The 56,210-nt window shown below is 66.8% G+C and carries 47 protein-coding genes and 7 pseudogenes (2 of these 54 cut by a window edge); 26 read left to right on the top strand and 28 right to left on the bottom strand.

The genetic code is table 11. The annotated features are described in order from the left end of the window. Positions 1 to 883, bottom strand: the 5' portion of a protein-coding gene (locus tag ACFQE0_RS27355) for a D-2-hydroxyacid dehydrogenase family protein (RefSeq protein WP_378975145.1). Its footprint begins 71 nt before the window's first position; only the first 883 of its 954 coding nucleotides appear in the window; its start codon is at positions 881 to 883; the stop codon falls past the left edge of the window. Between the two features lie 9 nt (positions 884 to 892). Continuing rightward, the gene (locus ACFQE0_RS27350; RefSeq protein ID WP_378975143.1) at positions 893 to 2,527 is read right to left on the bottom strand and encodes a dihydroxyacetone kinase subunit DhaK; all 1,635 of its coding nucleotides are present in this window, start codon (positions 2,525 to 2,527) and stop codon (positions 893 to 895) included. A gap of 227 nt (positions 2,528 to 2,754) precedes the next feature. On the opposite strand from ACFQE0_RS27350, the gene ACFQE0_RS27345 reads away from it, so the two are divergent. Genes ACFQE0_RS27345 through ACFQE0_RS27325 form a run of 5 tightly spaced genes read left to right on the top strand, consistent with a single transcriptional unit; the run spans position 2,755 to position 8,308 of the window. Continuing rightward, positions 2,755 to 3,771, top strand: a complete 1,017-nt coding sequence (locus ACFQE0_RS27345) for a TRAP transporter substrate-binding protein (protein ID WP_378975141.1) — start codon at positions 2,755 to 2,757, stop codon at positions 3,769 to 3,771. Then, positions 3,771 to 5,390: an acyl-CoA synthetase gene (locus tag ACFQE0_RS27340; protein ID WP_378975139.1), complete on the top strand. Its 1,620-nt coding sequence runs from the start codon at positions 3,771 to 3,773 to the stop codon at positions 5,388 to 5,390. Before ACFQE0_RS27345 ends, ACFQE0_RS27340 begins: the two co-directional genes overlap by 1 nt. A gap of 4 nt (positions 5,391 to 5,394) precedes the next feature. Next, entirely contained in the window at positions 5,395 to 6,588 is a 1,194-nt protein-coding gene (locus ACFQE0_RS27335; protein ID WP_378975137.1) for a fumarylacetoacetate hydrolase family protein, read from the top strand. Between the two features lie 33 nt (positions 6,589 to 6,621). Then, a complete protein-coding gene (locus tag ACFQE0_RS27330; protein WP_378975135.1) occupies positions 6,622 to 7,992 on the top strand; it encodes an FAD-binding oxidoreductase in 1,371 nt (456 codons plus the stop codon). Positions 7,993 to 7,996: 4 nt separating this feature from the next. Further along, positions 7,997 to 8,308, top strand: coding sequence for a DUF167 domain-containing protein (locus ACFQE0_RS27325; RefSeq protein WP_378975133.1), 312 nt, complete (start codon positions 7,997 to 7,999; stop codon positions 8,306 to 8,308). Here the strand turns inward: ACFQE0_RS27325 and kce are convergent. The 5 genes from kce to ACFQE0_RS27300 are packed head-to-tail and all read right to left on the bottom strand — an operon-like array spanning position 8,230 to position 14,889. Then, positions 8,230 to 9,258, bottom strand: a complete 1,029-nt coding sequence (kce, locus tag ACFQE0_RS27320) for a 3,5-dioxohexanoate:acetyl-CoA acetone transferase (RefSeq protein WP_378975131.1) — start codon at positions 9,256 to 9,258, stop codon at positions 8,230 to 8,232. The genes ACFQE0_RS27325 and kce overlap by 79 nt on opposite strands. A 2-nt stretch (positions 9,259 to 9,260) precedes the next feature. Beyond that, positions 9,261 to 10,184 carry a 3-hydroxyacyl-CoA dehydrogenase gene (locus ACFQE0_RS27315; protein ID WP_378975725.1) on the bottom strand — a complete coding sequence of 308 codons (924 nt, stop codon included), beginning with the start codon at positions 10,182 to 10,184 and terminating at the stop codon, positions 9,261 to 9,263. Continuing rightward, a complete protein-coding gene (locus tag ACFQE0_RS27310; protein ID WP_378975129.1) occupies positions 10,181 to 12,739 on the bottom strand; it encodes a branched-chain amino acid ABC transporter ATP-binding protein/permease in 2,559 nt (852 codons plus the stop codon). Before ACFQE0_RS27310 ends, ACFQE0_RS27315 begins: the two co-directional genes overlap by 4 nt. Before the next feature lie 8 nt (positions 12,740 to 12,747). Beyond that, on the bottom strand, positions 12,748 to 13,623 hold the full coding sequence (locus ACFQE0_RS27305; protein WP_378975127.1) for a branched-chain amino acid ABC transporter permease: 876 nt from the start codon (positions 13,621 to 13,623) through the stop codon (positions 12,748 to 12,750). A gap of 9 nt (positions 13,624 to 13,632) precedes the next feature. After that, positions 13,633 to 14,889, bottom strand: a complete 1,257-nt coding sequence (locus ACFQE0_RS27300; protein WP_378975125.1) for an ABC transporter substrate-binding protein — start codon at positions 14,887 to 14,889, stop codon at positions 13,633 to 13,635. A gap of 119 nt (positions 14,890 to 15,008) precedes the next feature. On the opposite strand from ACFQE0_RS27300, the gene ACFQE0_RS27295 reads away from it, so the two are divergent. After that, positions 15,009 to 15,719: a GntR family transcriptional regulator gene (locus ACFQE0_RS27295; RefSeq protein WP_378975123.1), complete on the top strand. Its 711-nt coding sequence runs from the start codon at positions 15,009 to 15,011 to the stop codon at positions 15,717 to 15,719. A 29-nt stretch (positions 15,720 to 15,748) separates the two neighbouring features. Continuing rightward, positions 15,749 to 16,516, top strand: a complete 768-nt coding sequence (locus ACFQE0_RS27290) for an SDR family oxidoreductase (protein ID WP_378975121.1) — start codon at positions 15,749 to 15,751, stop codon at positions 16,514 to 16,516. Between the two features lie 31 nt (positions 16,517 to 16,547). Here ACFQE0_RS27290 and ACFQE0_RS27285 read toward each other — a convergent pair whose 3' ends face one another. The 4 genes and pseudogenes from ACFQE0_RS27285 to ACFQE0_RS27270 form a co-directional block, all read right to left on the bottom strand. After that, complete coding sequence (locus ACFQE0_RS27285; protein ID WP_378975119.1) at positions 16,548 to 17,558, bottom strand: alpha/beta fold hydrolase; 1,011 nt, start codon at positions 17,556 to 17,558, stop codon at positions 16,548 to 16,550. A gap of 72 nt (positions 17,559 to 17,630) precedes the next feature. Further along, a complete protein-coding gene (locus ACFQE0_RS27280) occupies positions 17,631 to 18,680 on the bottom strand; it encodes a WcbI family polysaccharide biosynthesis putative acetyltransferase (protein WP_378975117.1) in 1,050 nt (349 codons plus the stop codon). A gap of 106 nt (positions 18,681 to 18,786) precedes the next feature. Continuing rightward, positions 18,787 to 20,657 (bottom strand): annotated as a pseudogene (locus ACFQE0_RS27275) (ABC-F family ATP-binding cassette domain-containing protein). Between the two features lie 58 nt (positions 20,658 to 20,715). After that, positions 20,716 to 21,621, bottom strand: a complete 906-nt coding sequence (locus ACFQE0_RS27270) for a UDP-3-O-acyl-N-acetylglucosamine deacetylase (RefSeq protein WP_378975115.1) — start codon at positions 21,619 to 21,621, stop codon at positions 20,716 to 20,718. Between the two features lie 214 nt (positions 21,622 to 21,835). Between ACFQE0_RS27270 and ACFQE0_RS27265 the strand changes: the two are divergent. The 4 genes and pseudogenes from ACFQE0_RS27265 (at position 21,836) to ACFQE0_RS27250 (ending at position 25,247) form a co-directional block, all read left to right on the top strand. Further along, positions 21,836 to 22,521, top strand: a pseudogene (locus ACFQE0_RS27265) (Crp/Fnr family transcriptional regulator). A 10-nt stretch (positions 22,522 to 22,531) separates the two neighbouring features. Further along, positions 22,532 to 23,572, top strand: a complete 1,041-nt coding sequence (locus tag ACFQE0_RS27260; RefSeq protein WP_378975113.1) for an ABC transporter ATP-binding protein — start codon at positions 22,532 to 22,534, stop codon at positions 23,570 to 23,572. 8 nt (positions 23,573 to 23,580) lie between these two features. Further along, a complete protein-coding gene (locus ACFQE0_RS27255; RefSeq protein WP_378975111.1) occupies positions 23,581 to 24,480 on the top strand; it encodes an ABC transporter permease in 900 nt (299 codons plus the stop codon). After that, on the top strand, positions 24,477 to 25,247 hold the full coding sequence (locus ACFQE0_RS27250) for an ABC transporter permease (protein WP_378975109.1): 771 nt from the start codon (positions 24,477 to 24,479) through the stop codon (positions 25,245 to 25,247). Before ACFQE0_RS27255 ends, ACFQE0_RS27250 begins: the two co-directional genes overlap by 4 nt. On the opposite strand, the gene ACFQE0_RS27245 is transcribed toward ACFQE0_RS27250, so the two are convergent. Both ACFQE0_RS27245 and ACFQE0_RS27240 read right to left on the bottom strand, forming a co-directional pair. Next, on the bottom strand, positions 25,225 to 26,688 hold the full coding sequence (locus ACFQE0_RS27245; RefSeq protein ID WP_378975107.1) for a sodium:solute symporter family protein: 1,464 nt from the start codon (positions 26,686 to 26,688) through the stop codon (positions 25,225 to 25,227). The genes ACFQE0_RS27250 and ACFQE0_RS27245 overlap by 23 nt on opposite strands. After that, on the bottom strand, positions 26,685 to 26,888 hold the full coding sequence (locus ACFQE0_RS27240) for a DUF3311 domain-containing protein (RefSeq protein WP_378975106.1): 204 nt from the start codon (positions 26,886 to 26,888) through the stop codon (positions 26,685 to 26,687). The genes ACFQE0_RS27245 and ACFQE0_RS27240 overlap by 4 nt, the downstream gene beginning before the upstream one ends. A 194-nt stretch (positions 26,889 to 27,082) precedes the next feature. On the opposite strand from ACFQE0_RS27240, the gene ACFQE0_RS27235 reads away from it, so the two are divergent. After that, the gene (locus ACFQE0_RS27235; protein ID WP_378975104.1) at positions 27,083 to 27,304 is read left to right on the top strand and encodes a hypothetical protein; all 222 of its coding nucleotides are present in this window, start codon (positions 27,083 to 27,085) and stop codon (positions 27,302 to 27,304) included. Here the strand turns inward: ACFQE0_RS27235 and ureG are convergent. The 7 genes and pseudogenes from ureG to ACFQE0_RS27200 form a co-directional block, all read right to left on the bottom strand. After that, positions 27,305 to 27,924, bottom strand: a pseudogene (ureG, locus tag ACFQE0_RS27230) (urease accessory protein UreG). 10 nt (positions 27,925 to 27,934) lie between these two features. Beyond that, complete coding sequence (locus tag ACFQE0_RS27225; protein WP_378975102.1) at positions 27,935 to 28,630, bottom strand: urease accessory protein UreF; 696 nt, start codon at positions 28,628 to 28,630, stop codon at positions 27,935 to 27,937. Then, positions 28,611 to 29,102 carry an urease accessory protein UreE gene (locus tag ACFQE0_RS27220; RefSeq protein WP_378975723.1) on the bottom strand — a complete coding sequence of 164 codons (492 nt, stop codon included), beginning with the start codon at positions 29,100 to 29,102 and terminating at the stop codon, positions 28,611 to 28,613. Before ACFQE0_RS27220 ends, ACFQE0_RS27225 begins: the two co-directional genes overlap by 20 nt. A gap of 39 nt (positions 29,103 to 29,141) precedes the next feature. Next, positions 29,142 to 30,818 (bottom strand): urease subunit alpha, encoded by a 1,677-nt coding sequence (ureC, locus tag ACFQE0_RS27215; RefSeq protein ID WP_378975721.1) that lies wholly within the window; start codon positions 30,816 to 30,818, stop codon positions 29,142 to 29,144. Between the two features lie 82 nt (positions 30,819 to 30,900). After that, on the bottom strand, positions 30,901 to 31,521 hold the full coding sequence (locus ACFQE0_RS27210; RefSeq protein WP_378975100.1) for an urease subunit gamma: 621 nt from the start codon (positions 31,519 to 31,521) through the stop codon (positions 30,901 to 30,903). A gap of 171 nt (positions 31,522 to 31,692) precedes the next feature. After that, a complete protein-coding gene (locus tag ACFQE0_RS27205; RefSeq protein ID WP_378975098.1) occupies positions 31,693 to 31,881 on the bottom strand; it encodes a hypothetical protein in 189 nt (62 codons plus the stop codon). 131 nt (positions 31,882 to 32,012) lie between these two features. Further along, positions 32,013 to 32,449: pseudogene (locus tag ACFQE0_RS27200) on the bottom strand (Ros/MucR family transcriptional regulator). A 292-nt stretch (positions 32,450 to 32,741) separates the two neighbouring features. Here ACFQE0_RS27200 and ACFQE0_RS27195 point away from each other — a divergent pair. Both ACFQE0_RS27195 and ACFQE0_RS27190 read left to right on the top strand, forming a co-directional pair. Further along, positions 32,742 to 33,899, top strand: a complete 1,158-nt coding sequence (locus ACFQE0_RS27195) for a CaiB/BaiF CoA transferase family protein (RefSeq protein ID WP_378975096.1) — start codon at positions 32,742 to 32,744, stop codon at positions 33,897 to 33,899. Between the two features lie 21 nt (positions 33,900 to 33,920). Beyond that, positions 33,921 to 34,671 (top strand): annotated as a pseudogene (locus ACFQE0_RS27190) (glucose 1-dehydrogenase). Between the two features lie 16 nt (positions 34,672 to 34,687). On the opposite strand, the pseudogene ruvX reads toward ACFQE0_RS27190, so the two are convergent. Further along, positions 34,688 to 35,184 (bottom strand): annotated as a pseudogene (ruvX, locus tag ACFQE0_RS27185) (Holliday junction resolvase RuvX). A gap of 144 nt (positions 35,185 to 35,328) precedes the next feature. On the opposite strand from ruvX, the gene ACFQE0_RS27180 reads away from it, so the two are divergent. The 7 genes from ACFQE0_RS27180 to ACFQE0_RS27150 all read left to right on the top strand — a co-directional run bounded on the left by ACFQE0_RS27180 (position 35,329) and on the right by ACFQE0_RS27150 (position 40,677). Next, on the top strand, positions 35,329 to 35,514 hold the full coding sequence (locus tag ACFQE0_RS27180) for a hypothetical protein (protein WP_378975094.1): 186 nt from the start codon (positions 35,329 to 35,331) through the stop codon (positions 35,512 to 35,514). 85 nt (positions 35,515 to 35,599) lie between these two features. Continuing rightward, entirely contained in the window at positions 35,600 to 35,887 is a 288-nt protein-coding gene (gene gatC / locus ACFQE0_RS27175; RefSeq protein ID WP_378975092.1) for an Asp-tRNA(Asn)/Glu-tRNA(Gln) amidotransferase subunit GatC, read from the top strand. A gap of 62 nt (positions 35,888 to 35,949) precedes the next feature. Then, a complete protein-coding gene (gatA, locus tag ACFQE0_RS27170; RefSeq protein WP_378975090.1) occupies positions 35,950 to 37,431 on the top strand; it encodes an Asp-tRNA(Asn)/Glu-tRNA(Gln) amidotransferase subunit GatA in 1,482 nt (493 codons plus the stop codon). After that, on the top strand, positions 37,428 to 37,727 hold the full coding sequence (locus tag ACFQE0_RS27165) for a hypothetical protein (RefSeq protein ID WP_378975088.1): 300 nt from the start codon (positions 37,428 to 37,430) through the stop codon (positions 37,725 to 37,727). Before gatA ends, ACFQE0_RS27165 begins: the two co-directional genes overlap by 4 nt. Positions 37,728 to 37,928: 201 nt before the next feature. Beyond that, positions 37,929 to 39,401, top strand: a complete 1,473-nt coding sequence (gatB, locus tag ACFQE0_RS27160) for an Asp-tRNA(Asn)/Glu-tRNA(Gln) amidotransferase subunit GatB (RefSeq protein WP_378975086.1) — start codon at positions 37,929 to 37,931, stop codon at positions 39,399 to 39,401. Positions 39,402 to 39,662: 261 nt separating this feature from the next. After that, positions 39,663 to 39,953, top strand: a complete 291-nt coding sequence (locus ACFQE0_RS27155; protein WP_378975084.1) for a hypothetical protein — start codon at positions 39,663 to 39,665, stop codon at positions 39,951 to 39,953. Positions 39,954 to 40,242: 289 nt separating this feature from the next. Further along, positions 40,243 to 40,677 (top strand): helix-turn-helix domain-containing protein, encoded by a 435-nt coding sequence (locus ACFQE0_RS27150; RefSeq protein ID WP_378975082.1) that lies wholly within the window; start codon positions 40,243 to 40,245, stop codon positions 40,675 to 40,677. A gap of 7 nt (positions 40,678 to 40,684) precedes the next feature. On the opposite strand, the gene rsmD is transcribed toward ACFQE0_RS27150, so the two are convergent. The 4 genes from rsmD to ACFQE0_RS27130 all read right to left on the bottom strand — a co-directional run bounded on the left by rsmD (position 40,685) and on the right by ACFQE0_RS27130 (position 43,843). After that, positions 40,685 to 41,242 carry a 16S rRNA (guanine(966)-N(2))-methyltransferase RsmD gene (rsmD, locus tag ACFQE0_RS27145; RefSeq protein ID WP_378975080.1) on the bottom strand — a complete coding sequence of 186 codons (558 nt, stop codon included), beginning with the start codon at positions 41,240 to 41,242 and terminating at the stop codon, positions 40,685 to 40,687. A gap of 9 nt (positions 41,243 to 41,251) precedes the next feature. Further along, on the bottom strand, positions 41,252 to 43,252 hold the full coding sequence (locus ACFQE0_RS27140; RefSeq protein ID WP_378975078.1) for a pseudouridine synthase: 2,001 nt from the start codon (positions 43,250 to 43,252) through the stop codon (positions 41,252 to 41,254). Positions 43,253 to 43,354: 102 nt separating this feature from the next. Next, positions 43,355 to 43,531 carry a DUF1328 domain-containing protein gene (locus tag ACFQE0_RS27135; protein ID WP_238249729.1) on the bottom strand — a complete coding sequence of 59 codons (177 nt, stop codon included), beginning with the start codon at positions 43,529 to 43,531 and terminating at the stop codon, positions 43,355 to 43,357. Positions 43,532 to 43,651: 120 nt separating this feature from the next. Further along, positions 43,652 to 43,843, bottom strand: a complete 192-nt coding sequence (locus ACFQE0_RS27130; protein WP_378975076.1) for a CsbD family protein — start codon at positions 43,841 to 43,843, stop codon at positions 43,652 to 43,654. 122 nt (positions 43,844 to 43,965) lie between these two features. Between ACFQE0_RS27130 and ACFQE0_RS27125 the strand changes: the two genes are divergently transcribed. Continuing rightward, entirely contained in the window at positions 43,966 to 44,418 is a 453-nt protein-coding gene (locus ACFQE0_RS27125) for a nucleoside deaminase (RefSeq protein ID WP_378975074.1), read from the top strand. A gap of 11 nt (positions 44,419 to 44,429) precedes the next feature. On the opposite strand, the gene ACFQE0_RS27120 is transcribed toward ACFQE0_RS27125, so the two are convergent. Both ACFQE0_RS27120 and ACFQE0_RS27115 read right to left on the bottom strand, forming a co-directional pair. Next, positions 44,430 to 46,211, bottom strand: coding sequence for an outer membrane beta-barrel protein (locus tag ACFQE0_RS27120; protein ID WP_378975072.1), 1,782 nt, complete (start codon positions 46,209 to 46,211; stop codon positions 44,430 to 44,432). 257 nt (positions 46,212 to 46,468) lie between these two features. Continuing rightward, complete coding sequence (locus ACFQE0_RS27115) at positions 46,469 to 51,313, bottom strand: NAD-glutamate dehydrogenase (protein ID WP_378975070.1); 4,845 nt, start codon at positions 51,311 to 51,313, stop codon at positions 46,469 to 46,471. 146 nt (positions 51,314 to 51,459) lie between these two features. Between ACFQE0_RS27115 and ACFQE0_RS27110 the strand changes: the two genes are divergently transcribed. The 4 genes from ACFQE0_RS27110 (at position 51,460) to ACFQE0_RS27095 (ending at position 55,121) form a co-directional block, all read left to right on the top strand. Further along, entirely contained in the window at positions 51,460 to 51,882 is a 423-nt protein-coding gene (locus ACFQE0_RS27110) for a MarR family winged helix-turn-helix transcriptional regulator (RefSeq protein WP_378975068.1), read from the top strand. 27 nt (positions 51,883 to 51,909) lie between these two features. Next, positions 51,910 to 53,199 (top strand): MFS transporter, encoded by a 1,290-nt coding sequence (locus ACFQE0_RS27105; protein WP_378975066.1) that lies wholly within the window; start codon positions 51,910 to 51,912, stop codon positions 53,197 to 53,199. Between the two features lie 183 nt (positions 53,200 to 53,382). Next, the gene (locus ACFQE0_RS27100; protein ID WP_378975719.1) at positions 53,383 to 54,537 is read left to right on the top strand and encodes a multidrug effflux MFS transporter; all 1,155 of its coding nucleotides are present in this window, start codon (positions 53,383 to 53,385) and stop codon (positions 54,535 to 54,537) included. Positions 54,538 to 54,626: 89 nt separating this feature from the next. Then, positions 54,627 to 55,121, top strand: coding sequence for a DoxX family protein (locus ACFQE0_RS27095; protein ID WP_378975064.1), 495 nt, complete (start codon positions 54,627 to 54,629; stop codon positions 55,119 to 55,121). Positions 55,122 to 55,124: 3 nt separating this feature from the next. On the opposite strand, the pseudogene ACFQE0_RS27090 reads toward ACFQE0_RS27095, so the two are convergent. Beyond that, positions 55,125 to 56,210 (bottom strand): annotated as a pseudogene (locus tag ACFQE0_RS27090) (DHA2 family efflux MFS transporter permease subunit); it runs 350 nt beyond the window's last position.

Below are 56,210 nucleotides of genomic sequence, written 5' to 3'. Positions count from 1 at the left end.
GCGTATAGTTGCCCTGCGAGACGTAGCCGAGATGGGGCAGGGCTAACACGTTCGGCAGGTGGCGGAACGGGCTGTCGGCGGGAAGGGGCTCGGTGTCGAAGACGTCGAGCCCGGCGCCCGCAATCCAACCCTCCTCAAGGGCGCGCATCAGCGCCGCCTGATCGACGAGTCCGGCGCGCGATGTGTTGATGAGATAAGCGCTGGCCTTCATTCGCCGAAACTCGGCTTCGCCGACGATGTTGCGGCTCCGCTCGCCCAGCACGAGGTGCAATGTCAGAAAATCGGAAGCCTCGCACAAAGCCCCCTTCGAGGCCGCGAGAGTCGCACTTGCCTCCCGCGCCTGCTCCTCGGTGAGATTCGGGCTCCAGGCTTGGACGTTCATGCCGAAGGCTCGGCCGATGGCGGCCACGCGTGCCCCGATCTTTCCAAGGCCGAGGATTCCGAGGGTCGCACCCGACAGGTCCGCGCCGATGGTGCTCTGCCACGCGCCGCCGCGCACGTTGGCGACCTCCTGCGGGAGGTGCCGCGCGAGGCCGAGGATCAGCGCCCAGGTCAATTCCGTGGGCGGTGTCGGGCTCGAATCGGTGCCGCAGACGGTGATGCCCCGATCTCGTGCCGCTGCGAGATCGATGGAGGCGTTACGCATCCCGCTGGTGATGAGCAGCTTCAAATTGGGCAACCGCGCCAGCAAATCCGCCGGGAAGGGCGTGCGCTCGCGCATGATCACCAGGGTCTCAGCCTGTTCGATCCGCGCCACCAGGGCATCCCGGTCAGAAATGTAAGTGTTCACGGTCGAGACCTGCACGGCGGGCGCCAGCCGTGCCCAATCCGCGAAACTCAGAGCGGCATTCTGATAGTCGTCGAGGATCAGGCAGGTCTGCATGGCGAGCTTTCAGGTGAGTGCGGCGAAGGCGATGGCGATGGCCGCCGCGCCGGGATCTTCCGTGCCTTGGAGATCGCCCGAGGCAAGGTAGCTCGACCGACCCGTCGCGGCTCGGGTCATCCCCGCGGTGGCGCGGGCACCCTCCCTGGCCGCATGGGCGGCCGAGGCGAGATCCCCGGTCTTGAGGGCATCGAGCGCCGGGATCAACGCGTCGAGCATCGTGCGATCGCCCGGTCCCGCGCCGCCATAGGCACGCACCCGCGCGACACCCTCGTGGAGCGCTTCCGGCCAAACTGCGCCCGAGGCGAGGGAGGCCCCCGCCGCCGCGAAGAAGATCGAGCCGAGCACACCGCTCGATCCACCCGCGGCACGGCCGATCCGTTCGGCCAGGGCGCGGGCGAGGGCAGGCGGATCGGCTTGGGGCAGCTTGTCGAGATCGGCCAACACGGCACGGGCCGCGCCCGCGAAGGTCGTGCCGGTGTCGCCATCGCCGACCTTGGCGTCCAGGGCATTCAACTCCGCTTCGGCGGCGACAAGGGCCTTCGCCACCGCCGCGATCCGCGCGGCGGCTTTGTCATCCCGCGAGGGCGTGAAACGCTCGCCTTCGAGCCCGCCGGGCAGCGGCTTCACCTGGGGCGCGGCGATCCTCACGGCCATGGGCCAGTGCAACACCGGGACGGGCGACAGAAGGGCTTCCTCCAGTTCGCCGTCTAGGGCCAGGAAAGACAGCGACGCGCCGTGCATGTCGAGCGCTGTCATGGCAGGCGCCGGGCCCAGCAGCAGCCGCACGCGTTTGCCGAGATTGGTGGCGAGGACCGCGCGCGTCAGGACCTGCATCTCAAGGGACGTCGTCGCGCCGAGATTGTTCACCAGAAGCGCCAGAGGACCATCGCCAGGCAGGGTCGCAGCCAGCCGCTCCGTCATGATTCGCGCGAGGTCGGATGCCGGGGGCAGGGCGACGCGTTCGACGCCCGGCTCGCCATGAATGCCGAGGCCAAGCTCGGCCTGTCCCTCTTCCATGCGCTCGGCTCGACGCGAGCCGGGAATGGTCGCCGTGGACACCGCGATGCCCAAGGAGCGCGCGGCCGAAGCCGCTCGCCGGGCCCGCGCCGCGACCTCTTCCAGCGGTAACCCCGCGGCGGCGGCATGGCCCGCCACCTTGTGGACGAACAGCGTCCCCGCGACGCCGCGCGGCTGGGTGGCGCCGGGCAGGGCGATGTCATCGGCGACGAGCACTGTCTCGACGGCAATGCCCATGCCGCGCGCCCGCTCCGCGGCGAGGCCGAAATTGAGCCGGTCGCCCGCGTAATTCTTCACGACGACGAGGCATCCCGCCGGGCCGCTCACCGCCAGGATTCCGGCTAGAACCGCATCCGCAGAGGGCGAGGCGAAGACATCGCCGCAAACCGCCGCATCGAGCAGCCCAGCGCCGACGAGGCCCGCATGGGCGGGCTCGTGCCCCGACCCGCCGCCGGAAATGACTGCGACCTTGCCCGCGTCGCGCTCGGCCCGGAGTACCACGCGGATATCGGGATAGCCGTCGAGCCGCGCGAGTGTTCCGCCGCCCGAGGCCAGCAGGCCATCGATGGCATCGGTGACGAGGCTGTCCCGCGCCTCGATGAAGTGCCCGAGCGTGCGAGCCATGACGCATTCTCCAAATAGGCCGCGATTCCCTTTGCAGCCCGTTTTCAGCGTGGCCCGATCCGAAGCTGCTGACAACGTCCGCAGGGCTCGGCGCGTGGCGCCGCTTCTCCGTTGACACCACCTTGGCCGCCGCTATCGATGACATCGCATATAAAATCCGCGGGCAAAGTTCGCGGGCCACGAGGAAATGCCGGGCTCAGGAAGCCCTGATCGGGAAGGCGTTCGCCATGCTTTTCACCCGCCGCCGCATTCTGTCGGCCGGTTCCACCGCTCTGCTCGCCGGAGTCGCTGCGCCCCATGTCGCTCGCGCCCAGAAGGCCGAGTTCACCTACAAATACGCGAATAACCTGCCCGACACGCACCCGATGAATGTGCGCGCCCGGGAAATGGCCGAGGCCCTGCGCACCGAGAGCGGCGGGCGGTTCGACCTGAAGATCTTCCCCACGAGCCAGCTCGGTTCGGACACCGACACGCTGAGCCAGCTCCGCAACGGCGGCGTGGAATTTTTCACGATGTCGCCGCTCATCCTTTCGACGCTGGTGCCGAACGCCTCGATCAACGGCATCGGCTACGCGTTCCCGGACTACGACAAGGTCTGGGCAGCGATGGACGGTGACCTCGGCGCCTGGGTGCGCGGGCAGATCGCCAAGGCGAACATCATCGCCATGGAGAAGATCTGGGATAACGGCTACCGCCAGACCACCTCGTCCACGCGGCCGATCGCGATGCCTGAGGACTTCAAGTCCTTCAAGATCCGCGTGCCGGTCTCTCCGCTCTGGACGTCGATGTTCAAGGCATTCGATGCGGCGCCGACCTCGATCAACCTGAACGAGACCTATTCCGCGCTTCAGACAAAGATCGTCGAAGGCCAGGAGAACCCGCTCGCCGTCATCTCGACCACGAAGTTTTACGAGGTGCAAAAGTACTGCTCGCTCACGAACCATATGTGGGACGGTTACTGGTTCCTGGCCAACCGGCGTGCCTTCGAGCGTCTGCCGCAGGACCTGCGGGAGATGGTGGCCAAGCACATCAACGCGGCGGGTATGAAGGAGCGCGAGGACGTCGCTAAGCTCAACGCCAGCCTCCAGGCCGACCTGACCAAGAACGGCCTCGTCTTCAATAAGCCCGATCCGGAGCCCTTCCGCGACAAGCTGCGCAAGGCCGGCTTCTACAACGAGTGGAAGGGCCGCTACGGCGACGAGGCTTGGTCGATCCTCGAGAAGTACACCGGGAAGCTCGCCTGATGGAGGCCACCGCGCCGCGCGGAGGGGTCGCCCCCTGCACGCGGCGGGTGATGAACCTCGCCCATACCCTGCGAAAGAACGGCCGCCGCCTCCGCGACGGCCTCGGCCTCGTGCAAGCGGGGCGGCGCTGGACATGGGCGGAGCTTGATGCCCGCGTCGACGCCATGGCCGCCGCTCTTGCGCAGCGCGGCGTGGTGAAGGGCGATCGGGTGCTGGTGCAGTCGCGCAATGGCAACCAGCTCTTCGAATCGATGTTCGTCTGCTTCCGCCTGGGGGCGGTGTGGGTGCCGACGAACTTTCGCCAGACCCCCGCCGAGGTCGCCTATCTCGCCAAGGCGAGCGGCGCCCGCGTGTTGATCTGCGGCAGCGTCTTTCCGGAACACGCCGCCGCGATCCGCGCCGAATGCCAGGCCCTCGACATCGTGGTCGAGATCGGCGGTGAAAGCTTCGGTGAAGATTACGATCACCTCGTCGCGGAGCATGCCGGGCAGGCGGCGCCGGTCGCCGATGTCGAGCATGACGATCCGTGCTGGTTCTTCTTCACCTCCGGCACGACCGGGCGCCCGAAGGCTGCGGTTCTGACCCATGGCCAGATGGGCTTCGTCATCACCAATCATCTCTGCGACCTGATGCCGGGGACGAAGGAGGGCGACACCTCCCTTGTCGTGGCGCCGCTCTCCCACGGCGCGGGTATCCACCAATTGGCGCAGGTCGCCGCCGGGGCGACGACGGTGCTGACCGGGGGCGACCGGCTCGATCCGGAGGAAGCGTGGTCGCTGGTGGAACAGTGGCGCATCGCCAACATGTTCACCGTGCCGACCATCGTGAAGCTGCTGACCGAGCATCCTGCTGTCGACCGGCATGATCATTCGAGCCTGCGCCACGTCATCTATGCGGGCGCGCCGATGTACCGAGAGGACCAGAAGCGCGCGCTGAAAGCGTTAGGCCCGGTGCTGGTTCAGTATTTCGGACTCGGCGAGGTGACGGGGAACATTACCGTCCTGCCCCCGCGCCTCCACGCGGCCGAGGATGGGCCGGAGGTGAAGGTCGGCACCTGCGGCTTCGAACGCACGGGCATGCAGGTCGATATCCAAGATACCGACGGGCGCTCGCTCCCGGCGGGGGAGACCGGCGAGATCTGCGTCTGTGGCCCGGCGGTCTTCGCGGGCTATTACGACAACCCGAAAGCCAACGCGGATGCCTTCCGGAATGGCTGGTTCCGCACTGGCGACCTCGGGCATCTCGACCCGCAAGGTTTTCTCTTCATCACCGGCCGCGCGTCGGACATGTACATCTCGGGTGGATCGAACGTGTATCCGCGAGAGACCGAGGAAAAGCTGCTGAAACACCCGGCCATCGCCGAGGTCGCGATCCTCGGCGTGCCCGATCCGACCTGGGGCGAGGTCGGGGTGGCCGTCTGCGTGGCGCGGCCGGGCGAAACCGTGGAAGAGGCGGCACTGCTCTCGTGGCTCTCGGGCGAAGTCGCCCGCTACAAGCTGCCGAAGCGCGTCTTCTTCTGGGATGACTTGCCGAAATCCGGCTACGGCAAAATCACCAAGCGCGCGATCCGCGAAGGGCTGGAAGCGCGGGGTTGCCTGCCGCTCGAACAAGGACGCTGAGGCCATGGACAGGCTCACCCTCCGCGCCGCCGACATCCTGCCCGACGACGGATGCAAGGGGGCCCTCGTGGGCCGGATCTGGCGGTCGGACGTCTCGGGCCCAAGCGTCGTCGCTATCCGGCAGGGATCGGACGGGACGGTCCGGGTGTTCGACATCACCGCAACGCACCGCACGGTCGCCGAGCTTTGCGAGCACGAGGATCCCGCTTCCGCGCTCCGAGCCGCGGACGGCGAGGATTGCGGATCGCTCGATGCCATCCTCGCCAACACCCCGCTGGAAGAACGCGACCCAGCGCGCCCGTGGCTTCTCGCGCCGTTCGATCTTCAGGCGATCAAGGCGGCGGGCGTCACGTTCGCCACCTCCATGCTGGAGCGGGTGATCGAGGAGCGCGCACGCGGCGACATGCTGGCTGCCACCGCGATTCGCGCGGAGGTGAAGCGTCTCGTCGGCGACGACCTGCGCCAACTCCGGCCCGGCTCGCCGGAAGCCGCCGCGCTCAAGGCGGTGCTGGTCGCGCAAGGCGCATGGAGCCAATATCTCGAGGTCGGCATCGGGCCTGATGCGGAGATCTTCACCAAAGCGCAGCCGCTCTCGGCGGTGGGCTGCGGCGCGGATGCCGGGCTGCACCCGGACTCAGAGTGGAACAACCCCGAGCCGGAAATCGCCCTTGCGGTCTCGTCCCGGCAGGCCATCGTCGGCGCAAGTCTCGCCAACGACGTGAACCTGCGCGATTTCGAGGGGCGTTCGGCGCTGCTCTTGGGTAAGGCCAAGGACAACAACGCCTCCTGCGCCCTTGGGCCGTTCCTGCGCCTGTTCGACGAGACCTTCTCCATCGACACGGTACGGCGGACCACCGTGAGCCTCGAGGTGGCGGGGCCGGACGGCTTCACCCTGGAAGGTACATCGCCACTATCCGAGATCAGCCGCGATCCGGCCGATTTGGCCGAGGCGATGATGGGCCGGTTCCACCGCTACCCAGATGGGGCGGTCCTGTTGCTCGGCACCATGTTCGCGCCTGTGAAGGACCGGCTCGGGCCGGGCCTCGGCTTCACCCATGTCGAGGGTGACCACGTCACCATCGCGAGCCCCGAACTCGGCAGGCTGGTCAACCGCATGCGCCCCTGCGACGCCTGCGAGCCATGGACCTTCGGCACCGGCGCGCTGATGCGCAACCTCGCCCAGCGTGGGCTGCTGTGACAGGCCCTCGTCGCAAATGATATCGCCAGACCCATGATGCAGACGCCCGCGATTCTTGACCAACTCGCCGCCATCGTCGGGCCGAGCGGCCTCGTGACGGGTGACGAACTCCGCAGCCGCCCCGCCGCCTGGACACGGCCGTCCGAGCCCTGCGCGGCTCTCGCCCTGGTCCGCCCCCGCGACACCGAGGAGACCGCCCGTGTCGTGAAGGCCTGTGCGGAGGCCGGAGTGAGCATCGTCCCGCGCGGTGGCGCCACCGGTCTCGTGGACGGCATCCTCTGTGAGAATGACCAGATCACCTTGTCCACAGAACGGATGACAGGCATCGCACCGGTCGATCCTCTGTCGATGACGGTCGTCGCGGGCAGCGGCGCTACGGTGGAAGCGGTGCAGAATGCCGCCCGTGCGGCGGGCCTGTTCTTCCCACTCGATCTCGGCGCGCGGGGCTCGGCCACCGTGGGCGGGACCATCTCGACCAACGCAGGCGGTCTTCGCGTGCTGCGCTACGGCATGATGCGGGAGATGGTGCTGGGCCTCGAAGCCGTTCTGGCGGATGGCACGATCCTCTCCTCCATGCGCCCGCTCATCAAGAACAATACCGGGCTCGACCTGAAGCAGCTTTTTCTCGGCACCGAGGGCACGCTCGGCATCGTCACCCAGGCCGTGCTTCGCCTGCGGCCGGAGCCCGCCGGTTACGTGACCGCCCTCGTGGCCTGCCCCGGCGTCGATGACGGCGCCCGCCTGTTGCGCGCTGCGCAATCGGCCTTTCAGGGCCGTGTCTCGTCCTTCGAGGGGCTGTGGCCTGATTTCTACCGGCTGATGACCAAGCCCGGGCGGGCTACGCCGCCGCTGGGGCCCGATTACCCATTCTACGCGATCATCGAAGTCGAATGCGTGCCGGAGGAGACGGATCGCTTCGTGGACCTGCTCGACCGTTTGATGGGGGAGGGCACCGTACTCGATGCCGCGCTCGCCTCGTCGGAGGAACAGCGGCAGGCGATGTGGCGTATCCGCGACCGGGTCGAGAACATGAACGCGGACGGCATCGAGCGCGCTTTCGACGTGAGCGTGCCCCTCGACCGGATGGACGGGTATGTGCGCGACGCGCTCGCGCGGATGGCGGCAATTCCCGGCTGTCGCGCGGTTGTCTACGGCCATATCGGCGACAACAACCTGCACTGGAACACGACCGACCTCGATGCCGCCGGCAACGAGGCGATCGACGCGGCGATCTATGCGCCCCTTGCGGAGTTGAACGGGTCGGTCTCGGCGGAGCACGGGATCGGACTGATGAAGCGGAGCAAGCTCAAGCTCTCGCGCTCACCCGAGGAGATCGCCACCATGCGATTGGTGAAGCGCGCCCTCGATCCCGACAACCGGCTGAATCCCGGCAAGGTGTTCTGAATCCATGGCCCGCCCGCCTGCCGAGGCGCGCAAGGCAGCGCGTCTCACCGTTCGGCTGACTCCGCGCGGCGGGAAGGATGCAATCGACGGCTGGATTCGCGACGCGGATGGAGCCCCTTGCCTCAAGGTCCGCGTCTCCGCCCCGCCCGTCGAGGGCGCGGCGAACGAGGCACTGGAAAAGCTCATCGCCGCCACGCTCAAAGTCCCGGGCAGCGCCGTGACGATCGTCGCCGGGCATCAGGCGCGGGTGAAGCGGTTGGAGATCGCCGGAGTGGACGAGTCGGATCTGGCGCGGGTGTTCGGGGCGCCCGGCTGACGGAGCGCCCCGCAACAGGGGTCAGAAGCCCACCTTATCCCCCCCTTGAGCGAAAGGATCTCCCGCGCCTCGTCGGGCGTGGCGATGGAGAGGCCCAGCCCTTCGATGATGCTGCGCACCCGGCGAACCTGGGCGGCATTGGTCTCTGCGAGCTTGCCCGGCCCGTCCCATAAGCTGTCTTCCAGGCCGACGCGGACGTTGCCGCCCATTGCGGCGGCCATCGCGGCAATGTTCATCTGGTTGCGTCCGGCACCCAGAACTGACCAGCGGTAGTTGTCGCCGAACAGCCGGTCTGCCGTGCGCTTCATGTGCATCACGTCATCCGGATGGGCGCCGATTCCGCCCTGAAGGCCGAATACTGTCTGGATGAACAGGGGCGCCTGAACGAGGCCGCGATCGAAAAAGTATTCGAGATTGTAGAGATGCGCGGTGTCGTAGCACTCGAACTCGAAGCGCGTTCCGTTCGGGCCGCAGGTGGTAAGGATGTGCTCGATCTGCCCAAACGTGTTGCGGAAGATGATGTCCTTGTTGCCGAGGTAATCCTTCTCCCACTGATGCTTCAGATCCTTGAAGCGATCGAGCATGCCGAACAGGCCGAAATTCATCGAGCCGAGGTTGAGCGACGCCACTTCCGGCTTGAACGTCGCAGCGGGGCGGACGCGCTCCTCAATGGACATGGTCGGCGCGCCGCCGGTTGTGAGGTTCACGACGCAGTTCGAACGCTGCTTGATGACCGGCAGGAACTTGGCGAAGGCCTCCGGGCTCTGGTCCGGGCGGCCGTCCTCAGGGTCGCGGGCATGCAGGTGGACGATGGCCGCGCCCGCTTCCGCTGCGCCGATGGCCGCGTCGGCGATCTCCTCCGGCGACACCGGCAGGTGAGGCGACATGCTCGGCGTATGGATCGCCCCCGTCACCGCGCAGGTGATGATGACCTTCCGTTGGGTCGCCATGCTCAATCCTTCTGTTGGTTCTTGTGGGCGCGAAGGGCGGCCAGCCGCTCGTCGCGCCGCCTCATGCGGGCCGGCAGATCGCCCGGCGCCGTCCACTGGGACAGGATCGTCTGCACCGCCGCGTCCTCGTAGACGGCGGGCGGCGGCGGCTCGGCGGCGAGCCGCTTGTAGAAGCCGGTATAGCGCGCGCAGTAATCGGCGATGCCGCCCGGCGCGTTGAGTTCGATGGTCTCGAACGGCCCCATGAAGCTCCATCGCAGGCCGAGCCCGTCCGACACCGTACGGTCGAGATCCTGGGGCGTGACATAGCCTTCAGAGGCGAGCCGGAACGCCTCTGCGAGGAGCGCTCCCTGCAACCGATTGAGAATGAACCCCTCAATTTCCTTCAGCACGGTGATCGGCACCTGTCCGATCGCTTCGTAGACATGGCGCGCGCGGGTCAGCGCTGCCGGGTCGGTCCAGGGCGCGCCGGAAATCTCCACCAGCGGGATCAGGTGCGGAGGATTGACCGGGTGGCCGATGAGGCATCGGCCACGACCTTGCAACACCTCCGTGAACAGAGAGCAGCGGATCGCGGAGGAGGATGAGGCGATGACCGTCTCCGGCGGCGCCAGGGCATCCATCTCTGCGAAAAGGGCGCGCTTCACCTCCGCGAGTTCCGGCCCGTTCTCCTGCACGAAGGTGCAGTCCCGCAGCGCATCCGCAAGGCTTCCCGCAGCATGGATACGGGCAGCCGCCCCGGCTGGATCGGCGCAGAGGCCGTGGGCGGCGAGCGTCTGCAAGCCTTCCGCGCAGAGCGGAACCGCTGCGACGGCGACGCCCTCGGCCGTGTCGAACAGGCGCACGTCCCACCCCGCACGGGCGAAGATCATGGCCCAGGCCCGACCGATAAGGCCGGACCCGACGATGGCGACGGTTTCGGTCACAGCCACAACACCTTCCGCCTCAGTTCCTGATCCTCACGGAGCGATCGCGACTCGCCGCTCCACTGCACCGCGCCGCGCTCCAGTGCGACGGTGCGGTCCGACAGCGCCAGCGCGAGATCGAGGTGATGATCGACGATCACGATGGAGAGTTCCCGTCGCAGCCGGTCGAACGCCTCGAACAATTCCTCGGTGACGGCGGGGGACAGACCCTCGAAAGGCTCGTCCAGAAGTAGAAGGCGCGTATCGCCGGAGAGGGCGCGGGCCACCGCCACCATCTGCTGTTCGCCGCCGGAGAGGCGGGCTGCATCGACGTTCCAGCGCTGCTTGAGGCGCGGGAAGAATTCGAGCACCCTCTCCTCATCCCAATGGATCCCGGAGCCGGTGAGACGCTTCAAGCGGCCGAGGCCCAGATTCTCGGCGACGCTCATGCCCGCGAACAGCGCGCGTCCCTGGGGCACGTAACCGATGCCTGCACGCGAGATCCGATCCGGCGAGAGACCGGCCATCTCTTTCCCACCCAGGACGATCCGGCCCGAGGCGGGGGGCGCGATACCGATCAGCGTCTTGAGCAGCGTCGACTTCCCGGCGCCATTGCGTCCGAGTAGAGCCACCACCTCGCCACGGCGGACGGTAAGGTTCACGCCGTTGAGAATGTGCGACTTGCCGTAGAAGGTATTCACGCCCTCCATCACCAGCAGATCGTCCTTGGCGGCGGCGCTGGCGCGGGGCTTAGCCGCGATCGCTGCCGTGCCGGATCCGAGATAGACCGCCTGAACCTTCTCGTCGTCGCGGGCATCCGCCACGGTGCCGTCCACCAGCACGGCGCCATCCGCCATCACCGTCACGCGGTCGGCGAGGCGGAACACCCGGTCGATGTCGTGCTCCACGAGAAGCACGGGAATGTCGGCAGAAAGGGCCTTGATCAGATCACCCACCCGCTCCCGCTCGGCGGCGGCAAGTCCGGCCAGGGGTTCGTCGAGGAGCAGGACGCGCGGCCGGGTCGCCAAAGCGAGACCCATGTCGAGCAGGCGTTGACCGCCATAGGACAGGCTGCCCGCCTCCGCGCGCTCGATGCCCGCGAGGCCGGTCCAGCGCAGCAATTCCACGGTATCGTCAGCCACCTCACGGATGGCGAGCGCATCGCGCCACGGGCTGAAATGCGACGGATGGCGCGCCTGCACGGCGAGCCGCACGTTCTCCTGCACGGACAATCCCGGGAAGAGATTGGTGATCTGGAAGGAGCGGCCGATGCCCGCCTTCGTAATGGCGTAGGGCTCCAACCCGCCCACATCGCGCCCATCGAGGGTGATGCGCCCGGCATCCGGGCGGTAGAGGCCCGAAAGCAGGTTGAAGGCGGAGGTCTTGCCCGCGCCGTTCGGGCCGATCAGCGCGTGGAGCGTCCGGTCCGCCACGGCGAAGGAGACGCCCCGCACGGCCGCCACGGCGCCGAAGCTCTTGGCGATGCCGTCCGCAACGAGGACCGGCCCGGTCCCCTTGCCCTCGGCGATAAAGCGCGGCGGCACTCGCCCGCTTGCCCCGGCCCGGCGCGCGGCCATGGCGGCGCCCTCGGTCGGGACCTTTCGGAACGGCTTCAGTAGCCGTGTGCCGATGCCTACGAGGCCATCTGGCGAGAGCACGATGAAGGCGACGAAGAGCAGGCCGAAATAGAGGAGCCAGTCGCCCGTGTAGATCGACAGGAATTCGCGGAAGAGGATGAAAAACAGCGCGCCGATCGCGGGCCCGAGGAACGAGCGCATTCCGCCGATCACGACCATCGCGAGCAATTCGCCGGAGAAGGCGATGGAGATCGGGTCGGCCGAAGCGAAGCGGTGGTTGTAGGCCGACAGCGCCCCGGCGAGCCCGGTGATGGTCGCGGATAGGACGAAGGCCGCGAGCTTGTAGCGGTTGGTCGCATAGCCGAGGAAACCGGCACGCTGCTCGTTCTCGCGGATCGCCACCAGAACCGTCCCCATGGGGGAGCGCCGAAAGCGCCACAGGCCGAACAGGACGAGGGCCGCGACGCAGGCCGTGGCGGTGTAGAGGGCAGCGGGCGTGTCGAGGGCCGCCCAGCGTTGCACGCCGCCGATGCCGTTCTCGCCGCCGGTCAAGTCGGTCCAGCGAAAGGCGATGGCGTAGAGCATCGCGGTGAGGGCCAGGGTGAGCAGCGAGAAGTAGACGCCGCGTCGGCGAAGGATGAGCGCTCCGGCCGCGAAGGAGCAGCCTGCGGTGATCGCGACCGCACCGAAGAGCGGCAATGCCATGTCGTGCGGCATGAGCCGCGTTTGAAGGATCGCGACAGCATAGGCGCCGATGCCGAACCACGCCCCGTGCCCGAAGGAGACGAGGCCGGTCCAGCCGACGAGGATGTTGAGACCGAGCACGGCCAGCGCGAAGATCACCACGTCGGTGGCGGTGATCATCGTGAGCCCGATGCCGTCCAGGGCAAAGGGCAGGACCACCAGCGCAGCCAGCGCCGCCCAGAGCTGGCGGCTCTCGCGGACGATGCCGCCGCGCTGGGGTGGAGCGAGGGGAAGGGCCTCAGCGGTTCCGGACATGGCCATCCTCACTCGAACCGGGCGATGTGTTCGCCGAACAGGCCGCGCGGCCTCAGCAGCAGCACCAGCACCATCAGACCGTAGACCGCCGCCTCGGTGGCTGGCGGATAGGCGTAGGCGGTGAGACCGCGCACCACGCCGACGATGAGCGCCGCCAGCACGACGCCCCAGAACGAGCCGAGCCCGCCGATCACCACCACCACGAAGGCGAAGGTGAGGATCTCCGCGCCCATGGCGGGCTGCACCCCGGTGACGGGCGCCATCATGGTGCCCGCGAGCGCGGCGAGGCCGGTGGCGATGACCACGACGGCAGTCATGTAGGGCCGCAGCGAAATGCCGAGCGCCGCCACCATGTCCGGGTTCTGCACGCCCGCGCGCACCACCCGGCCGAAGCTCGTCTTGGTCAGCAGTAGCCAGAGCCCGAGCACGCAAACCACGGCCACCGCGAGGATCGCGAGGCGATAGCGCGAGTAGATCAGATCTCCGATGAACACCTGTCCGCGGAGCCAGGGCGGGATGCCGAAGGGCAGGGGCGCGGCGCCGAAGGCCATGCGCAAGGCCTGCTCCGCGACCATGGCGAGGCCGAAGGTCAGCAACAGGCCGAGCGCCGGATCGCCCCGGTAGAACCGCCGTAGAAGAAACCGCTCGATGACGAGGCCGAGCAGCCCCACCGCCAATGGCGAGGCGATCAGCGCCCCGCCGAAGCCGATCTCGGGCGCGAGCGCGACCGTGAGATACGCACCGATGGCATAGAAGGCACCGTGAGCAAGGTTTACGATGCCGCCGAGGCTGAAGATCAGCGATAGCCCGAGGGCGATCAGCAGATATTGCACGCCGATCAGCAGGCCGTTCAGAACCTGCTCCAGAATGAAGACGAGCGTCATCGGCTCACCTCACGCCGGGAAGGTGCAGGCATTCTCCTCCTTCGTGGTCGCGAGGACCTCCAGGCTTTCCCCCGGCCCCGGCAGCGGGCCGGTGGACGTGAAGATGTCGTATTGATTCTTGACCTTCTCCTGCGGGAGGGCCGTGATGGCGTACATCTCCTGCATCAGTTCGTGGTCCCACGGCCGGAAGTAGCCTTCACGGGTCTTGTGGATGTCGAACTTCGCGCCGCTCTCCAGATATTCCACGATCTTCATAGAATCGGTCGACTTCGTCGCGTTCATTGCCTGGGCGACGATCTTGGTCGAGGTGTAGTCGCTCCACCCCTGGTTCTCGGGCGGGCGCTTGTACTTCGCCTTGAAGGCCGCGACGAACTTCTGGGCCGAGGGCGAATCCACCATGTGGTGCCACACCACCGGCCACGTGCCGAGGAAGTTGCCCTGTCCCGCGCCCCAGGCAAGCGCCAGATCGAACCCGAACCCGGCGACAGGGAAGGGCAGGCCGAACTCGCTGTATTGCTTCAAGAAGTTGGTGATCTGCGCGCCCGCGAGGTTGCAGATCACCGCATCGGGTCGAGCTTGCCGGATCTTGAGCAGGAAGGGGGAGAAATCGGTGAGTTCGGTCGGGATCAGATCTTCGCCGGTGATGGTCCCGCCATTCGCCGCAAAGAACTTCTTAGCCTGCTTCAGGAGATCGTGGCCGAACGCGTAATCCGCGGTCAGGGTGTAGATCTTCTTGTCCTTGATTAGCCCCTTGTCGAGGAGTGCGCGGCCCGCGGCACGCACCATCATCGTGTTCTGCGATTCGACGTGGAACATGAAGCGCTTGCAATCGGAGCCGCGCAGGGCATCCGAGTTGGCTCCGGTGTTGATGAAGAGCGTCTTCTCGCGCTGAGCGACCTGCGAGATCGCGAGCGCCGAAGCCGAATTGATCTCACCGATCAGGCAGGCGACCTTGTCCCTCTGCACCATGCGCTCGGCCTTCGCGGAGGCCGTTTGGGGGTTCACGCTATCTTCGGTCAGAAGCTCGACCTTGCGGCCGTTAATGCCGCCCGCCGCGTTGATTTCTTCCACGGCTAGTTGCGCTGCCTGCACGGCATATTCGCCGAGCGGCCCGAGGAATCCAGTGCGCGGCGTCAGGTGGCCGATGCGGATCACATCCGCCTGACCCTGCGAGAGGGCGGGCGCGGCGAGTGCCGGCGTAAGAAGGGCGGCACCGCCGGCCCGGAGCAACGTACGGCGCGAAATCGTATCGGTGAGCTGGCTCATGGCGCGGGGCCTCCCCAGACGTTTCCTCCAGCCGGGTCGTGTGTGCGGCTCTGCGGCCAGCCCGAACTGTGATCACACATCACTAGCGCGATAGTGCAGCTTTCGTCTAGTGTCGGCACATGAGTTCATCACCAGCCCTCGCGGAGCTTCCCCAGATCGAGCGTCGCACCCTCGCGGATACCGCCTACGACGCCCTGTCCGATCTGCTCGCCTCCGGCCGTCTCGCGCCGGGGGACCGCCTGTCCCTGCGCCAGACGGCGGCGGCGCTCGGCGTGTCGGTCATGCCAGTGCGGGAGGCGGTGAGCCGCCTCGCCTCAGACGGGGCTCTCGAAGTCGCGCCGAATCGGGCCTTGCGCGTGCCGGTGCTGGGCGCAGGAGCGTTTCGCGAGTTGGCCGAGACGCGGATGGCTGTGGAGGGGCTTGCCGCCGAAAGGGCTGCCGAGCGGCGCAGTCATGCGGATCTGGTGGCGATACGCCGGGCGGAGGCCGCGTTCCGCTCGCTCGCCGCCAGCCCGCAACCGGACGGTGCAAAGGCAGTAGCGCTGAACCGCGACCTGCATTTCGCGATCTACGCCGCGTGCGGCCTCGAACCACTTCGGGAGATTATCGCGAGGCTCTGGCTGAAGGCCGGTCCGGTGCTGAACCTCGATCTCCGGGCCCATCCCGAGCGGTTGCAGCAGGGCTTCGCCGTGCGCCGCCATGCAGAGGCGGTAGCTGCCATCGAGGCCCGGGACGGTGCAGCCGCGTCGGCGGCCATCGCCGCGGATATCGGCGACGCGGCCGAGTTCATCCTGTCTCGCGGTGGCCTCCGAGAGCGGCTCGCGACCTGATTTCGATCATAGACAAGGGGGGAATGGCCATGGATCTCGGCATCAACGGACTGCGCGTGCTTGTCACGGCGGGCGCAAACGGGATCGGACGGGCGATCGTCGATGCGTTCCTCGAAGAGGGGGCGCGGGTCTTCACCTGCGACGTTGATGGGGCTTCCCTCGAAAGCCTGCCGCCGGGGGTTGGGCGCAGCCTCACCGATGTCGGCGAACGCGATCAGGTCGCGGCCATGATGGAAGCGGCGGTGGCCGATCTCGGCGGGCTCGACGTGCTGGTCAACAATGCGGGGATCGCCGGGCCGACCGGCCGCATCGAAGATATCGCGCCCGAGGAATGGGACCGTTGCCTGACTGTGTGTCTGACGAGCCAATTCAACTGCGCGCGGCTCGCCGTGCCCTACCTTCGGGCGAACGACAACGCCTCGATCGTCAACCTGTCCTCGGCAGCGGGCAAGTTCGGGTTCGCCCTGCGCAGCCCCTACGCGGCGGCGAAATGGGGGGTGATCGGCTTCACCAAGTCGCTCGCCATCGAGTTGGGCGAGGCTGGGATCCGCGTCAACGCGATCCTGCCGGGCCTCGTGGCGGGGGACAGGCAGCGCCGGGTACTCGAAGCGAAGGCACAGCAGCAGGGCACGAGCTTCGCCGACATGGAGGCGCGGGCCTTTTCCTTCGTGTCGATGAAGGAATACGTCACCGCCCGTCAGTTGGCGGACCAGATCCTATTCCTCTCGTCGCATCGCGGACGAACGATTTCGGGGCAGGCCATCTCCATCGATGGGGACACGCGGATGCTGTCCTGACCAGAGGGAATGGTGCGGCTGCGCGACCGCATCACCCTCGTGCACCTGCTGCAGGCCTGATTGCGCCGAGGAAGCCGTCGTAGAAATCCGTCACGGCACGCAGCCGTTCGAATTGCGGCAGCGCGCCGGTCGGCACCGTGTCGATGCGCCAGTTGCGACGATCCGCGAAGCGCGGGGCTAGGCGATAGTCGACGAAGTCGCCGCGCTGGCCATGGATCATCCACACCGGCAGACGCAGGCGGTCATAGAGCAACGTGGAATCGGTCGGGAACAGGTGGCCGGCGATGAAGCAATAGGGGGCGTGCTCTGCGCCCGGCTGGTGCGACGTGGCATAGGCGTAATCGAGCAGCCCCTCATCGATCTTCGTGGCGCCGAAGGTCTTCTCCAGGAAGAACCGGATACTCACCCGGCTCGCAAGCGCGCCGAACAGGGCCGGGCCGAGGAGCCGCCGGTCGAGGATCGACCGAACCAGATCGCGTCCCCGATGCCCGTCGACGGGTCCTTCGCCGGACAGGCGTGCATCGAAGCCCGTCGGGCTGATGAGGCCGAGCGTTGCGTAATCCGCCGGTCGCGCGAGGCAGGCCCGCGCGAGATACGAGCAAGACAGCGAGATCGCCATGGCATCGACCGCGACGCCGCCGTGGCGGGCGCGGATGCGCTCCACGACGGCGTGGATCGCGTCCGCCATCAGGCGCGGCGTGTAACGGCGGCGGCTGCGCTCGGAGAACCCGAAACCCGGAAGGTCGAGGGCGTAGACCGGACGGCTCTCGCGATAATGCAGGTAGAGCGGTCGCGTCTCGTAGGCGCTTCCGGCCGCGTTGATCGAGTCGATCAGGAGCAACGGTCGCCCGCTGCCCTCAGGAGACGCATAATACGACACCGTCCCAGCCTGCGCGGTCGCAACGGTCTCGCGCGTGCCGGGCAGGGCGGCGGCCAGCGGCACATGCGAATCGCGCGCGAATTTACGGGTGAGGCCGAGGGCGCCGATCGTGGCGGCCAGGGCGAGGGCGGTGCGCCCGGTCGGGCGAGCGATCGAATGCATAGGAGCGGTTGAGAGTTGAATGCAGCGGCCCGTCAACGCAGGCGTTGGTCGATGGTGCCTGTTTGCCGCAACTTACATTCGTAAGCCGGGCCGACCAAGGCGTCTGCGGTTCATTGCAACGCTGAGACTGCTCAGCATGCTCGGTCGTTGCGCGCTCATAGGCAGTGCATTCGCGTCCTGACCGGCCGCTGCGCGCAGGAAGTCGACCGTCGCCGGATCGGCGCGCCAAGCCTCGACGCGCGTACTGACGAGACTGTCCTGCGACCGCCTGCGATAATAGGCGTAGGCCGCCGCGACATAGGCGGAACGGGTCATGGTGCGCGCCGGACCGGAGCGGGGCGTTTCGGCCTTGAAGAACAGTGCACTGCCCGGCACCCCGAAATGCGCGGCGATCTCCGGATAGACCGGCCAGCTCCCCATGCCGCCGAGGTCGTCGGGCAAGAACGCGTCGAGGTCACAGGGTTCGAACGATATCCCTGCCTTGTCGAGCAGGCCCCTGGCGATGTCGCTCATCACGAAGAGCTTCGGGTGGTTCGTGGAATGCATGAAGCACCCGCGTCGCGACCACCGGTTGAGGTAGGGAGCGAGATCGAACCCGGCCCCCGCCCCGATCCTGCCGAGGCTCGCCACCGACTCGTTCCAGAACTCGTAATAGCCGAGCCTTTCGAATACCGGCTCGCTGAAGAGCCGCAGAGCCTGCGCCTCTGAGAACCCGGCGAGATAGGCGTAGAGCGTCACCGCCGAATGCGAGTGACCCATCGGGCCGGAGACGAGGCCGCGCAGGGTCGCGTGGTTCTGGGTGCCGACGGACACCGCGTCGGGATGGTAAGCTGCGAAGGCGATTGTAGGGATCACGTGGACGTTCGGCCGCGCCCGGAACTCGAGGATCGTGCCGGAATCCGCGAAGGGCGGGAGGTAGATGTTGGTGAAAACCTCGTCGTAGCCGTCAGCCTTCGCGATGAGGTCCGCGAGGCGGCGATAACGGCGTCCCAGGGTGAAGACCGACAGGAAATCGACCTGGGCGTCTGGCAGCAGATAGCGCATGGCCTTCGCCACGCTGCCCGCTTGGCAGACGCCGAGCACGAGCAGACGCGGTGAGCCCACCCCGCGCGGCTTGCCCACCTGCGAAATCCAGTATTGAGCGCGCCGAAGAGGATCGAGGCCGGGCATCACGCTTCAGTGACACGGGTCTATTCGGTGGGCAAACGCGGCCCAGGGATGGCCTGTTTCAGGCGAGCGCCGTCTCGATCTCTCCGGAGAGTTCGAGCCACTCCTCTTCGGCGGCGGCGAGCGCGCTCGCCGCGTCGGCCCGCATCTTGGCGATCTCCCCTGCCTTGGCGGCGTTCTCGCGGAAGGCGGTGCCGTCTTCCAGCGCGGCATCGATCTTCTGGATCGCTGCCGAGAGCTTGGCCATGCGCGCTTCGACACCCTCGAGCCTCTTGCGGAGGGGGCGAGGGCCGCGCGGCGCTCGACCCCGGCCCGGCGAGCCTCCGCTTTCTGTCCGCCGGCAGCCTCGGCCTGGCGTTCGCCCTCGCGATCCGGCCCGGCGAGGACGAGGCGGCGGTAATCGTCCATGTCGCCGTCGAAGGTCTTCACCGTCCCGTCAGAGACGAGCCAGAGCCTGTCGGCACAGGCCTCGATCAGGAAGCGGTCGTGGCTCACGAGGATGACCGCACCTTCGTAATCGTTGATCGCCTCCACGAGCGCCTGACGGCTTTCGATATCGAGGTGGTTGGTCGGCTCGTCGAGGATGAGGAGGTGCGGCCCGTGAAACGCCGCGAGACCCATGAGCAAGCGCGCCTTTTCGCCGCCGGAGAGCTTCTCGACCGGGGTGTCGGCTTTGGCCGCGCCGAAGCCGAGGCGCGCGGTCGCCGATCGTACCTTGGCCTCCGGCACATCCGGCATCATCGTGCGGACATGGGCGTAGGCGCTCTCGGCAGGGCGCAGCTCATCGAGCTGATGTTGGGCGAAATAGGCGACATCCATCTTGGACGAGCGCTTCATCTCGCCGGCGAGTGGCGGTAGGCGACCGCCGATCAATTTGCAGAAGGTCGACTTGCCGTTGCCGTTGGCGCCGAGCAGTGCGACCCGATCATCGGGCGCGAGGCTGAGATTCAGTCCGTTCAGCACCACCCGCTCGCCATAGCCCGCCTTCACCCGGTCCATCGCGATGATGGGCGGGGAGAGCGGCTTCTCCGGGCTCGGCAGATGGATCACCGGCACGTCGTCTTCGAGTAGCGCCGCGATCGGCTCCATCTTGGCCAGCCGCTTCATGCGCGATTGGGCTTGCCGCGCCTTCGTCGCCTTTGCCTTGAACCGGTCGATGAAGCTCTGGAGATGCGCCCGCTCCACATCCTGCTTGGCCTTCGCCTTGGCCTGAAGCATCCGCTTTTCGGAAAGCTGGCGGGCGAAGCTCGTGTAGCCGCCCCGGTAGATCGAGAGTTTGCCCCTGTCGAGATGTAGGATGTGATCGACGCTCGTATCGAGCAGATCGCGGTCGTGGCTGATGACGATGGCCGTGCGGGGGTAGCGCTCGAGATAATCGTAAAGCCAGAGCGTCCCTTCGATATCGAGGTAGTTGGTCGGCTCGTCCAGAAGCAGCAGGTCGGGCTCGGAAAACAGCACCGCCGCCAGCGCGACGCGCATCCGCCACCCGCCGGAGAAGTCCGAGCAAGGCCGCGCCTGAGCCGCTGCGTCGAAGCCGAGGCCGTGCAGAATCGCAGCAGCCCGCGCAGGCGCCGAATGCGCGCCAATATCCACGAGTCGTGTCTCGATCTCCGCACGCCGGATGCCGTCGGCGTCTTCGGCTTCCGCCATCAGCTTCGCGCGCTCGGTGTCGGCGGCCAGCACCACCGCATGCAGCGTCTCCGGCCCGGCCGGGGCTTCCTGTGCCACCGCGCCGACCCGCATGCCCTTGGGAAGGGAGATCGCCTTCGCATCGACCGGAAGGTCGCCCAGGATCGCCCGGAACAGGGTCGTCTTGCCCGCGCCGTTGCGGCCGACGAGCCCGACATGAGCCCCCTCGGGGATGGTGAAGCTCGCGCCGTCGAGAATCAGGCGGTCGCCGATGCGGTAGGTCAGGTCATTGACGCGAAGCATCGCGGCGTTTTGATCGCGGACAGCCCGCGAGGCAAGGGCGCTCCGTCCCCTCGCTTCGTCAGACCAGTTCCCACGCCGTCCGGTCGTGCATCAGCGCGGCGATGAGAGCGTGGTTCAGGTCATGGCAGGTGTGCGAGGCGACGATCCGCCCCTCGATCGGATGTCCGATCAACGCGAAGTCTCCCACGATATCGAGTACTCGATGGCGGACCGTCTCATCCGGCATACGCAGACCGCCGATGACCCGGTTCCGGAACAGCAGGGCGGCGGAGCGGGGGCCACAGCCCTGAAGCAGCGGCTTGCGCGCGACAAAGCCGTAGCACCGCCCCGCCATCACCCGGATGAACCGGCCGAACGAGCGGGCGGGGGCGATGTCCTCAGGAAATGACTCGGGCAGGATCGATCCAGCCCAGTCGAAGGCGCCGAGATGGCACAACTCGATATGCGCCGAGATCGCGAAATCCTCGGCGGGCTCGATCGACAGGCGGCGGTGACGGACGGACACGCTGACCCGTCGTAGCACGCGCAGGCGGCGCACCGGCTCGCCCTGCTCGACACGTCCCGCCCCGGCGATCCCCTCGCACCAGGGAACGGCGCTGCCGTCGAAGATCGGCAGTTCCTCGGCATCGGTCTCGATGAGCGCATTGTCGATCCGCAGGGCCGAGAGCGACGCCAGCAGATGCTCCACGGTGCGGACGAGGACGCCGTCCTTGCGCAGAGCCGTGCAGGCGGGCTGCTTCACCTGAAGGTTCCACCGGGCCGGAATGTCGGTGAAGCGCCCGTCCGGCATCCAACGGCGGAAGACGACGCCGTGGCCGGGCGAGGCGGGCGATACCCGCACACGTCCCCTGAGGCCCGTGTGCAGCCCCCGTCCCGATCGCTCGAAGGCATGCGTCAGCGTGGCTTGGTGCCGACACGCCGTCGCTTGTCGCGTCGGCGCGATGAGTTGGGAGAGGGACGGCATGGAGGTTTAGAAGGATAGGCAAGTGAATCCATATGCCGCGATCCACGCCAAAGGGGGAATCACAGTGTCGTGGTGGCTTGACCCTGCGCGACGCCCCGGCCACGATCCCCGCGCACCCGGCGGCTCTCGCATCGCGAGCGTTCGGGCGGTTTCTATCCCGGGGGTCGCCGGCCGGAAGCCGTAGGGGCTTGGGGGACGGCGAGGTACTTCGTTAATGGCGCGCCTGGGGACTATTCCGTTCTTCAAGGATGCGGGCATCGAGCTCGCGACCTTCGAGAATCGCTGCCATTGGCGCCGGTTCGATGAGAACGAGACGCTCGTCGACTTCGACGACATTTCCACCGACGTCTATTTCATCGCCTCCGGCGAAGTGCGGATCCTGAACCGCACGCAGTCGGGCAAGGAGGTCATCCTCGGTGAGATGCGGGGCGGCGCCTTCTTCGGCGAACTCGCGGCCATCGACGGCATCGGCCGTTCAGCGAACGTGACAGCGCTGACCCGCGGCGAGGTCTGTGTCGTTCCGGCGAGCGTGTTCAAGCAGATCGTCTTTGCCTCGGAAGCAATCGCCGACCGGTTGATGCGCCTGCTGGCCAAGCGCGTGCGCGAGTTGAACACGCGCCTCATGGAGCATGCGCTGCTCGATCTGCGGCACCGTCTCTATGCCGAACTGCTACGCCTTTCCGTTCCCCGCTCCGGCGCCGGGGGGAGCGCGTGGTGACGCCGCCGCCGTATCACCATGTGCTCGCGGCGCGGATCGGCTGCCGCCGGGAGCAGGTGACGCGGGAATTCACCGCGATGGCGGCGGAGGGACTGGTGGACCGCACACGTGGTGCCCTCGTGCTGCGGCGGCCGGATCTCTTGGAGGCGCGGGTCGCCGAGGCCCTGCGCGAGGATTCCTGACGCCTTGGCGATGGCGCCCAGTCTCTCGATCAGGCGGCTCGTCAAGCGGTTCGGCACGCATGTCGCCGTGGATGGTGTCGATCTCGAGCTGGCACCAGGGGAGTTCTTCTGCCTCCTCGGCCCCTCGGGCTGTGGGAAGAGCACTCTGTTGCGCATGATCGCCGGGTTCGAGACCCCGAGCGAAGGCAGCATTTCGGTCAACGGCACGGACGTAACCGGCCTCCCGCCGCATCGTCGGCCGGTGAACATGATGTTCCAGTCCTATGCGCTGTTTCCGCATATGAGTGTGGCGGCCAACATCGCCTATGGGCTGAAGGGGCGGGCAGACGCGATGGCGCGGGTGGACGAGCTTCTCCGTCTCGTCCGCCTCGAAGGATTCGGGGGCCGGCGGCCCGACACCTTGTCCGGTGGCCAGCGGCAGCGCGTGGCGCTGGCCCGTGCCATCGCCCGCGAGCCGGGCCTGCTGCTGCTCGATGAACCCCTCGGCGCCCTTGATCGGGGCCTGCGCGAGGAGACTCAGGGCGAGTTGCGCGCTTTGCAAAAGCGGCTCGGCACCAGCTTCATCGTCGTTACCCACGATCCCGAGGAGGCGATGATGCTCGCTGACCGGATCGGCGTGATGGAGCGCGGGCGCCTCGCGCAGATCGGACCCCCAACCGAGCTCTATCGCCGACCGGCGAGCCGCTATGTGGCGGGGCTGCTCGGCGATGTGAATCTCATCCCCGGCCGCCTCGGCGCGAAGGGCGTCGACGGCATCCGTGAGGTCGCGAGCGCCAACGGCGCGCTCAAGGCGCAGGATGGCGCTGCCGATCTCACGGAGGGCGCGGAGGTCGTGATCGCGGTGCGCCCCGAGAACCTGACCTTCGGCGAGACGGGGCTATCCGCCACCGTCGAGGGCGAAACGTTTCTTGGCGACCGTGTCCGCCGCCTGCTGCGGCTGGCCGATGGGACGACGCTCCGGGCGAGCAGCTCTCCGGGCAGCGGGCCTGAACGCGGAGCCGCAACACATATCGGCTTCGCTCCGGCGGATGCCATCATCCTGCCCGCGTGAGCCGCCCGATGGCCAGCCGGATCTTCGCCCGCCTGCTGAGACTGCCGCCTTTCCTGTGGCTCGGGGCGTTCTTCCTGCTGCCCTTCCTCGTCACGCTGAAGATCAGCTTGTCGGAGCCGGCGACCGCCATTCCGCCCTATCTGCCGCTGCTCGATTGGCAGGGTGGACTCGACGGGTGGTCGAGCTTCCTCGAAGCCCTGAACTTCACGAACTACATCACTCTCGCGCAGGACGACCTGTATCAGGCGGCGACCCTCGGCTCCCTCTTCTATGCCGGGACCGCGACGGCGATCCTGGCCGTAATCGGCACTCCCATCGCCTATGCCCTGGCCCGGGCCCCTTTGCGTTGGCAACCGCTGCTCGTCGCTTTGGTGGTGGTGCCGTTCTGGACGAGCTTTCTCATCCGCATCTACGCGTGGATCGCCATCCTGAAGCAGGAAGGGCTGCTGAACCTCGTGCTCATGAGGCTCGGGGTGATCTCCCAGCCCCTGGTGATCCTGAACACCGACGTCGCGGTGATCATCGGGCTGGTCTACGCCTATCTGCCCTTCATGGTGCTGCCGCTCTATGCGGTGATGAACCGGCTCGATCCGAGCCTGCGGGAGGCCGCCGCCGATCTCGGCGCGAGCCCGGCGCGGGTGTTCTGGACCGTGACTCTGCCGCTCAGCCTGCCGGGGATCATGGCCGGGGCGGGGCTGTGCTTCATTCCGATGGTCGGCGAGTTCGTCATCCCTGATCTGCTCGGCGGCTCGGAAACGCTGATGCTCGGCCGCGTGCTGTGGAGTGAATTCTTCTCGAACCGCGATTGGCCACTGGCGGCGGCGGTGGCCGTGGTGCTGCTCGTGATCGTCATCGCGCCCGTCGTGCTGTTCCGCGATAGCCTGCGCGCGGGCGGGGAGGGCGCATGAGCGGCGTGACGCGCTCCGCCCTGTGGCTCGGGCTCAGCTTTCTCTACGCGCCAATCTTCGTGCTCGTGGCGTACTCGTTCAATGCCTCCAACCTTGTGACGGTCTGGGGCGGATTCTCTATACGCTGGTACGCGGCTCTGTTCTCGGATGGGCCGCTCATCGCCGCAGCCTGGGTCTCCCTGCAAGTCGCGGTCTTCGCGAGCCTGACTGCGACCGTGCTCGGCACGCTCGCCGCCCTGGCGCTGGAGCGGCACGGCCGCTTTCGAGGGCGTTCGCTCTTCACCGGGCTCGTCTACGGACCGATGGTGATGCCCGAGGTAATGATCGGCCTTTCGCTGCTGCTTCTATTCATCGGCATCGGTCTCGACCGGGGCCTCGTGACCATTGTCATCGCCCACGCGACCTTCTGTACGGGCTTCGTGGCCGTAGTCGTCGCTGCGCGGCTGCGCGGTCTCGACCGCTCGCTAGAAGAGGCTGCGGCCGACCTCGGCGCGGGCCCCTTTCGCGTGTTGACGACGGTGACTCTTCCTCTCCTCGCTCCCGCGATCGCGGCGGGGGCACTCCTCGCCTTCACGCTGTCACTGGATGACCTCGTGATTGCGAGCTTCGTCTCCGGCCCCGGCGCGACGACCCTTCCGATGCGGCTCTACAGCCAAGTGAGGCTGGGGGTTAATCCGGAGATCAACGCGGCTTCCACGCTCCTCGTCGCCATCGTCAGCCTTGTCGTGTTGGCCGCCTCCTGGCTCACCGCTCGGCGAGGCGCCTGACGCGCTCGGACGGTTGAACCAGTTTCGCGACGAGGGCCGTCACGACAAGGTTCACCACCAACGCCAGCACACCGAGATTGACGTCGCGCAGGGGGCCGAGCTGCGGGTAAGGCGCGAGGCTGAAACCACTGATGGTGGTCGCCGCCACGGTCACGACGCCCGCGATGATCCCCGCCGCGGCCGCTCGCTTGTCCAACGGATTGCGCCGCATCAGGCTGGCCAGGAAGCACGGGAAAAGCTGCGTCACGAAGTTGTAGCCCATCAGCAGCAACTGCACGATCGTATCGCCACCCGAGAGGGTGAAGCCGACGCAAACCAGCGACATCACCGGCACGAATGCTTTCGCCAAACGGGCAATCGCGGCGTCGTCCATGCTGGGGCGCAGCGGGCGCACGATGTTGTTCGCCAGCAAGGTCGCCCCGGCGATCAGGATCATCGAGCCCGGCACCAGCGCGGTCAGAACGCCGGTCGCTCCGATAATCCCGACAAACCACGGCGGAAAGCTCTGTAGCGAGAGCTTGAACAGCGCGAGGTCGACATCCGGCCCGCTCAGGCCCGGCACCTGCAGCACCGCCGCGAAACCGACCACGAACACGAAGAGGTTGATCAGCTGGTAGAGCGGCAGGATCGCTGCGTTGCGCCTAAACGATCGCGGCTCGCGAGCGGTGTAGAGTGATCCGAATGTGTGCGGCCACATGAATGCGCCTAGCGCCGTCAGCAGCGTCGTGGTTGCGAACCATGTCGGGCTTTGGCCCAAGGACGGCAGGGCGAGGAAGCCCGGCTTCTGCGCCTCGATCGCCTGGAACATGGCCTCGTAGCCGCCGTAATAGTGCAACGGCAGATAGATGCCGAGGAACACTACCACGCACAGGATGCTGATGTCCTTGAGCACGGCGTTCCAGGCGGAGCCGTGTACCCCCGACACCACCACGTAGGCCGTGACCGCGATGGCGCCGATCCAGACCGCGACCGTCGGCGAGATGGCACCGTAGGAGGCGGTCGACACGATGATGCCGAGTCCCTTGAACTGCAGCACCATGTAGGGAACGAGCGCCACCAGCCCGACCAGGGCGACCAGCATCCCGAGCGCCGGGCTCTCGTACTTCGCGGCGAAGAAGTCGGGCTGTGTGAACAGCCGTCTTTCCTTCGCATAGTGCCAGACCGGCGGAAGCAGCCAGTAGGATGTGACGTAGCCGAGAGTAATGTAGCAGAGGATGTAGTAGGCGGGCGCGCCCTTGCCGTAGGCGATGCCGGAGCCGCCGAGGAAGGTGAAGGTCGTGTAGATCTCACCCGCCATCAGCAAGAAGACGAAGGCGGTTCCAAAGCCGCGTCCGCCCACCGTCCATTGCTCCAGGCCCATCTCCCGGCCCGAACGGGCGCGCAGGCCGAGACCGAGGGCGACGACGAAGGCCGCCGCGACGATGATGAGAGCGGCGCTCATCGGCCGTCCCCCGAGGCGCGGTTCTGCGGATCCGTAAGGTAGATGACCCCCATGATCGCGCTCGTCGCGAGCACGCAGAAGACGAGCCACGCCAGCAGAAACGGCAGTCCGAGAATGAAGGGCTCGACCCGGTTCAGGAAGTACGGGCCGACGAGCATGCCGAGAAACGGCAACACTGCGAGCCATCGGACATGCCGCATCGACCGCCTCCCTGCACCGAAGGGCCGTGCATGGCCCGGCGAGGGATGAACGACGCTTGCGCCGGAGGGTTCACCGTAGCCGACGAATGGTGCGCCAAGCGGAGCCGTGCGCCAGCGCACCGGCTGGGGTTTCATCTGGGATTACGTCTGAAGTGCCCGCTGCCCCGTGCAGGGGGTGAACCGAGATTCGTCCCATGAAGGCACTTTCCAGCATCTTCGCTCTGGGCGCCGTCCTCGCCCTGGCACCCATCGCCGCCGAAGCCCGGCCGTTGCATCATGCGAAAGCTGAGGCGAACGCCCCCGCGAAGGCGAGGCGGGCGGCCATGGAAGGCTTTACCGCCCGGATGAGCCGCCTCGACGCGCTGATGGGCACAAGTCCCAATGCCCGGACCCGTTCGGCCTCGGCCGAGCGCTGATCAGCGCCCGAGCCCGCCAGCCTCCTCGATGAACGTGGCGACGGCGTCCGCCCCATCGCCCGCGCGGAGCGAGGCGAAGACGTAGGGCCGCGTGCCACGCATCCGTTTCGTATCGCTTTCCATGACCGAGAGGTCGGCCCCGACGAGCGGTGCGAGATCGGTCTTGTTGACGATCAGCAGGTCAGAACGGGTGATGCCCGGCCCCCCTTGCGGGGAATCTTCTCGCCACCCGCGACGTCGATGACATAGAGGGTGATGTCCGCGAGTTCCGGCGAGAACGTCGCCGCGAGATTGTCGCCGCCGGACTCGATCAGCACCAGATCGAGCGTCGGAAAGCGCTGGCGCATCTGGGCGACGGCGGCCAGATTGATCGAGGCATCCTCGCGGATCGCGGTATGCGGACAGCCGCCGGTCTCAACGCCGAGGATCCGCTCCTCGGGAAGCGCGCCCGCGACGGTGAGAATGCGCGCATCCTCCTTCGTGTAGATGTCGTTGGTGATGGCGCAGATCTCGTAGCGGTCGCGGAACCGCTTGCAGAGCTGTTCCATCAGCGCCGTCTTGCCCGAGCCGACCGGGCCGCCGATGCCGACGCGCAGGGGACCGTTCGCGGAAACGCTCATCGCTGAAGCCTCATGACCGGAAGATGCGTGAATACTGCGTCTCGTGCCGGAACGAGCCGAGATCGAGGCGAAGGCAGGCAGAGCCGAGATCGTCGAGGCTCGCAGTCTCCGCCGCTCTTGCCAGAGGTACGAGCCGCACCGAAAGGGCGGCGACGACGCGGGTGCCCGCCGCTTGCCCCACCGGGGCCGACCTGAGCGCCGCCGAAACGAGGTTATGCACGAAGGCGAGGGCATAGGTTCCAAGCACGGGCGACAGCCGCATGCCATGGGCACCGGCGGCGGCACCGACCGCCACGGGATAGGCCACCGCCTCGGCCAGCGACGGCGCGAGCGTGGTGAGGGCGGGGCAGGGCCATGCCCCAAGGGTCGCATCGAGGAAGCTGCGTCCCTGCTGGCTGGTTTCGAGATTCAACTCTCGCGACGGCGCTAGAGCCAGGGCAAGATCGTTGATTGCAACCAGATCCATCGCGCTCGCCGTCGATGCCGCGTCGTGGGCGCGGGCGACCAGGATCAAGTCGTTGCGCAGCGAGCCATGTTCGCAGACGTCGCCGAGCCATGCGGTCAGGCTCTCCTCACCGCTGACGTCACCTGCCTCAACGGCGGCTTCAAGCCCATGCGAGTAGGCATAGGCTCCCACGGGGTAGCCGGGCGACAACCACGCGAACAGCCGAAGCGCCTCGATTTCCTCAGTCATGGGAATGGGCATGATTGTGCGCGTGCCCACTGCCGTGGCCATGGCCATGTCCGCCGGAATAAGCGCCACCCTCCGGGCGGAACGGACGCTCCACCTCCGCGGCCGTACCGCCGAGGCCACGCACCATGTCCGCGAGGACGTGATCGTAACCGATCCAGACCGCATCGGGCCCGATCTCGGCCGGGATGTGCCGGTTGCCGATGTGCCAGATCAGGCGACGCAGGGCATGCTCGTCGGGAGCTTGGATCTCGAGCAGACGTTCCGGCGCCGCCTCGACCCAGACGAGCCGCCCATCCTCGAGCACGAGGGCATCCCCGTCATCGAGCATGGCGGGCTCGGCCAGATCGAGCAGGAACGCCGTTCCGCCGACCCCGCGCATGGCGGTGCGGCGGCGATGCCTGTCGCCATGGTCGAGCACCACGCGGTCTATAATCTCGCCCCCCGACAGGGCACCTGCGCGCAGGATCCGGGTCGCGCGCAGAATGCCCCTCGGGGAGCCATTAGTCGAAAGCGTCACGCGACCTCAGAACAGAAAATACCGCTGCGCCATCGGCAGCACGTCGGCGGGCTCACAGACCAACAATTCGCCATCCGCGCGCACATCGTAGGTCTCTGGATCGACCTCGATGACAGGGGTGGCATCGTTGAGCACCATGCTCTTCTTGGAGATGCCACCGCGGACGTTCTCGACGGCGACCATCTCCTTCTGCACGCCCAGCCGCTCGCGCAAACCGTCATCCAGGGCCGCCTTCGACACGAAGGTAAGGGCGGTGGAATAGGGCACGCGGCCATACGCACCGAACATCGGCCGGTAATGCACCGGTTGCGGCGTCGGGATCGAGGCGTTCGGATCGCCCATCGGCGCGGCGGCGATGGCGCCGCCCTTGAGTACGAGGTCCGGCTTCACGCCGAAGAAGGCGGGTGTCCAGAGAACGAGGTCGGCGAGTTTTCCCGGCTCGATGGAGCCGATGTGACGGGAGACGCCATGGGCGATCGCCGGGTTGATTGTGTACTTCGCAACATAGCGGCGGGCGCGCAGATTGTCCGTCCCGGACGTGTCGCCCGCCAGCGCGCCACGCTGGCGCTTCATCTTGTCGGCGGTCTGCCAAGTGCGGATGACGACTTCGCCGACCCGGCCCATGGCCTGGGAATCCGACGACATCATCGAGAGTGCGCCGATATCGTGCAGGATGTCTTCGGCGGCGATCGTCTCCTTGCGGATGCGGCTTTCGGCGAAGGCGAGGTCCTCGGGGATCGACGGATCGAGGTGGTGGCACACCATCAGCATATCGAGATGCTCATCGATGGTGTTTCGGGTGTAGGGCCGCGTCGGGTTCGTGGATGACGGGAGCACGTTGGCCAGCCCCGCGACCTTGATGATGTCCGGCGCGTGGCCGCCACCTGCACCTTCCGTATGGAAGGCATGGATGGTGCGGCCCTTGAAGGCGGCGATCGTGTCCTCGACGAATCCCGATTCGTTGAGCGTATCGGTATGGATCATCACCTGGATGTCGTGGAGATCCGCGACGCTCAGGCAGGTGTCGATGGCCTTGGGTGTGGTGCCCCAATCCTCGTGCAGCTTCAGGGCGCAGGCTCCGCCGCGGACCATCTCCACGAGGCTATCCGGCTGAGAGGCGTTGCCCTTGCCCGCGAAGGCAAGGTTCATCGGGAACGCGTCCGCCGCCTCGATCATCCGGGCGATGTGCCAGGGCCCGGGCGTGCAGGTGGTGGCGAAGGTGCCATGCGCGGGGCCTGTGCCGCCGCCGAGCATCGTGGTGACGCCCGAGCACAGAGCCTCCTCGATCTGCTGCGGACAGATGAAGTGAATGTGGCTGTCGAAGCCGCCCGCCGTGAGGATCTTGCCTTCGCCTGCGATCACCTCCGTCCCTGGCCCGACGACGATGTCGACACCGGGCTGCACATCCGGGTTGCCGGCCTTGCCGAGTTTGAAGATCCGCCCGCGCACGATGCCGACATCGCATTTCACGATGCCCCAATGGTCGAGGACGACCGCATTGGTGATGACCGTATCGACGGCGCCCGCCGCGTTCGGCGCCTGCGATTGGCCCATGCCATCGCGGATGACCTTGCCGCCGCCGAACTTCACCTCCTCGCCATAGGTGGTGAAATCGCGCTCGACAGTGATCTCGATGGAGGTGTCGGCAAGCCGAATGCGGTCTCCGGTCGTCGGGCCGAACATGTCGGCATAGGCCGAGCGCGAAAGGCTCGCGGGCTTGAGGGTGTTGCTCACGGTCTCGGCCTCCGCTTTTCGCGCGCACCCATCACAGCTTGCCCATCACGTCGCCGCGGAAACCGTGAACAATCCGGTCGCCCGAGAGCGGCACCAGCGCCACCTGCCGGGTTGAGCCGGGCTCGAATCGCACGGCGGTGCCGGGCGCGATGTCGAGGCGCTTGCCCCGCGCCTCCGCACGGTCAAAGACGAGGCCCGGGTTGGCCTCGTAGAAATGGTAATGCGAGCCGACTTGGATTGGCCGGTCGCCGACATTGGCGACCTCGATAACGGTGCGCTCTGCACCTTCGTTGAACACGATCTCGCCGGGCAGCGCCGTGACCGTGCCGGGAACGTCCTGAGAGGGTGCGCCCCGAATCGGGTGGTGGACCGTGACGAGCTTGGTGCCGTCCGGGAAAGTCGCCTCCACCTGGATGTCGTGGATCATTTCCGGGATGCCGGGCATCACCTGATCGGCGGTCAGCACGTTGCCGCCCGCTGCCATCAATTCGGCGACCGTGCGTCCGTCGCGCGCGCCCTCGACAACGAAATCGGTAATGAGGGCCACAGCCTCGGGGTGGTTGAGCTTCACGCCACGGGCGAGGCGATTGCGTGCCACCTGGGCCGCCATCGCGATGAGCAGCTTGTCCTTCTCGCGGGGGGTGAGCAGCACCGTCGCCTCGTTTCGTCGCCAGTCAAAGCCGGCGGAGCAAGGATCATGCTCGGCACTGCGTCAAGACCGCCACAGCGAGCCCGCGCCGCTATCCCACCCTCTCGTCTCGCGAGTCGCGTGGATGACCCGCGAATGTCCGCCCCACAAAGGGGGCGGACACGATGTTAAACCTCAATCTTCGGTGTTGGCCTGCTCGCCGATGGCAAGCAGCATGGCTCGGAGACGAGCCGTCCGCTCATCGCGGGACCGCCGCTCGGCGCGCAGCGCCAAATGCAGCGCTTGATCCGCGAGTTTCCGTTGCTGAGGAGACGAGTCGTTCGAAGCCGACTCGCGCGTCATCGCAAAGACGACAGCGTCCATGTCGCACCTCCCTAAGTCTATTCCGCCATTCGGTAGTGATCCGCAGGAACGCGGTCCAGCCCGAATAATAGGCATGGATGACAGTGGAGGGACGAAATCGGATCGATGTCTCGCGATGACGCCGCGAGGCCTTACGCAGCGCTGCGCTTGGCCTGCCGCGCAGCCAGGGCACCCGGACGGCCGAGCCCGATTTCCTTGGCGAGGGCGGAGCGGCGGGCGGCGTAGCTCGGAGCCACCATCGGATAGTCACTCGGCAGGCCGAAACGCTCGCGGTAGCTCTCCGGGTCGAGGCCGTGGCTCGACAGGTGACGCTTGAGGGTCTTGTAGATCTTGCCGTCGATGAAGCTCACCAGTCCATCGCGGCCGATGGACTTGCGGATCTCGGCATTGGACGGCCGGTGAACCCTTTCAGAATCCTTCGAGCCGCTTTCGGCCATGTCGGTCTCGGTCAGTCGCTTCAACGCAGCGTGTACGCTGCTGATCAGACCCGGGGCTCGGATTGCGGAAGAGGATTGTTCGCTACGTAGGCGGAGATCACATCACTCGCGTAAAGAGCGAGTTGCTGCATTACTTCTTCACCTGCAGGTTGCGTAGCGTCTACCGACATGTTGTCAGTCCCCTTTAATTGATTCCTGTGGGAGCAATGCCACCAAGACCGAGCTATTTTCAAGATGCATGTGTAGTTTTTGTTGCCTATCACCATTTCGCGACCGAAAAACTAAACCCGTGGTTTGGGACAGTCTATCGACCGCACTCTGTGCATGAATCCCAGCGGCTCATTCACCGAAACAGCTGCGCGCTTCCAGTTGGACAGGGGCCCGTCGCCGCGCCATGTCAGGGGCGATTCAAGGGAGGAAGCGATGCCACCGGACAGGGCGGGCCGTACCGGCGCGTTGCCGTTGAAGGGTCTGACCGTCCTCGCGCTGGAACAAGCCGTTGCGGCCCCTTACTGCACGTCGCGCCTCGCCGATGCCGGAGCCCGGGTCATCAAGATTGAGCGGCCGGAAGGTGATTTCGCGCGGGGCTACGACGCCTCGGTGAACGGTCTTGCGAGCTATTTCGTCTGGCTCAACCGAGGCAAGGAAAGCCTCGTCGCCGACATCAAGAATCCCGCCGATGCCGCCCTGATGCACCGGATCCTCGAACGCGCGGACGTGTTCGTGCAGAACCTCGCGCCGGGAGCTGCGGCCAGAGCCGGGTTTGGGTCGGCGGAGTTGCGCGCCCGCTACCCGAGACTGATCACGGTGGACATTACCGGCTACGGAATGGGCCATTCCTATTCGAACATGAAGGCCTACGACCTGCTGGTACAGGCCGAGAGCGGGCTTGCCGGGATCACCGGCCACCCCGCAGGGCCGGGACGGGTCGGCGTCTCGGTCTGCGATGTGGCTTGTGGGATGGATGCTCATGCCGCCGTGTTGGAGGCGCTGATCGCGCGCGGCATCACGGGGGAGGGCGCCTCTCTTCAGGTCAGCCTGTTCAGCGGCGCGGCCGACTGGATGAACGTGCCGCTCCTATATTTCGAGGGCACGGGCCGCGTTCCGCAGCGGCTCGGCCTCGCCCATCCGTCGATCAGCCCCTACGGCGCCTATTCGACGGCCGACGGTAGCCTCGTTCTGATCTCAATTCAGAACGAACGCGAATGGGCCGCCTTCTGCGCAGGTGTGCTCGGAGAGCCGACCCTGGCCCGCGCCGATGGCTATGAGTCGAACAATGCCCGCGTCGCCAACCGGGATGCCGTGGACGCACGGATCGGCGAAGTCCTTGGCCGATTGACGCGAGACGAGGCCGCCGCACGCCTGAAGGCCACAGGCACGGCCTATGGCTTCGTCAACACTCTGGCCGATCTCGCGACCCATCCGGCGCTGATCCGTGTCGAGGTCGAGACGCCCGGCGGAACGGCGCGGATCGTGGCACCGCCCGTTCTCATCGATGGCGAGGTGCGGACCCTGGGGCCGGTGCCAACAGTGGGCGAACACAGCGACCGGATCCGCGCCGAGTTCCGGGCAAACCCGTAAAGACGAAACCGGGAGGAGATCATGCGGCTTCAGGACAAGATCGCCATCGTCACGGGCGCCGGGGGTGGTTTCGGCGCCGGAATCGCGGAACGCTTCGCAGCCGAAGGCGCGCGGGTCGCCTTGGTCGATATCCGCCGTGATGCGGTCGAAGCGCTGGCGAAATCTCTTGGCGACCGGGCCATCGCGCTCGCCGCCGATGTCGGGTCGGCGGGCGACGTAGCGGCCGTGATCGAGGAAACGGGCAAGCGTTTCGGCGCGCCGCACATCCTCGTGAACAATGCAGGCACCACCCATCGCAACAAGCCGCTGATGGAAGTGACGGAGGAAGATTTCGACCGCGTCTTCCGCGTGAACGTGAAATCGATTTTCCACTTCGTCCGCTCGGCGGCGCCCGTGATGCGCGACAATGGCGGCGGCGTAATCCTGAATGTCGAGCTCGACGGCGGCGATACGGCCCCGGCCCGGCCTGACGTGGTACAACGCCTCGAAAGGCGCCGCGAGCCTCGCGACCCGCTCGCTCGCTCTCGAACTTGCCCCGTGGAAGATCCGCGTGAACGCTCTGTGCCCGGTCATGGGCGCGACCGGTCTGCTCGAAGACTTCATGGGCGTGGCAGACACGCCGGAAAACCGCACGAAGTTCATCTCGACGATTCCCCTCGGGCGCCTCTCGACCGCCCAGGACATCGCGAACGCGGCTCTCTATCTCGCCTCCGACGAGGCCGAATTCATCACCGGCATCGATCTGCCGGTGGATGGCGGTCGCACCGCCTGAGCGGGCGCCCGGTGGCTCACTCGTCCTCGGGCGAATCGCCATCGTCGTAGGCGATGCGGCGCATCACATCGAGGCAACCCTGAAGGATGTAGGCGGCGGCGAGCTTGTCCACGGCTCGCCCCGGCGCTGGCGTGAGGCATCGGCCTCGATCAGCGCGCGGGTGACGACCGCCGTCGAAAGCCGCTCATCGAAGAACAGCACCGGTAGGGGCAGGATCGGCGCGAGGTTGCGCGCGAAGGCGCGGGTCGATTGCACCCTCGGTCCCTCCGTGCCGTCCATATTGAGCGGCAGGCCGAGAACTAGCCCGCCGACCTGGTGCTCCTCACACACGGACTTCAGGCGCATCGCGTCGGGCGTGAACTTCACACGACGGATCGTCTCCAGCGGGCTCGCGATCTGACGGCCGAGATCTGACAGGGCGAGGCCAATCGTCTTGGTGCCGAGGTCGAGGCCGATCAGGCGGGCGCCCCCGCGCGAAGCCGCCGCGAAATCTCGGATCGTCTGCTTGTCCATGGCGCACGGCCTACGCGACCCGGCGCCCCAGCGCCACCGTCCCGTCCACAGCCTTAACCACATCCGTGATCGCGCCGGATGTACGCGGAGCGTGCGCCGTTTAAGTTGGTTAAGGAAGTCTTAACCGACCGCGCGGAGACGGCAGTGCCAGGTGCCTTAGAAGTCGCTGACGACAAGACGCGCCGGGCGCGTCGCCGCCGCCATGGCTGGATGCTGGTCCTGGCCTTCGAGGTGTTGGTGTTCGGCGCCGCGCAATCGGTGCTGAAGCCGATCAGGCCGCCGGGCATCGCGGTGGAGCAGACGGTGAAGCCCAACCACATCGTGACGTAAGCGCCCGCGTTGCGGGGCTTGGAACCGCAATGCTATAGCCCGGCCGCCGAGGGAACGAGTCCCCGGCCGGGATGAACGGGACGGTATGTCGGTCGACGAGAAGACTGTGCGGCGCATCGCACATCTGGCGCGGATCGCGGTCACCGACGAGGAAGTCGGGCCGCTGGGCGCTGAATTGAACAACATTCTCGCCTTCGTGGAGCAGCTCGGCACGGTCGATGTCTCCGGCGTGGAGCCGATGACGTCGGTACTGCCCATGGCGATGAAGAAGCGCGAGGATGGCGTGACCGAAGGCGGTCGCGCCGTCGACGTGGTCGCCAACGCGCCCGAGACGGAGGACCATTACTTCCTCGTTCCCAAGGTGGTCGAGTAACCCTCCGGCCGGACGTTATCCGTTTGCACGCGCCCCTGGCGGCGCGCAGGGATTTGAGACGCGTGAGCAGCCCCAACGAACTCACCCTCGCCGAGGCGCGGGACGCCCTGAAGGCGAAGACCCTTTCGGCCCGCGAGCTGACGCAGGCGCATCTCGACGCTATGGCGAAGGCACGTTCGCTGAACACCTACCTTCTCGAGACGCCGGATCGGGCGCTCGCCATGGCCGACGTGTCGGATGCCAAGATCGCCTCGGGCGAAGCTCGACCCCTCGAAGGCATCCCGCTCGGCATCAAGGACCTGTTCTGCACCCACGGCGTGGAGACGACGGCGGGCTCGAAAATCCTCAAAGGGTTCGAGCCGCATTACGAATCGGCAGTCTCGGCCAATCTCTGGCGCGATGGCGCCGTGATGCTGGGCAAGCTGAACCTCGATGAATTCGCCATGGGCTCGTCCAACGAGACCAGCGCCTTCGGCAACGTGATCTCGCCCTGGCGGCGAAAGGATTCGGACGCGCAGATCGTCCCCGGTGGTTCCTCCGGCGGCTCAGCGGCGGCAGTGGCCGCGCGACTCTGCCTCGGCGCCACGGCGACCGATACCGGCGGCTCGATCCGCCAGCCCGCCGCCTTCACCGGCACAGTCGGCATCAAGCCGACCTATGGCCGCTGCTCGCGCTGGGGCACGGTGGCCTTCGCGTCGTCCCTCGATCAGGCCGGGCCCATCGCCCGCACGGTGAAGGATTGCTCGATCCTGCTCGCTTCCATGAGCGGCGCCGATGCGCGGGACACGACCTGCGCCGATCTCGCGGTGCCGGATTTCGAGGCCTCCGTGGGCCGCGGCGTGAAGGGCCTGACCATCGGCATCCCGAAGGAGTATCGGGTCGACGGCATGCCTGCTGAGATCCAGCGCCTGTGGGACGAGGGTGCGGCGTGGCTGAAGGCGGCCGGCGCGACGATCAAGGAGATCTCGCTGCCGCACACCTCTTACGCACTCCCGGCTTATTACATCGTCGCCCCCGCCGAGGCGTCCTCGAACCTCGCCCGCTACGACGGCGTCCGCTACGGCCTGCGCGTGCCGGGCAAGGACATCGCCTCGATGTACGAGAACACCCGCGCCGCCGGTTTCGGCCGCGAGGTGAAGCGCCGGATCATGATCGGCACTTACGTGCTCTCGGCGGGCTATTACGACGCCTATTACGTCCGCGCTCAGAAGATCCGCACGTTGATCAAGCGCGACTTCGAGGCGGCCTATGCGGACGGCGTGGATGCCATTCTCACCCCGGCGACGCCTTCGGCCGCTTTCGGCATCGGCGAGAAGGCCAATGCCGACCCGGTCGAGATGTACCTCAACGACGTCTTCACCGTGACGGTGAACATGGCCGGGCTGCCGGGCATCGCGGTGCCGGCAGGGCTCGACTCGCAGGGCCTGCCGCTCGGCCTACAGCTGATCGGCCGTCCCTTCGATGAAGAGACTCTGTTCGCCGCTGCCCAGGTGATTGAGGATTCTGCAGGACGGACGCAGCTTCCCGCAGCGTGGTGGGCATGACCGTCCCTTATTATCCTTGGACGGTCTGGATCTGGGCCGGGTTCGACCCCGCCCTGATCGTGGTGGCCCTCTATCTCGGCTGGAAAGCTGATCAGTTCGGGAAGTGCTTCATCGCGGCCATTGTCGCCTTCGCGGTCGCGGTGCTGTTCTCTTGGATGGTATCGGCGGCGGGTATTCCCTGGCCTGCGCCCATCACTTATGACGGACCGACTTTCTTCAGTGTCCGTGCCGTGGCGGCTTTGCTCTACGCCATGATCGGGTACGGCGCCCGCCAGGTCGCCAGCCGGCGTGCTTGACCCCTTGGGCAGGGGGCTCCTAACTGCCTTTATGGACTCGCTCCCACACGCGCCCTCATCCTGAGTTGCCCGCGAGAACGAGCCTCGAAAGAGCCCTTCAGCGGTCGCGCGATCGCTGTAGCCGCCTTCGAGGCTGCTGCGCGGCACCTCAGGATCAGGGCGGAGGGTGGGACATCACTTCTGAGCGCCTTCGGACCGACCATGAACGCACCCGTTGACCCCAAGAAGCTGATCAAGGGCGGCCTGCACGACTGGGAGGTCGTGATCGGCATGGAGATTCATGCTCAGGTGACCAGTAAGGCGAAGCTGTTCTCCGGCGCCTCAACGGCTTTCGGCGGCGAGCCGAACGATCACGTCTCGCTGGTCGATGCAGCGATGCCGGGCATGCTGCCGGTGATCAATCAGGAATGCGTCGCGCAGGCGGTGCGCACCGGCCTGGGCCTCAAGGCCAAGATCAATCTGCGTTCGGTGTTCGATCGGAAAAATTACTTCTACCCGGATCTGCCGCAGGGCTATCAGATCTCGCAGTACAAGGACCCCATCGTCGGTGAAGGTGAGGTGTTGGTGGACATGCCTGATGGCACATCCTTCACCGTCGGCATCGAGCGGCTGCATCTCGAACAGGATGCGGGCAAATCGCTGCACGATCAGGACCCAACCCGCAGCTTCGTAGACCTGAACCGCTCCGGCGTGGCCTTGATGGAGATCGTATCCAGGCCGGATCTGCGTTCGGCCGACGAGGCGAAGGCCTACGTCACCAAGCTGCGCACCATCCTGCGCTACCTCGGCACCTGCGACGGCGACATGGACAAGGGCAACCTCCGCGCCGACGTCAACGTCTCGGTGCGCCGCCCCGGTGAGCCGCTCGGTACGCGTTGCGAGATAAAGAACGTCAACTCGATCCGCTTCATCGGACAGGCGGTCGACACCGAGGCGCGCCGTCAGATCGCGATCCTTGAGGATGGCGGTAAGATTGATCAGGAGACGCGCCTGTTCGATCCCGGCAAGGGCGAGACGCGCTCGATGCGCTCGAAGGAAGAGGCGCACGATTACCGCTACTTCCCGGACCCGGATCTGCTGCCGCTGGAATTCGACCAGACCTTCGTGGACCGCTTGGCCGAGGGCCTGCCGGAACTGCCGGACGCCAAGAAGGCGCGCTTCGTCAAGGAGTTCGGGCTTTCGACCTACGATGCCGGCGTGCTGGTGGCCGAGCGGGCCTCGGCCGATTACTACGAGGCGGTCGCCAAGGGCAGAGACGGCAAGGCCGCCGCGAACTGGGTGATCAACGAACTGTTCGGCCGCCTCAACAAAGAGGGCCTTGGCATCGAGGAGACGCCGGTTTCGGCCGACCAGCTCGGCGCTATCGTCGACCTGATCGGTGAGGGGGTGATCTCCGGCAAGATCGCGAAGGATTTGTTCGAGATCGTGTGGACCGAGGGTGGCGATCCGCGCGCCATCGTGGACGCACGGGGCATGAAGCAGGTCACGGATACCGGCGCCATCGAGGCGGCCGTGGACGAGATCATCGCCAAGAACCCCGACAAGGTCGCGCAGGCCAAGGAGAAGCCGACGCTGCTCGGCTGGTTCGTCGGGCAGACCATGAAGGCGACCGGTGGCAAGGCGAACCCTGCGGCCGTCAACGCCCTGCTTAAAAGCAAGCTCGGGATCGAGTAGGCGCGCGCTACCCTATCGTTTCGACCTCGTTGTCAGCTCAAGGCCCTTCCGAAAAACGGGAGGGCCTTTTTCGTGTCGGGGTTTGAGCGTCGTATCCACACGCTTTGTGTTCGATAATAATCCGAAGATAAAATCTAATGTTTTTCGGGATTAAAATAACATTTTAATGATGTGCGGACAGACACATTTGCACAATTACTATGCTGTTATGGATGAATCTGCCGGCGCTTGAAGCAAGAGTTGCACAGACGGAGGTCGTCCATGTTCAAGATCGCCTTGATCGTCGCCGGAATAGCCTCGCTGGCCATGTCCATGCCGCATCGAGCGGATGCGCGATCCGAGACCTTGATGGACTTGCTTGCCGGCCGCGATACCCCCGCATGTCCGCGATACCAGCAGACCCCGCGCGATCCGTGCAACATCGTCGTGAAGCGACCCGGCGGAAATCCAACGCAGGATATGACTGGCTCGATTGGGCATATGAAATCGTACCAGGGTAACGGCGGGCCACGCTGCAAGACGATCTGCCGATTTACCGGTATTCAATACTGATGGGTGGATCGTATCGGAGGACGAACATGTCCGGTTTTCGAGCATGTTCGTCCAAGATCCCGCATGGCACTGAGCTTGTCGCGCGATTTTGATATAAGAATGTCGCTGACGAACACTGAAGATGCAGAAAAAATACCTGTACAGCGTTCATTGAAGCGTGATCGAACAAAATTTTGACTATCGCAGGCATCATTTCCGTCGAGCCGGCATAGCTTATCGGGCGGTCTCGGTTTAAATCGCATCACGACCCAGGGGTTGAGCACTCCGGATCCCTGGTGGAGCGGTATCGATGCGAAAAACGAAGCCGAAGCAGTCAACACAGGTCGACCAAGGAATCGGAAGCCGTATCGCCCTCCTTCGGACAGCCAACGGTTTGAGCCAGTCGCAGCTGGCCGAAGCCCTTGGGATCAGCTTCCAGCAGGTTCAAAAGTACGAGGCGGGGAAGAACCGCATCGGTGCCGGTCGTCTCCAGGCCATCGCGGATCGCCTCAATGTGCCTGTCTCGACCTTCTTCGAAGAGACGACCCAGCCCGCGCCCGACGATGCGGTAGAGATGCTGCTTCAGAGCGACGGTGCGCTCGATGTGCTGCGCGCCTACGTGTCGATCACCGACGAAGAGGTTCGCAAGAGCATCCTCACCATGGTTAAGGCGATGGTGCGCGTCTCGAAGGCGACAAGCGGCGAAGAACCGAGCCCCGACGCCGACAAGACGCCCGGACACTGAGCTGGATTCACGCCCCGTAGCGGGCAAAGACGATGGCGGTTTCGCCGTAGACGCGCCTTTCCTGCTCGGAAAATCCTGAGGGCAGGAACATCTCGGCGGAGGCGACTTCCTCCACCACGGCCAGGGCCCCTTCCGTCAGCCAGCCGCCCGCCGCCGCGCTCGCCAGCGCCAGCGGAGCGAGGCCGCGTCCGTAGGGCGGATCACAGAACAGAAGCGAGAAACGGCCTGCCGCCCCCGCCTCACCGAGTTTGGTGGCGTCGCGGCGGAAAAGCCGCGTAACGCCCTCGGCACCCAGAGCCTCGATATTGGCGCGGATGACGCTGCGCGCCTCCGCCCCCTCATCGACCAGCAACGCGTAGGAGGCCCCCCGGGAGAGCGCTTCGAACCCGAGCGCTCCCGTGCCGCTGAACAGATCAAGCACCCGCGCCCCGTCCACGGCATCGTCGTAGCCGTGGGTCAGGACGTTGAAGAGGGACTCACGCAGCCGATCGGAGGTCGGACGGATTGCATCCGTCCGGGGAGTGGCCAAGCGCCGCCCGCGCCAATCACCTCCGACAATCCGCATGGGGCACCCTCAGCGATTGCCGCGCGGCGGACGGCTCCCGCCGCCCTTCGACCCGCCGGGCTTGCCGCCACCCGGGCGCGAACCACCCGGCTTGAAGCCGCCCGATTTGAAACCGCCGCCGGGCTTGCCGCCGCGACCGGCCGGAGCGCCAGGCTTGCCCCCGGCGGGACGGCCACCGCCGCCGAACTTGCCCGCAGGCCGCTCGCCGGAGGGTTTACGATCACCGAAAGGCTTCCGATCACCAGAAGGCTTCCGGTCACCGAAGGACTTCTGCTCGCCGAACGGCTTCCGCTCCCCAGAGAACTTGCGTTCGCCGAAAGACTTGTTCGGCGCACCGCTCGCGCGGCCACGCGAACCTTCGCCCTCGGAGCGTCCGCGCTGGCCTCCGCCAAAGCCGCCCTCCTGGCGCTGTCCGCGACCCTCGCCACCGCGATCACCGCCGAAATCACCACGCTCGTTCGAGCGTCCACGCGGCGGGGCACCACCCTCGCGGCGCGGGCCGTTGCCCCGGAAGCTCGTGCCCTCGGCATCGTCGCGGTTGCGCGGACGAGCGGAGGGCCGCTCCATCCGCTGGAGGCCACGATCCTCCTGGCGGCCCTCGGCGCTCGATGTCGGGGCCTTCGAATAACGGCGACGCGGCTGCTCGTCGGCCACCGGCTGAGGCGCAGCCGATGTGGGCTTCAGCCGTTCGACCAGCACTCGCCTTTCGCCGGTCTTGATCGCCCCGACGCGCTCGCGGCCACGCTCCGCAGCCGCACGCTCCTGATCGATCCGCGGATCAGCGCCGCGCCGAGGGGGACGGCCGGGCTTGTAAGGGGCAGGCTCCTGGCTCTCCTCGCGCCACACCGAACGGCGCAGGTTCGACCCGGTGCCGCCGGTCGACACGCGTTGCGGAGCGGGCCGGGCGGGGGCGCGCCGGTCCTGACGCTTGCCCTGATCGGGCTCTGACCGGGCCGGTTTGGCGGAACCGCCGAAGGGCGAAATCGGCTCGCGCACCGGGCTCTCGAAATCGACACCCGCCTGCTCGGCTAAAGTCTTCCCAAGCTGATCCTTGAGGACGCGGGTCCGCACCTCCTCCACGAGGCCGACTTCGAGCTCGCCGAGTTGGAACGGGCCGAAGGACATGCGGATCAGGCGATTCACCTGAAGACCCAGATGCTCCAGGATACGCTTGACCTCGCGGTTCTTGCCCTCACGGAGGCCCAGCGTCAGCCAGAGGTTGTCGCCCTGAACCCGGTCGAGGGTCGCTTCCACGGGGCCGTATTCCATCCCGTCGATGGTCACGCCCTTCTTCAGGCGGTCGAGCTGCGCCTGATCGGTGTCGCCATGGGCGCGCACGCGGTAGCGGCGCAGCCAGCCCGTGTCGGGGTGCGCGATGACTTTCGCGAGCCCGCCATCGTTGGTGAGGAGAAGCAGACCCTCGGTATTGATGTCGAGGCGGCCGACGGCCACGACGCGGGGCATGTCCTCGGGCAACACCTCGAACACCGTCTGGCGACCTTCCGGATCGCGGGCAGTGGTCACGAGGCCGCGCGGCTTGTGGAAAATCCACAGGCGGGTGCGCTCACGAGTCGGGAGCGGCTCGCCGTCGATGAGGATCTGGTCGTCATCGGTAACATTAAGCGCAGGCGAATCGATCACCTCGCCATTCACGCTCACGCGGCCAGCGAGGATCATGGCTTCCGCGTCACGCCGCGAAGCGACACCGGCCCGCGCCATGGCCTTTGCGATGCGATCGCCCGTGTAAACAGGTTCCGCGTCGGCCGCGGCTCCCGCTTCGACCGGCTCGGGTGCAGCACTCGGCTCGGGTGCTGCCGGACGGCGCATCATGGGAGCATCGCCGGATGAGGCAGGGCGGCTCTTGGAGCGGCCGGTCTTGGCGGTTGCGCCCCCATTGAGGTCCTTGGCGCTCCCCGCATCGGTGGCAGGCTGCCAAGAAGTATCGCGCTCGTTCGAGGGCGCGCCGTCCCGGTCCGCGCCGGGCTTTTCGTCGTTTGGAATGTCGGTCATCGGCCGCCCATACCAGAGCCGATGATCTCAGGCGAGACCGCCTGAGGCATCCGGCGGGCGAGGATACGCATTCGCCCAGCCGGATCAGTGCCTTTCAGAAGGCTACAGACGGGGCGAACGGCCCCGCATCACGCCGAACACGGCCGAAATCAGGAACAGGGCAATGGCGACGAAGAACACGAGCTTGGCCGCTTCGACAGCCGTGCCGGCGATTCCGCCGAAACCCAGAAGCGCCGCCACGAGTGCGACGACGAGAAAGGTGATGGCCCAACCGATCATGGGAGACTCCTACGCCGTGGGGCGAAGCGGCGCCGAATTGGCTCCGCCTTCACTTGAGACAACCCATCCGGAGGACTGGCGTTTCCGGGGGAAACACCAGCCACCCCGGACGGCGTTCGATCAAAGCTTGTCGGTGGCCGACTTAACGGTGTCCTTGGCGTCGCCGACGGTGCTCTGGGTCTTGCCCTTGAGCTCCTGAGCGGCACCATCCGCCTTCATCTTGTCGTTGCCGGTGGCGTCGCCGATACCCTGCTTGGCCTTGCCGACCAGCTCGTTCGCCGCGCCCTTGATCTTGTCGGTGGTGCTGCTCATGGCGTCACTCCAATCTGTCTTGTTACGGCAAAGCCGCGTCGGCCTAGCAACAGGCAGAGATCGAGGAATGTTCCGGTTGTTAACATCTCCTATGATCGACTTTTGCGTGAAGCATCGCGCCGATGGCTGAGGATCCCACGCCCTTCGATCTCGCCTTCGAGGCCGCTCGCCGTGCGGCCCAGGAGGGGGAGGTGCCGGTCGGTGCCGCAATTGTGAAGGAGGGACGCGTCGTAGCGGTCGCGCACAATCGGCCCCGCGCCCTGCGTGATCCGACAGCCCATGCCGAGATCCTGGCGATCCGGGCGGCATGCCTGGCTCTGGATGACGAGCGGCTGCCGGGCTGCGATCTCTACGTGACGCTGGAGCCCTGCCCGATGTGCGCGGGGGCGATCTCCTTCGCCCGCATCCGCCGGGTCTATTACGGCGCACGGGATCCGAAGGGGGGCGGGGTCGAGCAAGGACCGAGGGTGTTCAACCAGCCGACCTGCCACCATGCACCGGAGGTCTATGGCAGCTTCCGCGAGGCCGAGGCGGCGGATCTGCTGCGGGACTTCTTCGCCGCGCGGCGGGATTGAGGGGCAGCTGCTTAGGGGTTCACCCGCATCCCGACGAGGAAGGTGTTGTCCCGGAAGCTGGCGAAGGACGAGGTGCTGTCCACCTGCTGGTAGATGTAGGTGCCGCGCAGGGTGAGCCACCGATTCAGGCGGTAATCCATGCGCGCGGTGAGCGAGAAGCCGTTATCGCGGATCGGGCTATTCCGGTACTCGTTGTGCAGGATCGAACCGCCCAGCACGAAGGAGAGGTTACGCAGCAGGTCGTGCTGCACTTCGAGCGTCGCCACCTCGGTGAGCACGCCGCTCGAACCGGGAATCGTCGTTTCGGTGACGCCGGTGGCGGCGTTGAAGCGGACGGTGGTGAGGGGCGAGGCTGCCCACACCAGGGTGGCGTTGACGAGCGGCGCATCGATGTCGCGCAGCGTCGCATCCATGTAGCTGCGATGCTGGTAACCGGCCGAGACCTCTCCCGTGACGCGCCGGGCGAGCCCAAGCTGGGCACCCACCAGCACGCCGACGCCATTCGAGTCGCGCTGGACGCCGGACGCATCGAAACGCTGATCGTAGACGCGGGTGTCGCCGATCACGTCCACGAAGGGCTTGAGATCGGGGGAGATCTCGTAGGCCGTGCGCAAACGTAGGGTGTACTGATTCAGGTTGCGATCGCTCTGGCGGATCGTGCCGCCATTGGTGAGGCGCACGTCCTCGAACTCCGAGCGGTCGACGAGGCCGCTCAGGGTCACGGACAAGCGGTTGAAATTCTGCGTCGCGCCGAGCGTCGCGCCGTACAGGGCCACGAGCGGACGGCTCACGGCGGATGCCGCTTGCAGGTTCGGCGTCGTGGTCCGCTGGGTGTCCACGAGGAACCGGCCCTGCGCGTTAAACTGGAGGTCGCGGTTGGCGTCGATGCGGAGGTTTACCACGCCGTCCGCCGCCGGGCGGCTCGCCATCTCGTTCTGGGGCGTCTCGAAATAGGCGCCGCGCAGAGAGCCATCGAGCGAACTGGACGACCAATCGCTGCGGAAATCCACCGTCGCCTCTGTGCGAAGCGCCACCGAGCCCTTGGCGAGCTGCCTGGTGGTCTGATCCGGATTCGAATCGTAGCCGATGGTTTGCGCGAAGGTCGGCAGCACCGTGAACGTACCGACCTTGATGCCGAGGGGCGCGTAGGCGGGATCGGTCGGGATCGGGCGGGACAGGTCGGTGCCGAGGATGAAACCGGGCGTCAGCAGGCCGAGGGCGGGGTTGGTCGCCAGCAACGGCAGGCGCGACCCGCCCGACGTGTAGGGCAGGGGCACGCCGACGACGGCTTCCTGAACCACGGGCGTCAGCGCGGAGGATTGCGTGGTGGCCTGCACACTCTCCTGCGTCGTCCGCTTCACGGCCGAGCCGTTGCGGCGCGAGGGCGCCGCGCGGAACCGAAGGGTCGGTGAGAGCCCTCGGTTGAACACTGCCGTCGAGGTGCCGCTGGTGCGCTGACCGGTGATGGTCAGGCGGTCGTCGAGGCGCGGGATGCCGGTCTCGAAGCCGGTCTGGCTCGCGTTGCTGGACGAGCGCACGCCCCCACCGGACTCACCGCCGAGCCCTCGCGCGGCGCCGGGACGCCGGTCGCTGGCGGGGTCGTCGGAGAGGCGCTTGCGTAATTGCGTCAGACCGTTGGGGCCTGCCTCAAGGCCGGAGCCAGGATTGTCGGGTGCGCCCGTGACCGGGCTGATCGCGTCGAAGCGCGGGGCCTGCGCCTGCGCGGTCTGAGGCAAGCCGGCAAGGGCGAGAACGATGGCGGCACCAGCGGCCTGTCCACTGACGGCGCGCATGGTTCCGGCATCGTTGTCGGTCGCCTTGCCCCGCACTTGCCGCCCCCGTTTCGGAATACGCAACTTGAGATAGGCAGTAGGACAAGCCTGCAGCGTCGAATGCTGCCTTTCATCAAGGTTAACTGGGAGTAGCAGGACACGGTTAATGGCTGGTCAACGGCGGAGACGCCGAAAGACCTGCCCTCACCGAGACAGTTCATCAAGGCAGAGGCGCGCGAGACGGCTCCGGGAGGCCTTTCAGTCACGCCCCGCCATCGTCATTCCACCCGGACGAGATCGCCGAGCAGGCTGGCGGCAACCGTCGCTTTCGAGACCGTGAGGTCCGAGGAGGCGATTCCCTCCACCGCATCGCGGATCCGGGCCAGAGGCGTCCCACGCGCCTTCACCCAGGCCGCGACCGCCTCCGGCCCGGCGCCGATATCGGCGACAACCTCGGCCGTGAGCTTGCGGTGGGCGGACGCGATGGCCGCGACGGCGCGTTCCAGGGCGATACGGTCGAACGTATCGGATACCGGCGCTGTCCGGGCCGCATTGGCGAGGGCGTCCAAGCCGAATTCCCGCTCCAGCACGAAATGCGTGGCGGCGATATCTTCCACGGGACGCCCGCTCACCTCCGCAACGCGCACGATGTCCGGCGCCGAGACCAGGGCCGGCAGGCTGGCGAGGCGCCGGGCACGGGCCGGGGCCATGCCGCGGCCGGTCAGTTCGGCCTCCCGCGTCTCCACCTCGGCGCGGGCCGCCTCGCTCAGCACCTGCGGCAGGGCCGCCTCGACCGCCGCGACGCCATCGCGGTAGCGGGCGACAATCGGTGCAAGACCGCCGGACAGGTCGAGATTGCGGATGAACCACACGATGCGGTTCGCCAGAAGCTCCTGCACCTCGGCATAGAGGTCGAGTTGAGCCTGCCCGCCGATCCGGCCGCTCAGCCCGTCGATGGCGAGGTTCAGATCCATCAAGCCGAACGCGTCGCGGGTCGCCGCATACGCCTTGGCGATAATCGCGGCGTCGGCCCCGGTCCCGTCCACGAGGCGCGTCACCAGCGACGGACCGCCCCGATTGACGATGATGTTGGCGAGCGCCGTCGCGATGATCTCGCGGCGCAGGCGGTGGCCCTTGATCGAGTCGGGGAAGCGCTCGCGCAGTTCCTTCGGGAAGTAACGTTGCAACTCGCGATCGAAATATGGATCGTTCGGTACGGCGCTCGACAGGATGGCGTCATGGAGCGACAGCTTCGCATAGGCGAGAAGCACCGCGAATTCCGGCCGGGTCAGGCCCTCGCCGCGTCGCATCCGCTCGACGAGGGTCGCGTCGTCGGGTAGGTATTCGACCGCACGGTCGAGGCGGCCCTCAGCCTCCAGCGCCTGCATCGTCCGCATGGCGAAGCCGGTTTCCCCGAGCCCGCCTCGCTCGGCCAAGGACAGGCTCAGCGTCTGCAACTCGTTGTTGCGTAGAACGAGATGCCCGACCTCCTCCGTCATGTCGGCGAGCAGCGCATTGCGCGCGTCGTAGGAAAGGCGCCCGTCCCGCTCCGGCCCCATCAGGGCGATCTTGATGTTCACCTCCACGTCCGAGGTGTTCACGCCCGCCGAATTGTCGATGGCGTCGGTGTTCAGCCGCACGCCAGCGCGGGCCGCCTCGATGCGCCCCCGTTGCGTGAGGCCGAGATTCGCGCCCTCTCCGATGACCTTCGCGCGCAGATCCAGACCGGTGATGCGGATGGCGTCGTTGGCTCGGTCGCCCGCGTCGTCGTCGGTCTCGGTGGTGGCGCGAATATACGTGCCGATGCCGCCGAACCAGAGCAGGTCCGCGGGCGCCTTCAGGATCGCCTGCATCACCTCGGCGGGCGTCGCCTGCGCCTGATCGAAGCCGAGGGCAGCGCGAGCCTCTGGCGAAAGCGCGATGGTCTTCAGGCTGCGCGAGAACACCCCGCCGCCGGTCGAGATGAGCGAGCGGTCGTAATCGGCCCAGGACGAGCGGCCGAGGGAGAACAGACGCTCCCGCTCCACGAAGCTCCGTGCGGCATCGGGGTTCGGATCGAGGAAGATGTCGCGATGGTCGAAGGCCGCGACAAGGCGGATGCTGCGCGAGAGCAGCATTCCGTTGCCGAACACGTCACCCGACATGTCGCCTACGCCGACGACGGTGAAGGGGTCGGACTGGGTGTCGATGTCCATCTCGCGGAAGTGGCGCTTCACTGCCTCCCAGGCGCCGCGAGCGGTGATGCCCATGCCCTTGTGATCGTAGCCCTGGCTTCCGCCGGACGCGAAGGCATCGCCGAGCCAATGGCCCTTCTCGATGGAGATGGCGTTGGCGATGTCGGAGAAGGTCGCGGTACCCTTGTCGGCGGCGACGACGAGATAGGCGTCGTCGGGATCCTGCCGCACGGTGTTCGGCGGCGGCACGATTTCGCCGTCCACGATGTTGTCGGTGAGTTCAAGCAGCGTGCGGATGAAGATCCGGTAGCTTTCGGTGCCCTCGGCCATCCACGCCGCCCGGTCGGAGGCGGGCGGTAGGCGCTTCGGGAAGAAGCCGCCCTTGGCGCCGACAGGAACGATCACCGCGTTCTTCACCTGCTGCGCTTTCACGAGGCCCAGGATCTCGGTGCGGAAATCCTCCGGCCTATCCGACCAGCGCAGGCCACCGCGCGCCACGTAGCCGAAGCGCAGGTGCACACCCTCCACGCGGGGCGAATAGACGAAGATTTCGAACAGCGGCCGGGGCAGGGGCATCCCCGAAACCTTGGCGCAGGCGAACTTGAAGCTGATCGTACCGCGCGGGGCGCCCGCCTCGTCGCTCTGGAAGAAGTTCGTGCGGATTGCCGCTTCGATCAGGTTCACGAAGCGGCGCAGGATGCGGTCGTCATCGAGACTCGTGACCTCGGACAGGGCCACCTCGATCCTGGCGCGGCATTCGGCTTGCGCCTCGTCGCGATCCCCCGTCACGGCGGGGTCGAACCGGGCCTTGAACAGCGCCACCAATTCGCGGGCGATCCCGCCATGTCGTGCCAGGGTGCTGGCGATGTAATCCTGGCCGTATCGGATGCGCAGCTGACGAAGGTAGCGGCCAAGCGCCCGGAGAAGCGCCGCCTCCCGCCACGGTAACTCGGCCTCGACGATGAGGCGGTTATAGCCGTCCGATTCCGCCCGGTCGTCGGCGATGGCGAGCATCGCCGCCTCGAGCGGCACTTCCAGCGCCGCGACGTCGATCGCAGCACCCGTGGCGCGTTCGATCAGCATGTCGTGGAGCCAGACCCGCTCGGCCTCGCCCGAGCCGGGCACCTGGACGCGGTAGGTCCGTTCGTTGATCACCCGGAAGCCGAGATTTTCTAGACCCGGCACACGATCCGACAGGGCGATGGCCGTCCCGCGGGAGAAGACCTTCAGGCGGATCTGCGCTGGCGGATCGGTATCGCGGCGGCCGATGGAGACGGCGCGGGGATTATCCTCACCGAGGGATTCGAGGATCGCGATGTCGGCGACCGCCGCCTCGGGCAGGAAGTTTTCGCGGTAGGCGGCGGAAAACGCCTCGGCGTAGCGAGCGGCGAGATTGCGCGCACGGGCGCCGGGGACGCCGTCGGAAAGCGCCGTGCGAAGCCCGTCGGCCCAGGTGCGGACGATCCCTGCGATGCCGGCTTCGAGCGCCGCCGGGTCGCGTTCCTGCAACGCCTCATCGGATAGGCCGATGATGTAGTGGGTGCGGGCCAGCGGCCCTTCCGGGAAATCCGGCTGCGCGACGGAGAGCCGCCCGCCATAGCTCTCGGCCAGATAGGCCCCGATCCGCGCCCGGATGCGCGAATCGTAGCGGTCCTTCGGCACGTAGACGAGCAGCGAGACGAAGCGTCCGAACCGGTCCGGCCGGGACAGCACGCGGATGCGCGGCCTGTCCGCGAGATCGACGATGCCGAGCGCGAAGCGGGTCAGCCGGTCTATGTCGATCTGGAACAGATCGTCTCGGGGGTAGGTCTCCAGCACGGCGAGAAGGGAGCGCCCGGCATGGCTCGTCGGGTCGAGCCCCGCGCGGTCCAAGACCGCCTCGACCTTGCGGCGGATCACCGGCACCTCGCGAGCGGGACTCGCATAGGCGGCGGCGGTGAACAGTCCGACGATGCGAATCTCACCGGACAGGCGGCCCTCCGGCGAGAACAGCTTCACCCCGACATAGTCGAGATGGTCAGACCGGCGGACGCGGGACCGGGCGCTGGCCTTGGTGATGATGAGCGCCTGCGGCTCTTCGAGGAAGGCCAGGATCTCCGGCGTGTAATCCACGAGGCTGCCGCCCCGGCGAAGCACCGCCGTTCCGGGATCGCGCAGCACGCCGAGGCTGGAGCCGGGCACAAGCGGATGCTGCTCTCCCTGAATGCCGTGCTCCTGCATGCCGAGCAGGGTGAAATGGCCGTCGCCCAGCCAGTTCAGGAAAGCGCGGGCTTCTGCCGTCTCCGCCTCGGGGAGCGGGGAGGGCGTGCGTCCGACGCTCTCGGCCAAGGAAGCGAGCCGGGCGCGCATCGCGTCGTGGTCGGCAGCGGCATAGGCCACGTCACGGTGAACCTCGACGAGGTTCGCTTCCAGGAACTTGCGCGCCTCACCCTCAAGCCGGTCGAGATGGATGTGCAGCAGGCTCTCACGGGCCAGCGCGCCCTGCGCGTCGGCGGTCGTCTCGCCGACGACGCGCATCAATGCGCCGTTGCCATCGCGCTCGACGCCGAGGATCGGGTGGGCGACGAGGTAGGGGGTGAGCCCTTGGGCGGTCAGGGCCGCAAGGGTCGAATCGAGCAGGAAGGGGCGGTTGTCGTTGACGATGTCGATGACCGTCAGGTCCCGCATACGACCCTCGCGCATCAGCGACAGGTCGGACATTCGCAGCCGCGCGGCATCGCCGGGACTGCGCGGCGTCGAGAGAAAGTCCCGCGCGCGGCCCGCCATCTCCGCAAGGGCCTCGGCTGGGTAGGGTGTCAGATCCTCCGGCGGGACCCGGCCGAACAGGTCGCGCACGAAGCCGCCGGGACCGCCCTGGCCCGCCACAAGATCCGCCGCCGCGTCGATCAACCCGCTTCGGGCGCTGCGCTCCTCGCGCGAGGAGAGGGCGGTCGCGGTCTCGAGGGTCATGCACATCTCCCGTACCGGGTGGCTGGCCGCGAAGCGTTAGCAGAGCCCTTGCGCGAGTCGATGACGGTGGCCCGACGACGGGGAGTCGAACGCACGCATCCGTCACCCGCTTGCCCGAACACAAATAGGTGCATATACACGCAAATATGAGCGAGGCATTTGCCAATGAGCGAGAGGTCTGCACCTGCGGTGCATTGCGGCGGGCGGCCCGCACTGTGACCTCGCTGTACGATCAGGCCCTCAAGCCTACGGGTTTGAGGGTGACGCAATTCGCCATCCTCAAAATTCTCGATCGTTGCGGGACGCTGCCCGTCACGCGCCTTGCCGCAGAAGCCTCGTTGGAGCGCACCACCATGGCGCGCAACCTTGATCCGTTGGAGCGTCGCGGCCTCGTGTGTGTCGGCGCGGACGAGGCAGACGCGCGAAGCCGCCTCGTCGAATTGACTGATGCCGGGCGTGCGACCTTGTCCGAAGCCATGCCCCATTGGCGCAGTGCACAGGACAGGATTTCGCGGCGGGTCGATCCCGGCTCGGTGCGGGCGCTGGCCAGCGCCTTGAGCGCCGAGTAACCGCAGAGGCTCTGGAGACCCGAAGCGATGCCCCTTTCCGCTCAAACGCGCCCCGCGCCGCGTTTTCATTATGCCTGGGTCGTCGCAGCGGTGACCTTCGTGGTCCTGCTGGTCGGAGCCGGCGTGCGTGCAACGCCGGGCGTGCTGATCGTGCCGTGGGAGAAGGAATTCGGGTGGAGCGCGGCGACGATCGGCATCGCCATCGCTATCAACATCTTCCTCTACGGGATGATCGGCCCCTTCGCGGTAGCGATCATTGAGCGGTTCGGCCTGCGTGCCTCGGTCTGCGGGGCGCTCATCGTCCTCGCCATCGGCACCAGCGCCACCAGCATGATGCAGACGCCATGGCAGATGATGCTGCTGTGGGGCATCGTGGTCGGCTCCGGTTCCGGCATGGTCGCCAACGTCCTGGGTGCGACCGTAGCCGGGCGCTGGTTTGGCGAGCGCCGAGGCCTCGTCATCGGCCTGCTGACGGCCAGCAGCGCCACGGGCCAGCTGGTGTTCCTGCCGCTCCTCGCGCGGCTGTCGACCGATTACGGCTGGCGGACGGTATCCTTCACGGTGGCCGGGGCGACCCTCGTCCTGTTGCCTCTTGTCTTCCTTCTCTTGCGGGATCGCCCGTCCGATCTTGGCCTGCCGCGCTATGGCGAGACGCAAGTTCAGCCGAAGCCCGTCCTCACTGAGAACCCGGCCAAGCGCGCCCTGCGCGGCCTCGGCATGGGCTTGCGCTCCAAGGATTTCTGGCTGTTGGGAGGCACATTCTTCATCTGTGGCGCCTCGACCAACGGCTTGGTCGGCACCCACCTGATTCCCGCCTGCTTCGACCACGGCATCCCGGAGGTCACTGCCGCCGGTCTGCTGGCGCTGATGGGTGTGTGCGATCTCATCGGCACCACGGCCTCGGGCTGGCTCACTGACCGGTTCGACTCGCGCAAGCTCCTGGCGTGGTACTATTCGCTACGCGGCCTCTCGCTGATCTTCCTGCCCTACTCCTTCGATCTCAGCTTCTACGGCCTGTCGCTGTTCGCCGTCTTTTACGGGCTCGATTGGATCGCGACCGTGCCGCCCACGGTGAACCTCGCGGGCAAGGCGTTCGGTGAGGAGAATGCGGCACTGATGTTTGGCTGGATCGCCGCCATGCATCAGATCGGTGCCGCCTCGGCGGCGTGGCTCGCAGGCGTCGCCCGAACTGGCAGCGGCACCTATTACGAAGCCTTCGTGGCGGCGGGCATCCTCTGCCTCGTGGCAGCGATGATGGCGATGTTCGTCGGAAAGCGCCCGGAAGCCGAAGCCGGAATGCGTCCGCTGCCAGCCTGAACTGCGGCTGACGCGGAGCAGTTGGGCGTTACAAGGACGGTGGCCGATACGCTTCGCCACCGGCCCCCACGCTCCGCGAGTCTAGTTTTGTCTGATGCCCTTCCGACCGTGAAGGCCGCCGATACGAGCCGCGCCTGGCATGGGCCCGGCTTCACGGAATTCGTCGCCATCGTCGCGCTGATGATGGCGGTGACGGCGATCTCCATCGATAACCTGCTTCCAGCCTTTCCGGCCATCGAAGCACGCTTCGCCGTATCCGATCCGAACCGGCTGCAGCTTCTCGTTTATGTCTACATGCTCGGTTTCGGACCGGCGCAGATCATCTATGGGCCGCTCTCGGATGCGCTGGGGCGGCGTCCGGTGCTGCTCGCGAGCCTCGGTGTCTACGTGGCGGGCTGCGTCCTGGCGATGCTGGCGCCGAGCTTCGGCTGGCTACTCGCGGCGCGGGTGATCCAGGGGATGGGCGCTGCGGGCGGACGCGTGCTCTCGACCGCCATCGTGAGAGACCGCTTCGCCGGGCGTGAGATGGCGAGCGTCATGTCGCTCATCATGATGGTCTTCCTCATCATTCCCATGATCGCCCCGGCCATCGGCGGGGCGATGCTGGCCTTTGGCTCGTGGGTCTACGTCTTCGTCTCGATGCTGATCCTCGCCTTCATTCTCACGGCGTGGTTCGGCTGGCGGATGCCGGAGACGCTGCACCCGGAATACCGGCGCCCGCTCTCCCTGAAGGCGACGGCCTCGGCCGTACGGCTCACCCTCTCGACCCGCGTCGCCGTAGGCTACGCGACGGCCCTCGGGCTGCTGACCGGGTGCATTATGGGCTATGTCGGCTCGGCGCAGCAGGTGTTCGATACCGGCTTGTACCAACTTGGCCCGCTATTTCCTCTGGCCTTCGGGCTGGTGGCTGGGGCAATGGGCGCGGCGACGCTCATCAACTCCCGCGCGGTTCGCCGCTTCGGCATGCGCCGCCTGTCGCAAGCGGGAACCCTGGCCTTCACCTTGGTCGGGGTGTTGCAGGTGGTGATCGGTCTTGCCTTCGGCGGGCATCCGCCTCTGGCGCTGTTCCTGGGCGTGCTGGCGATGAACCAGTTCCTGATCAGCTTCGCCATGCCGAACTTCAACGCGCTGGCGCTCGAACCGCTGGGTTCGGTCGCGGGTACCGCTTCGTCGTTCCTCGGCTGCTACACGACGATTCTCGGCGCAGGTTGCGGCTTCCTGATCGGCCACGCTTTCGACGGAACTGTCCTGCCCATCGGCATCGGCTATGCCGTCCTCGGCGGGCTGACGCTGCTGGTCGTGGTCTGGACGGAGCGCGGGCGGATGTTCGGGCTCTGATCATCCACTTGATTTACGGTTGCGCTTAACGGGCCGTTCAAACGAAGTCGCGAGTCTGACGGGATCGCCGCCCGCCTCGGACAAACGCCATGATCGCCCGCGCCCACGATGCCACCCTGCTCGCCGCGCGCCTGTTTCTAGCGGCGGCTCTGCTACCGACTGGCATCGCCCGCGCGCTGAATGTGTCGGGCTTCGCCCTGACGCTGGCGAGCGAGGGCGTGCCCTTCCCGAACGCGGTGGCGACCACGGCCGTCGTGGTGCAGGTGTTCGGGCCGCTGGCGATGATCCTGGGCGTGCTGCCACGCATCACGGGCGTCGCGCTCGGCCTGTTCGCTGCTGCGACAGCCTGCGTGCTTCATTCCTTCTGGCAATTGAGCGGCCCGGCCATGGTGGCCGAGCGAACCCTCATGCTCGCCGATCTCGGCCTCGCGGGCGGTTACCTGCTTTATGCCGTCACGGGGCCCGGCGGCTGGAGCTGGCAGGGCTGGCGTCTTGGAGGGGCCGCGCCACGCGCGAAGCCCGCCGCGAAGGGCAGCGCCAAGTCCGGTGGCGGACGCCGAGCCCCGCAGGCCCGCGCGGCCTGACGGTCAATTGCGGCCATGCGAGACGTTCGACGGGCTCGCCGCAATCCGCCGTCCCGACACTTCGGCGCCTGCCTCGGGTGAGAGGGCACGGAACGGAAAGACCGACAGGGCGGAAATCGCGGCGACGATCAGGAAGGCGGGTCCGAAATCAGCCGCCTCGATCGCCGTCCGCCCGTGGGCGGCTGCCGCCCCTCCAGAGCCAGCGCGCCGAAGGTGACGCCGAGGCTCAGCGAGAGTTGCTGCGCCACGCTGGCGAAGCTCGTGGCGGCGCTCATCTGGCGCTTGTCGAGATCGGCGTAGGCGATGGCGTTCACGCAGGTGAACTGAACCGAGCGGCAGCATCCGCCCACGAACAGAGCCGCCAGCATGATGAGATGGGGTGTGTGCTCCGTGAAAAGCCCGTTCACGGCCAGGAAGCCCGACGCCAGCAGCGCGTTCATCACCATCACGCGGCGGAAGCCGAAGCGGCGCAGGATGGCGGGCGCCATGGTCTTCACGAACATCGCCCCGGCCGCCGCGGCGAAGGTGATGAGACCCGAGCGTAGGGGATCGAGCCCGAAGCCGATCTGCAACATCAGCGGAAGCAGGAAGGGGATCGCGCCCGTGCCGATGCGGAACAGGCTGCCGCCGGTCACCGCCGCGCGGAAGGTCGGGTAGCGCAACAGATCCAACCGCACGACCGGGTGATCCACCCGCCGGGAATGCCGGAAGTAGGAGGGCAGCAGGATCAGAGCTGCGACGAAGCACCCCCAGGTGACGGAAGCCGGCAGCAGATGCCGTCCGAGCGATGCGAGCCCGAGCATCAGCGACGCGAGCCCCGCGCCCAGCAGGACGAAACCTAGCACGTCGAGGGGAGGGCGCTCCTCCTCACGCAGATCCTCGAAGTAGAGCGTCGCCAGGATAAATCCGACGATGCCAATCGGCACGTTGATGAAGAAGATCCACCGCCAATCGAGCCAGGTGGTGATGAAACCGCCGAGCGGCGGCCCGATCACCGGGCCGACCATGGCCGGAAGGGTCAGATAGGAGAGGGCGGTGACGAGTTGCGCCTTGGGCGCAGAACGCAGGACCACAAGGCGCCCGACCGGC

It is taken from the genome of Methylobacterium komagatae (assembly GCF_042661665.1).
GTDB lineage: Bacteria > Pseudomonadota > Alphaproteobacteria > Rhizobiales > Beijerinckiaceae > Methylobacterium > Methylobacterium komagatae.
Note: the sequence above shows the minus strand (reverse complement) of the source record. Positions and strands in the feature narration are given on the sequence as shown.

Bases quoted from the DNA above. Each gene is read 5' to 3' on its own strand.
- ACFQE0_RS27270 (WP_378975115.1), bottom strand. From the start codon at position 21,621: ATGCCGTCCCTCTCCCAACTCATCGCGCCGACGCGACAAGCGACGGCG.
- kce (WP_378975131.1), bottom strand. From the start codon at position 9,258: ATGGCGACCCAACGGAAGGTCATCATCACCTGCGCGGTGACGGGGGCG.
- ACFQE0_RS27130 (WP_378975076.1), bottom strand. From the start codon at position 43,843: ATGAGCAGCACCACCGACAAGATCAAGGGCGCGGCGAACGAGCTGGTC.
- ACFQE0_RS27205 (WP_378975098.1), bottom strand. From the start codon at position 31,881: ATGGACGCTGTCGTCTTTGCGATGACGCGCGAGTCGGCTTCGAACGAC.
- ureC (WP_378975721.1), bottom strand. From the start codon at position 30,818: ATGTTCGGCCCGACGACCGGAGACCGCATTCGGCTTGCCGACACCTCC.
- ACFQE0_RS27140 (WP_378975078.1), bottom strand. From the start codon at position 43,252: ATGACCGACATTCCAAACGACGAAAAGCCCGGCGCGGACCGGGACGGC.
- ACFQE0_RS27290 (WP_378975121.1), top strand. From the start codon at position 15,749: ATGGATCTCGGCATCAACGGACTGCGCGTGCTTGTCACGGCGGGCGCA.
- ACFQE0_RS27195 (WP_378975096.1), top strand. From the start codon at position 32,742: ATGCCACCGGACAGGGCGGGCCGTACCGGCGCGTTGCCGTTGAAGGGT.
- ACFQE0_RS27295 (WP_378975123.1), top strand. From the start codon at position 15,009: ATGAGTTCATCACCAGCCCTCGCGGAGCTTCCCCAGATCGAGCGTCGC.
- ACFQE0_RS27305 (WP_378975127.1), bottom strand. From the start codon at position 13,623: ATGACGCTCGTCTTCATTCTGGAGCAGGTTCTGAACGGCCTGCTGATC.
- ACFQE0_RS27240 (WP_378975106.1), bottom strand. From the start codon at position 26,888: ATGCGGCATGTCCGATGGCTCGCAGTGTTGCCGTTTCTCGGCATGCTC.
- rsmD (WP_378975080.1), bottom strand. From the start codon at position 41,242: ATGCGGATTGTCGGAGGTGATTGGCGCGGGCGGCGCTTGGCCACTCCC.
- gatB (WP_378975086.1), top strand. From the start codon at position 37,929: ATGAACGCACCCGTTGACCCCAAGAAGCTGATCAAGGGCGGCCTGCAC.
- gatC (WP_378975092.1), top strand. From the start codon at position 35,600: ATGTCGGTCGACGAGAAGACTGTGCGGCGCATCGCACATCTGGCGCGG.
- ACFQE0_RS27255 (WP_378975111.1), top strand. From the start codon at position 23,581: ATGGCCAGCCGGATCTTCGCCCGCCTGCTGAGACTGCCGCCTTTCCTG.
- ACFQE0_RS27095 (WP_378975064.1), top strand. From the start codon at position 54,627: ATGATCGCCCGCGCCCACGATGCCACCCTGCTCGCCGCGCGCCTGTTT.
- ACFQE0_RS27100 (WP_378975719.1), top strand. From the start codon at position 53,383: ATGGCGGTGACGGCGATCTCCATCGATAACCTGCTTCCAGCCTTTCCG.
- ACFQE0_RS27235 (WP_378975104.1), top strand. From the start codon at position 27,083: ATGAAGGCACTTTCCAGCATCTTCGCTCTGGGCGCCGTCCTCGCCCTG.
- ACFQE0_RS27135 (WP_238249729.1), bottom strand. From the start codon at position 43,531: ATGATCGGTTGGGCCATCACCTTTCTCGTCGTCGCACTCGTGGCGGCG.
- ACFQE0_RS27105 (WP_378975066.1), top strand. From the start codon at position 51,910: ATGCCCCTTTCCGCTCAAACGCGCCCCGCGCCGCGTTTTCATTATGCC.
- ACFQE0_RS27330 (WP_378975135.1), top strand. From the start codon at position 6,622: ATGATGCAGACGCCCGCGATTCTTGACCAACTCGCCGCCATCGTCGGG.
- ACFQE0_RS27245 (WP_378975107.1), bottom strand. From the start codon at position 26,688: ATGAGCGCCGCTCTCATCATCGTCGCGGCGGCCTTCGTCGTCGCCCTC.
- ACFQE0_RS27340 (WP_378975139.1), top strand. From the start codon at position 3,771: ATGGAGGCCACCGCGCCGCGCGGAGGGGTCGCCCCCTGCACGCGGCGG.
- ACFQE0_RS27335 (WP_378975137.1), top strand. From the start codon at position 5,395: ATGGACAGGCTCACCCTCCGCGCCGCCGACATCCTGCCCGACGACGGA.
- ACFQE0_RS27120 (WP_378975072.1), bottom strand. From the start codon at position 46,211: ATGCGCGCCGTCAGTGGACAGGCCGCTGGTGCCGCCATCGTTCTCGCC.
- ACFQE0_RS27225 (WP_378975102.1), bottom strand. From the start codon at position 28,630: ATGCCCATTCCCATGACTGAGGAAATCGAGGCGCTTCGGCTGTTCGCG.
- ACFQE0_RS27310 (WP_378975129.1), bottom strand. From the start codon at position 12,739: ATGTCCGGAACCGCTGAGGCCCTTCCCCTCGCTCCACCCCAGCGCGGC.
- ACFQE0_RS27150 (WP_378975082.1), top strand. From the start codon at position 40,243: ATGCGAAAAACGAAGCCGAAGCAGTCAACACAGGTCGACCAAGGAATC.
- ACFQE0_RS27115 (WP_378975070.1), bottom strand. From the start codon at position 51,313: ATGACCCTCGAGACCGCGACCGCCCTCTCCTCGCGCGAGGAGCGCAGC.
- ACFQE0_RS27125 (WP_378975074.1), top strand. From the start codon at position 43,966: ATGGCTGAGGATCCCACGCCCTTCGATCTCGCCTTCGAGGCCGCTCGC.
- ACFQE0_RS27165 (WP_378975088.1), top strand. From the start codon at position 37,428: ATGACCGTCCCTTATTATCCTTGGACGGTCTGGATCTGGGCCGGGTTC.
- ACFQE0_RS27325 (WP_378975133.1), top strand. From the start codon at position 7,997: ATGGCCCGCCCGCCTGCCGAGGCGCGCAAGGCAGCGCGTCTCACCGTT.
- ACFQE0_RS27350 (WP_378975143.1), bottom strand. From the start codon at position 2,527: ATGGCTCGCACGCTCGGGCACTTCATCGAGGCGCGGGACAGCCTCGTC.
- ACFQE0_RS27300 (WP_378975125.1), bottom strand. From the start codon at position 14,889: ATGAGCCAGCTCACCGATACGATTTCGCGCCGTACGTTGCTCCGGGCC.
- ACFQE0_RS27260 (WP_378975113.1), top strand. From the start codon at position 22,532: ATGGCGCCCAGTCTCTCGATCAGGCGGCTCGTCAAGCGGTTCGGCACG.
- ACFQE0_RS27110 (WP_378975068.1), top strand. From the start codon at position 51,460: ATGAGCGAGGCATTTGCCAATGAGCGAGAGGTCTGCACCTGCGGTGCA.
- ACFQE0_RS27155 (WP_378975084.1), top strand. From the start codon at position 39,663: ATGTTCAAGATCGCCTTGATCGTCGCCGGAATAGCCTCGCTGGCCATG.
- ACFQE0_RS27250 (WP_378975109.1), top strand. From the start codon at position 24,477: ATGAGCGGCGTGACGCGCTCCGCCCTGTGGCTCGGGCTCAGCTTTCTC.
- ACFQE0_RS27285 (WP_378975119.1), bottom strand. From the start codon at position 17,558: ATGCATTCGATCGCTCGCCCGACCGGGCGCACCGCCCTCGCCCTGGCC.
- ACFQE0_RS27345 (WP_378975141.1), top strand. From the start codon at position 2,755: ATGCTTTTCACCCGCCGCCGCATTCTGTCGGCCGGTTCCACCGCTCTG.